This window comes from Scytonema sp. UIC 10036, from assembly GCF_009725235.1.
The window spans coordinates 1-56,594 of record NZ_WJFC01000078.1 but is presented as its reverse complement, the minus strand read 5'-3'; the positions used below and the strand labels follow the sequence as shown (position 1 = coordinate 56,594).

The window sequence follows — 56,594 nt, the reverse complement described above, 5'->3', positions numbered from 1 at the left end:
CAATAAAAATGATGTTCTAAAACTGAATAATGATATTACAGTTTCTTTTCTTGCAAAAAATGATAATATTTGCGGTTCGATAGATTATAATGAGGCTATTTTTAGTAGCGAAAATATTAAATTGGTAACTGATTACTACACAAATATAATAGATAGTATTCTGACTAATGATGATATTAAAATATCAGATATTGTTGTTTTGAGTGATTCTGACACACATAAAATTATCCAAGAATTTAACTACAAAATTAAACAATACCCAGTTGATATTACTATAAATGAGTTATTCGAGAAACAAGTATATAAAACTCCAAAGAATACAGCAGTAGTTGATGGACAAACAAAACTAACTTATCAAGAGTTAAATGAAAAAGCTAATCAATTAGCTGTAATGCTACGTCAATTAGGACTCGGTAAAGGTGAGTTTGTAGGCATATTTAAAGACCGTGATATAAATTTTCTTATTGCTATTCTGGCTATATATAAGGCAGGCGGTGCTTACGTACCGATTGATAGTACTTATCCGTCAAATCGAATTGAATATATGTTATCTAATAGCGAAGTTCAGTTTCTTTTAACTGATACTTCCTTATTAACTGTTTTGACAGAATTAATAGATAAATGCCCTCAATTAAAATCGGTTATTTGTTTAGACGAGGTTATTACCGAAAGTATACAACTGACTCATAAACAGGAATTAACAGTATACGATCAACTGGGTTTTGTTAACCTTCCCCAAGACAATCTAGAGCCAATAAACGATGCTAGCGACCCAGCTTATATGCTCTATACCTCTGGTTCTACAGGACTACCCAAGGGAGCAATAGTTAGACATGATGGTGCAGTTAATCACATTTATGCCCAGTTTGATGAGTTGAAATTGACCGAGGAATTTTGTTTTCTGCAAAGCGCCCCTTCTTCAACTGATATTTCGGTTTGGCAGTTTTTAGCACCGCTTTTAATTGGCGGAAGGACGGTAATAGTAGATATTGAAACTGTTGCGATTCCTGAGCAACTATTTAAAGTACTTAAATCAGAAGAAATAACAGTTGTTGAATTAGTACCAGCATTATTTGGCGGGTTGCTTGAACACACTTCGGGGATACCAAGTAACGAAAGAGAATTGCCGTCTTTAAAATGGATGATGGTTGTCGGGGAACCAGTATCGGTTAATTGGGTAAATAAGTGGCTGCAAATATATCCCGAAATCAAAATTGTTAACGCTTATGGTCCGACCGAAGCTGCTGATGATATTACCCAGTTTATCGTTGACAAGCCCTTGCCAGAAAACCAGCGAACTATTCCCATTGGCAAACCGCTCGCCAACTTAAATCTCTACATCCTGGATGAGCAAATGAAATTATTACCGATTGGTGCTCCAGGAGAGATTTGCGTATCGGGAATTGGTGTGGGTGCTGGCTACTGGAAAAATGAAGAAAAAACGAAATTAAGCTTTGTTGAGAATCCATTTGCAGATGCGAGTCAGAAGTTACCAGCAAATCGTGCTGATTTGATTTATAAAACAGGAGATTTAGGAAGATGGCTTCCCGATGGGAATATAGAATTTCTCGGACGTATTGACCATCAGGTGAAAATTCGTGGTTTTCGGGTTGAACTAGGAGAGATTGAGGCATTTTTGATTCAACACCAAGCTGTTAAGGAAACTGTAGTTGTAGTTAGAGAAGAGAATCCTGATGATAAACGCTTGGTGGCTTATGTTGTCCCTAAGTCTGAGTTTTGTCATGATGGCTCAACTAGTAGCGAACTGATCCAACAGCTACGTGATTTTCTTCAAGAAAAGCTACCAGGGCATATGGTACCTTCTGCGATTGTACAGCTAGAAGCATTGCCCCTAGCTCCTAGTGGAAAAATAAACCGCGCTGCATTACCTGTACCAAGTTACAATCAGGAGTCAAAACTAGGCTTTGTTGCACCTCGTACTCCGACAGAGCAGATAGTTGCTGATATTTGGGGTCAGGTATTAAAGCAAGAAAATATCGGAATTCACGATAATTTCTTTGATTTGGGTGGACATTCTTTACTGGCAACCCAGGCTATTTCCAGATTGCGGGAAGCTTTTAAGATTGAGTTACCTTTACGCAGTTTGTTTGAATCACCGACTGTTGCTCAATTGGTAGAAAATATCGAGAAGATGCTAACAGTTCAACAACTACAGCTTGTGCCAACGAATGGGTTAGACAGTGACCGTGAGGAGATAGAATTATGAAAACTACTAAGGAATTTTTGTCTTACCTATGCAGTTTGGATGTCAAGCTTTGGGTTGAAGATAATCGCTTACGCTGTAATGCGCCAAAGGATGTATTGACACCAGTTATAAAGAAAGAACTAGCTGAGCGCAAAGAAGATATTCTTACTTTTTTATGTAATAATAATGCAGCCTTTAGTTATGATAAGCAGGCTATTCCCCTAATACCACGGCAGGAAAATTTACCATTGTCATTTGCTCAACAACGGCTGTGGTTTTTAACTCAATTAGAACCAGATAGCCCGTTCTACAACATACCTGCTGCTGTTCGCCTACAGGGGCAGTTAAATGTAGAAGCATTACAACAAAGTTTTAACGAAATCGTAAGTCGCCACGAAGCACTGCGAACTAATTTTCAAACCAGAGAAGGACAAGCAGTAGCCGTTATCTCAGAAAAAAAGCCCATAACCCTGTCAATATTTGATATTAGTGACCTACCAGCGAACCGACAAAAAGCCGAAATTAAACAACAGGCATTCACAGAAGCACAACAACCCTTTGACTTGAAGGACGACCTGCTAGTGAGAGTAAAACTATTACGTCTTGGTGAACAAGAACACATTGTATTACTGACAATGCACCATATCGTCTCTGACGGTTGGTCAACGGGTGTATTAGTGCAGGAGTTGGTAACACTTTATCAAGCCTTCTGTAATGAACAACTCTCACCATTACCTCCACTGCCAATACAGTATGTAGACTTTGCTGCTTGGCAACGACAATGGCTGCAAGGAGAAGTACTCAAAACTCAGTTATCTTACTGGCTTAAGCAGTTAGAGAATGCGCCAAAAGTATTAGAGTTACCCACCGACTATCCCAGACCAGCAGTTCAGACATTTCGGGGTGCAACTTACTCATTTGAGTTATCAAAAGAACTATTTGTATCCCTGAATAAATTAAGCCAGCAGCAGGGAAGTACTCTATTTATGACGCTGTTAGCAGGTTTCCAAATACTTCTATGTCGTTATACAGGTCAACAAGATATTGTGGTCGGTTCACCCATTGCTAACCGCAACCGGGCGGATATAGAAGGGTTAATTGGTTTTTTTGTCAACACCCTGGTATTGCGAACTAACTTGGCAGGAAATCCCAGTTTTGAAGAGCTACTCAAACGGTTACGGGAAGTAGCATTAGGAGCTTATGCACATCAAGATTTTCCTTTTGAGTTGTTAGTTGAGCAATTGCAACCACAGCGAGATTTAAGCTATACGCCACTATTTCAAGTGATGTTTGTGCTTCAGAATGCGCCAATGTCTGCCTTAGAGTTGCCTGGTTTGACTTTAACTCAGTTAGAAAGTGATAGCGGTACTGCCCAGTGTGATTTAACTCTATCGATGACAGAAACAGAGCTAGGGTTAGTTGGAAGTTTTGAATACAATACTGATTTATTTGCTCAAAGTTCTATACAGAGAATGGTAGGTCACTTGCAAACTTTGCTGGAAGCAATTGTTGTAAATCCGCAGCAGCTTTTGTCAGATTTACCATTGTTGACAGAATTTGAGCAGCATCAATTACTGCGAGAGTGGAATCATACAGCTACTGATTACCATCAAGATAAATGTATCCATGAATTATTTGCAGCACAGATAGAGAAAACACCTGATGCAATAGCCGTGGTATTTGAAAACCAACAGTTAAGTTATCGGGAATTAAACCGACGAGCCAATCAATTGGCACACTACTTGCAACAGCTAGGAGTAAAACCAGAAGTATTGGTAGGGATTTGTGTAGAGCGATCGCTTTGTATGGTCATCGGACTATTAGCCATCCTCAAAGCAGGTGGTGCATATGTACCTATCGACCCTAACTATCCTCAAGAACGCATAGCTTTTATACTAAAAGATACCCAAGTGTCAGTTTTACTAACACAGCAGAACCTGATAGAGAATTTACCACAACATCAGACAAGGGTTGTTTGTCTAGATGCAGATTGGGAAAATTTTGCTCAACAAAGCTCACAAAACCCAATTAGTGAATCCACAACCGATAACCTAGCTTATATAATCTACACCTCTGGCTCAACAGGTCAACCCAAAGGTGTCTTAGTTAATCACAGCAATGTTGTTCGTCTATTTGCAGCAACTGAATCTTGGTATAACTTTAACCAGAATGATGTTTGGACACTATTTCATTCCATTGCCTTTGATTTTTCCGTTTGGGAAATTTGGGGAGCATTGCTTTATGGTGGACAGTTGATTGTAGTACCCTATTGGCTGAGTCGTTCGCCTGAAGACTTTTATCAATTGCTACTAACACAGCAAGTAACGATACTTAACCAGACACCTTCTGCTTTCCGTCAACTGATACAGGTAGAAGAATCGTTAGGAAATAGTAACAACTTAGCTCTACGCAAAGTTATTTTTGGTGGGGAAGCGTTGCAACTTGAAAGCTTAAGACCTTGGTTTGAGCGTCATGGCGACCAGTCACCACAGTTAATAAACATGTACGGTATTACAGAAACAACTGTACATGTGACGTATCGTCCGTTAACAATGGCAGACTTAGAAGTTACATCGGCAAGTTTAATAGGTCGTCCAATTGGTGACTTGCAAGTTTACTTACTAGATAGATATGGGCAGCCAGTACCTATCGGAGTTCCAGGTGAGATGTACATTAGTGGTGCTGGCGTGGTCAGGGGTTATTTAAATAGACCAACGCTAACTTCTGAAAGATTTATTCCTAATTGCTTTAGTGATAAATCCAATGCGCGTCTGTATAAATCTGGTGATTTAGCGCGATATTTACCCGATGGAGAGATTGAGTATTTAGGTCGTATTGATAACCAAGTAAAAATACGTGGTTTCCGAATTGAATTAGGAGAAATAGAGGCAATCATCAGCCAATACCCAGCAGTGCGAGAAACCGTGGTTATAGTTAGCGCAGAATCGGCAGATTCTCCACGAATAGTTGCCTATATAATTTCGCAAAAAGAACAAATGCTGGCGATTACCGAGCTACGTAGCTTTTTGGAGTCAAAGTTGCCAAACTACATGGTGCCAGCTACTTTTGTGACATTAGAAGCACTACCATTAACACCCAACGGTAAGGTTGACCGCAAAGCGCTACCTATGCCTAATACAGTACGTCCAGAATTGGAAGTAGTTTATCAGCCACCTCAAACCGAGATAGAAAAAATAATTGCCGATATTTGCCAGGAAGTACTCAATATTGAAAATGTGGGAATCTATGATAATTTCTTTGAACTGGGTGGTCATTCGCTGCTTTTAGTTCAGGTTCATAGTAAATTACAAAAAATATTCCAGAAAAATTTACTTTTGGTGGAAATGTTTCAACATCCTACCGTGAGTCACTTAGCTAGATATTTTAGCCAGGAATCAACAGAAGAAACATATTTTGTATCTCATCGTTCTGAAAGTAGGAAAGCTTCGAAACAACGTCGAAAACAAGCTAGACAAGAACATCGAGCAGCAACTAGGGAAAGAGAAATTTCGCCCCAATCCAGTGAATAAAATCTAGAAAATTAAAGTTTGCTCTCAAGTATATGAGCATCCAAACAATCATTACTTTGCTCTCCATCGACGATCAAAAAATACATTATTAGTTATTTAAGGAAGTTACATGACTTTAAGTGAAAAAGAAATTCTATCTAAACAGATTTTTTCTACATCAGAAAAAGTATTATCTACGGAAATTAGTGAGTATGTAAAACAAATATTTGCGCCTCTTCAAGGAAAATCAATTGAAACTCAAATAGATGAAATGGTTGAGGATTTCTCTCAAGATTTTTTAATTGCAGACAGTGCAAATACTAATGTTAACATTGAATGGATAATCAAAAATTTTGGTGATAGCAAAATACCTGCACAACCTACTAATTTTGAAAGCTATTTTCAATACTTAAATGAAAATGTTGTTGCTCATTCAATACACACATCTGCACCACAATTTATCGGTCATATGACCTCCGCACTTCCTGCTTTTGTGCGTCCTTTAGCCAAACTAATGACAGCAATGAATCAAAACGCTGTCAAAATAGAAACAGCTAAAGCCTTGAGCTTTTGCGAACGTGAGGCTTTAGCAATGATGCATCGGCAAATTTATAATTTATCCGATAATTTCTACGCCCAACATATTCAAAATAATCAAAGTACATTAGGAATTTTAGTTTCTGGTGGCACAACAGCGAATATTACTGCTTTGTGGTGCGCTCGAAATAAGTCTTTAGGTGCCAAGAATGAGTTTTTAGGTATAGAAAAAGAAGGTTTAAGCGCAGCTTTAAATTTTTACGGCTACAAAGGAGCAGTTGTAATTGGTTCCGAATTGATGCATTTCTCTTTTGATAAAGCTGCGGATTTAATGGGCATAAGTACTAAAAATTTGATGCGAGTCCCGGTAGATTCTAACAATCGAGTCAATATCAAAGCTTTACGTCAAGCCGTTGCAGATTGTCGCCAGCAAAACTTACATATCATAGCCGTTGTTGGTATTGCTGGAACTACAGATTCTGGTAGTATTGATCCGCTAGAAGATATAGCAGAGATTGCCCAAGAAAATAATATACATTTTCATGTGGATGCTGCTTGGGGTGGTCCGGTAATCTTTTCTCGAAAACATCAACATAAGCTTGCTGGCATTGAAAAAGCTGATTCAGTAACTATTGATGGACATAAACAATTGTATTTGCCCATGGGTATTGGTATGGTATTTTTCCGCGACCCTCATTTAGCTTCTTCAATTGAAAAGCAGGCTAGCTATACTATGCGTAAGGGATCATTTGATTTAGGTAAGCGTTCTTTAGAAGGTTCTCGACCAGGCATGGCTTTATTTTTACATGCAGGTCTAAAGCTAATTGGTCTTAATGGATATGAGTTTTTGATTGACGAAGGAATCCGCAAAACTCAATACATGGCTGCTCGGGTTTCAGCAATGTCTGAATTTGAATTATTGGCTGAACCTGATACTAATCTGTTAATTTATCGTTATATTCCAGAGCAATTTAGAGAAGGAGTTACAACCAAACAATTATCAGACATAGAGAATAGATTTATTAATAATTTTAATGAGCGTTTGCAGAAGATGCAGCGTCAAATTGGTAGAACTTTTATCTCACGAACAACAAAAACAAGTATCAGCTTGGATAAAGAAATTCCTGTAATAGCCATGCGTGCAGTCATTGCCAATCCATTAACTACTGAAGCAGATATTGACACAGTTTTAAATGACCAAATCCAGATTGCTTCAGAAATCTCAATTGCATATTGAGTGCTTTGATATTAGACAAAAAATATTTATGAACAAGTTTTGACCTATGGATATAGCAGAGAATTTTATTGATAGCTTAGATGATAGAGACGAAATCGCTATTATTGGGATGGCGGGTCGTTTTCCTGAAGCAAATAAAGTTGACAGCTTTTGGCAAAATCTGCTCTCTGGTGTGGAGTCAATTTCTTTCTTCACAGATGAGGAGCTAATATCTGCTGGGGTAGATTCTGAATTGCTAAAAAATCCTAATTATGTGAAGGCAAACGGTATATTAGAAAATATAGATTTATTTGATGCTTCTTTTTTTGGTTTTTCTCCCAGAGAAGCTGAAATTACAGACCCTCAACACCGACTTTTTCTAGAATGTGTTTGGGAAGCTTTAGAAAATGCTGGTTATAATTCGGAAATTTATAGTGGTCAAATAGGTCTTTTTGCTGGTGTTGCTGCGAGTTCCTACTTGCTTTCCAACTTATATCTCAATCGAAATCTGATGGAATCAGAAGATAGCTACCAAGTTTTGATTGGGAATGATAAAGATTTTTTACCTACCTTAGTTTCTTACAAATTAAACTTAAAAGGACCAAGTATTAATATTCAAACTGCTTGTTCCACATCATTGGTTGCTGTTCATTTAGCCTGTCAAAGTTTGCTTAATGGTGAAAGTGATATAGCTTTAGCTGGTGGTGTAACCGTTGGAGCGCAGCAAAAAACTGGTTACTATTATCAACAGGGAGGAATTCAATCTCCTGATGGTCATTGCCGAGCTTTTGACGCTCAAGCGCAGGGAACAGTTGGTGGCAATGGTTTAGGTGTGGTGGTTTTGAAAAGATTAGAGGATGCTATTGTTGATGGCGACTATATTTATGCAGTAATTAAGGGTTCAGCTGTTAATAATGATGGTTCTTTAAAGGTTGGATATACAGCCCCTAGTGTTGATGGTCAAAGAGGAGTTATTTTAGAGGCTTTAGCCTTAGCGGGCGTTGAGCCTGAGACTATTAGTTATGTAGAAACGCACGGTACAGGAACCATTTTAGGAGACCCGATTGAAATTAAGGCTCTCACACAAGCTTTTCGCGCTAGCACCAATAAAAAAGGATTTTGTGCGATTGGTTCAGTCAAAACCAATGTCGGACATTTGGATACAGCAGCGGGTGTGACAGGTTTAATCAAAACAGTCCTGGCATTAAAACATAAACAAATACCTCCCAGTTTGCATTTTGAAAAGCCAAATCCACAGATAGACTTCGCCAATAGCCCGTTTTACGTCAACACTAAACTTACTGAGTGGGAAAGCAACGGCACACCCCGCAGAGCAGGTGTGAGTTCCTTCGGTATTGGTGGAACTAATGCCCATGTCATATTAGAAGAAGCTCCAGCCATTAAAACTTCCGCTCCATCCCGTCCTTGGCAATTATTACTGCTCTCAGCCAAAACCAGCACCGCCTTAGAGACAGCAACAACTCAACTGCGCGATTATCTCGAACAAAATCCCAATACCCCCTTACCAGATGTAGCTTACACCCTACAAATCGGTCGGCGAGCTTTTGACTATCGCCGTATAATAATTTGCCACTCCCTTGATCATGCAATCAAATCCCTCAATCACCAAGACCGACAACGTATCTTTAGTCACCACCACAAACCAGGTCACTGTCCAGTCATCTTCATGTTTTCGGGACAAGGGTCACAATATGTAAACATGGGTCGAGAACTATATCAAGTAGAAGCAACATTTAAAAAACACGTAGATAATTGCGCTCTGATTTTACAACCCCACCTCGGACTTGATATCCGCTCCCTACTCTACCCCAACCCAGAAGAAGTAGAAACTGCTTCCAATCAACTCCAACAAACAGCCCTGACCCAACCAGCGTTATTTGTGATTGAATACGCCCTCGCTCAGTTATTCATGTCTTGGGGTGTACGTCCAGAGGCGATGATTGGTCATAGTATTGGTGAATATGTCGCAGCAACAATTGCAGGTGTATTTTCTTTAGAAGATGCCCTCAAAATTGTGGCAAAAAGGGGACAGTTAATGCAACAAGTACCCCCAGGAAATATGCTGGCAATTAGACTGCCAGAAAAAGAAGTGCAATTGCTGCTTTCTGGAAACGAGTTATATCGAGAATCTCTACAAATAGCAGTCATTAATAGCCCATCTTCCTGTGTCATATCGGGAACAAGCCAAGCAGTTGCAGCGCTGGAAAAACAATTATCTTCAATTGAAGTTGAATGTCGCCAGTTGCATACATCTCATGCGTTTCATTCGGTGATGATGTCACCGATATTGTCAGCATTTACTGAGGCGATTAAAACAGTCAAACTCAATCCACCCAAGCTCCGCTTTATTTCCAATGTCACTGGTAGTTGGATTAGTTCCCAACAAGCGACAAATCCGGATTATTGGTGTCAGCATCTACGACAAACAGTGAGATTTTCGGATGGGATATCGCAATTAATACAGCAGTTTGAAGGTGTGTTTCTGGAGGTAGGACCAGGGCGAACTTTAGGCACGTTAACGACACAGCATTTAGAGAAAGATGATAAACAACAGGTATTGACTTCATTACGCCATGTCAAAGAGCAACAATCGGATGTTAGCTTTTTATTACAAACATTGGGTCGGTTGTGGCTTTCTGGTGTAGAAATCGATTGGTCGGGCTTTTATGCTCATGAACAGCGTCATCGTTTACCTTTACCCACTTATCCTTTTGAACGTCAAAGGTACTGGATTGAGCCTAACAAGCAAGGGGAAAGCGAGCATCAATTATCACTAAGTAAAAAACCTGATATTGCTGACTGGTTTTATATTCCTTTTTGGAAACCCTCTTTACTCCCAGTACAAATAGAAAATCAAGAATTAGTATCTGATGAATCTTGTATTTTAGTGTTTATTGATGAGTGTGGTTTGGGTAGTAAATTAGTCAAAGAATTAGAAGTACACAATCAAAACATAATTACTGTTAAAATTGGTGAAGATTTTACCGTAATTAGTGAGTATGAATATACAATTGCTCCAGGCAGTAATCTGGATTATGATATTTTAATTCAAGAGCTTTACAAACAGAATAAGTTACCAAAATCAATTGTTCATCTATGGAGTATAACACCAAGTACAGAACAAGAACTAACAGTTGAAACAGTTGAGAAAGCTCAAACAACAGGATTTTATAGTCTTCTATTTCTAGCTCAGACTCTGGGAAAACAAGAAACTGCCGATGAATTACAAATCACAGTTATTTCTAACAACTTGCAGCCAGTCACTGGGAATGAAGAAATATATCCAGAGAAAGCCACTTTACTTGGACCGATTAAAGTTATTTCCCAAGAATATTCAAATATAAAATGTCGTAGTATTGATGTTATACTTCCAGAAAGTGACAGTTGGCAGGAAGCAAAACTTGTAGAGCAATTGCTGGTGGAACTGAAAGTTTCGGATTCGGAAAAACTTGTTGCTTATCGAGGTTTGAATCGTTGGGTACAATCTTTTGAACCTGTGCGGTTCGAGAAACCTAAAATTGAAAATCCTCGACTTAGAGAGAAAGGAGTCTATTTAATTACAGGTGGACTCGGAGGTATTGGGCTGGTTTTGGCAGAATACTTGGCGCAAACTGTACAAGCAAAATTAGTATTGGTGGGACGTTCTGCTTTACCCGAAAAAGACGAATGGGAACAATGGCTGGCTACCCATGACGAAACTGATGGCACTAGTCGTAAAATTCGTAAAGTTAAAGAATTAGAGAGTAATGGTGCAGAAGTTTTGATAATGAGTGCTGATGTCAGCAGTCTTGAACAAATGCAAAACGTCATTGCTCAAACTCAACAGAAATTTAGTCAAATTAATGGTGTTATTCATGCTGCTGGAGTTGTTCAAGGCGAATCTATTGAAGCGATTGAAAATCTAATTAAATCTGATTGTGAACAACAATTTAAACCAAAAGTACAAGGTGTTTTAGTACTAGAAAGTGTCTTAAAAAATCAAAATATAGATTTTTGTTTGTTGCTATCTTCCCTATCCTCTATCTTAGGAGGCTTAGGATTTTTTGCCTACTCAGCAGCTAATGTTTTTATGGATACTTTTGTGCATCGACACAATCAAATCTATCCAGCTTTATGGAGTAGTATCAGTTGGGATGGTTGGCAACTTGAGACAGCAAATGAAAAGGAAGAAAACACATCTGTAGGTGTAAATTTAACAGAATTAGCTCTGAAGCCGGAAGAAGGAGTAAAAGCTGTTAAACGAATTTTAACCCATAATAGATTCAATCATATAGTTGTTTCTACTGGAGAGCTTCAAGCTAGAATCAATCAATGGATTAATTTGGAATCATTGCAACAGCGGACAGAGAGTCAACAAACAAATTTATTACTACATTCCAGACCCGATTTATCAAATCCCTACGTAGTTCCTAGTAATGAAATCGAGCAAAAAATTGCCAATATCTGGCAAGAGCTTCTGGGAATAAAAAATGTAGGACTTTATGATAATTTTTTTGAATTAGGAGGAGATTCTCTATTAATCATCCAAGTTCGTAGTAAAATTTTTAAAGAATTAAATAAAAATTTATCGATTGCTGACTTGTTTGAATATTCAACTGTAAGTTCCTTGGCTGAATATATAGGTGGCAGACAAATTGAAGAGCCAATATTTCAGCAAGCTGATGAACGTGCCAGCAGGAAAGAAGCGGCTATGCTGGAAAGACGACAATTAATGAAACAAAGGAGAAAATAAATGTCTAATCAAGCAACGGACAATTCTCTTAAAGGCATAGCTGTAATTGGTCTGGTTGGTCGTTTTCCAGGAGCCAGAAATATTGGTGAGTTCTGGGAAAACGTATGCAAGGGACGGGAGTCTATTTCTTTCTTCAGTGATGAGGAATTAGAGGCTTCGGGGGTAGATCCAACATTGCTGAGTAATCCTAATTATGTAAAAGCTGGTGCAAATATTTCAGATATTGAGATGTTTGATGCCTCTTTCTTTGATTTTTCGCCAAGGGAAGCTGAAACCTTAGATCCTCAGCATCGTATTTTGATTGAATGTGCTTGGGAAGCATTGGAAAATGCTGGTTATGAGCCTGGAACTGGCAAAAACTTAACAGGTGTTTATGTGGGAACCGATATGAGTTCTTACTTTCTGAACAACTTAAGTTCCCACCCTGACCTCATTGAATCTATAGGACTCCCTATTATATATGGCAATAGTCAAGACTTTGCTGCCACAAGGGTTTCATATAAGTTGAATCTTAAAGGACCAAGCATTAATATTCAAACATCCTGCTCTACATCTTTGGTCGCAGTCCATTCAGCATGTCAAGGATTGCTAAACTACGAGTGCGACATGGCTTTAGCTGGTGGTATTTGTATTACATCCCTGCAAAAGGAAGGCTATTTCTATGAACAAGGGGGTATTACTTCTCCTGATGGTCACTGTCGCGCCTTTGATGCTAGTTCCCAAGGGACTATTTTCGGGGATGGCGTGGGTCTTGTCGTCCTCAAGAGACTAGAAGATGCTATTGATGATGGTGACTATATTCATGCAGTAATTAAAGGTTCAGCCATTAATAATGATGGTGCTGCAAAGGTCGGCTACACGGCTCCTAGTGTGGGTGGTCAAGCTGAGGTGATTGCCGAGGCTCAAGCGATCGCTGGGGTTACGCCTGAAACAATTACTTATATTGAAGCTCATGGAACTGGTACAGCCCTGGGAGATCCAATTGAAATTAGTGCCTTAAAAAAGGTATTTGCAGACCGCACCAAGAAAAAAGACTTTTGTGCGATTGGTTCAGTCAAAACCAATGTTGGGCATTTGAACACAGCAGCGGGTGTGACGGGATTAATCAAAACAGTCCTGGCATTAAAGCATAAACAAATACCTCCTAGCTTACACTTTGAAACACCTAACCCAGAGATAGACTTTGCCAATAGCCCGTTTTACGTCAACACTAAACTTACTGAGTGGAAAAGCAACGGCACACCCCGCAGAGCAGGTGTGAGTTCCTTCGGTATTGGTGGAACTAATGCCCATGTCATATTAGAAGAAGCTCCAGCCATTAAAACTTCCGCTCCATCCCGTCCTTGGCAATTATTACTGCTCTCAGCCAAAACCAGCACCGCCTTAGAGACAGCAACAACTCAACTGCGCGATTATCTCGAACAAAATCCCAATACCCCCTTACCAGATGTAGCTTACACCCTACAAATCGGTCGGCGAGCTTTTGACTATCGCCGTATAATAATTTGCCACTCCCTTGATCATGCAATCAAATCCCTCAATCACCAAGACCGACAACGTATCTTTAGTCACCACCACAAACCAGGTCACTGTCCAGTCATCTTCATGTTTTCGGGACAAGGGTCACAATATGTAAACATGGGTCGAGAACTATATCAAGTAGAAGCAACATTTAAAAAACACGTAGATAATTGCGCTCTGATTTTACAACCCCACCTCGGACTTGATATCCGCTCCCTACTCTACCCCAACCCAGAAGAAGTAGAAACTGCTTCCAATCAACTCCAACAAACAGCCCTGACCCAACCAGCGTTATTTGTGATTGAATACGCCCTCGCTCAGTTATTCATGTCTTGGGGTGTACGTCCAGAGGCGATGATTGGTCATAGTATTGGTGAATATGTCGCAGCAACAATTGCAGGTGTATTTTCTTTAGAAGATGCCCTCAAAATTGTGGCAAAAAGGGGACAGTTAATGCAACAAGTACCCCCAGGAAATATGCTGGCAATTAGACTGCCAGAAAAAGAAGTGCAATTGCTGCTTTCTGGAAACGAGTTATATCGAGAATCTCTACAAATAGCAGTCATTAATAGCCCATCTTCCTGTGTCATATCGGGAACAAGCCAAGCAGTTGCAGCGCTGGAAAAACAATTATCTTCAATTGAAGTTGAATGTCGCCAGTTGCATACATCTCATGCGTTTCATTCGGTGATGATGTCACCGATATTGTCAGCATTTACTGAGGCGATTAAAACAGTCAAACTCAATCCACCCAAGCTCCGCTTTATTTCCAATGTCACTGGTAGTTGGATTAGTTCCCAACAAGCGACAAATCCGGATTATTGGTGTCAGCATCTACGACAAACAGTGAGATTTTCAGATGGGATATTGCAATTAATACAGCAGCTTGAAGGTGTGTTTCTGGAAGTAGGACCAGGGCGAACTTTAGGCACGTTAACGACGCAGCATTTAGAGAAAGATGCTAAACAACAGGTATTGACTTCGTTACGCCATGTAAAAGAGCAACAATCTGATGTTAGCTTTTTATTACAAACATTGGGTCGATTGTGGCTTTCTGGTGTGGAAATAGATTGGTCGGGATTTTATACTCACGAACAGCGTCATCGTTTGCCTTTGCCTACTTATCCTTTTGAACGTCAAAGGTACTGGATTGATGCAAAATCGCCATCGCATTCTGTAAACATCAAACCGGCGACATTAGATAAAAAGCAAGATATTGCCGACTGGTTCTATGTTCCCTCATGGAAGCGTTCTTTACTGACTTATACATCATCCGAAGAAATAAAAGATACACATGAAGAAAAATGGCTATTTTTTGTTGATGATTTGGGAGTAGGGGAGCAACTAATTAATAAGTTAAGAAATCAGTGTAAAAGTATAATTATTGTTAAGCAAGGAGATGAGTTTAGTAAACTAAGTGAGGGAATCTATACAATTGCTCCATGTACAAATGAAGATTATGATAAATTCTTACAAGAACTAATATCTTTAGATAAAAGCCCCGAAAAAATTGTTTATCTATGGAGTTTAACTCATCTTGAGAACCGTCTCTCAGTAAAATATTTAGAATTTAAAAGTTTACTATTTTTAACCCAGAGCCTTAGTAAGTTAAAAATTAGCGATAGCCTACAACTTAGTGTGATATCGAACAACATTCAAGAGGTTAACGGGAATGAAGAATTAAATCCAGAAAAAGCTGCAATATTAAGTTTATGTAATGTAATTCCTCAAGAGTATCCCAATATTAGCTGTCAGTGCATTGATATTGCTTTAACTAACAGCATAAACTTAGAAGAAAGACAAGAAAATTGTGAGAGTCATATTATTGACAAGCTTCTGAATGAGTTAATCTCCGTATCTGAAGATACGGTAGTTGCTTATCGCGATCGCCATCGTTGGGTACAAATATTTGAGCCAGTTCATGCAGAGTCAATAGTTGAGGAAAAAATACCTTTAAGAAAACAAGGTGTTTACTTTTTCCCTGGTGGGTTAGAAACTATTGAGGTTGTGCTTGCAGAATATTTAACAAAAACTTTCCAAGCAAAACTCATATTTATTGAAGATGTTGAATTCCCAAAGCAAGATAATTTCTCACAATGGCTGGAAACTCATCCTCAAGATGATGAAGTGAGTCTCAAAATCCAGCAATTTTTAGCATTACAGAAATTAAGTGTAGAAATTTTGTTATTACGTGCCGATACTACGAATTACGAGCAGATGCATCAAGCTCTTGCATTTACAAATGTTGAACAAATTAATGGCGTAATTTATTCAACTGGTATCAAACGAGATCAACTATTTGCTTCTATTCCCGAAATTACTGGAGTAGAATTTGAAAATTCCTTAGAATCACAAAGTAGTAAAATTTTAGTTTTAGAAAAAGTATTAGAGGATTTTAATATAGATTTTTGTACCATTTTTTCTTCTTTGTCTTCCATTTTAGGAGGATTTGGGTTAGGCTTATATTCAGCAGCTAACCGATTTATCGATACTTTTAGCAATCGGCATAATCAAAAAACGTCTGTGCCGTGGTATATTATAAATTGGGATAAATTACAACCGAATGTAAGTCAGGAAGAAACAGCAGTCTCTGGAAGAGAATTAGTTATCACTCCAGTAGAAGCGGTAGAAGTATTTAAGCGGATGTTTTCCTTAAGGGAAGTAGCTCAAATTATTCTTTCTACAGTAGACATTAATGCAAGAAAAAATCATATAATTAGTCTAGACTCTCTGGCAAATTCAAAATCTACTAACCAATTAAATTCACCGTCGCGCTACTCTCGACCAAGCCTAAGTAATTCCTATGTTGCTCCCACAAATGAGTTGGAAGAACAAATTACAGAGATATGGCAAGAGGTACTTGGGATTACAGAAATCGGTATTTACGATAACTTCTATGAGTTAGGAGGGGACTCCCTAATTGCAACTCAATTAGTTTCTCGATTGCGAACCAAATTCCCCGTAGACTTACCATTGCGTAACCTGTTATTAGAAGCAATGATACCAATTAAGCAGGCAGAAATTATTGAGCAACTTCTGTTGGAAAAAGTCGAAAAACTATCAGAGGAAGAAGCAGCCATGCTTTTGTTTTCAGTTTACCCAAATACTTGACTTAAAGTTTTTCATCTGGATTTATCTTCGCAATACTCCTTATATAAAAATAGGAATAATTTTCTATGACTACATCCAGCAAGCTTTTTTTGTCTTTAGCCCATAATCCTCCAAATTACGAATCCATTGCTCGGTTGCAAAATGAATTTAAGAATAAGGAAGAGTTTATAGTGGAGGGGGTAATACCTATTTTCGAGCAAATACTTTTTCCGCATATTCCTGAAGGAGCACACATTCTTGACCTAGGTTGTGGTTGCGGATATTTAGGCTCGCAACTTCACAAGAAAGGGTATAAAATGACTGGAATAGATGCTTCAGAAGCACTATTGAGTTATGCTCGAAAGAATGCGCCTGAAAATAACTTCATCCTTGGTGATATACGTCAGTTTGAGTTACCACCTACTTTTGATGCTGTTGTTTCAATTGATGTATTACTCTTCATAGTAAACAACGATGATCTGATATCTGTATTCCGAAATGTATATACAGCACTACAGAATAACGGTTTATTCATATTTTCGATACCATTAGTAGAATTGATGCGTAAAACAGTTGAGGAAGGATATATGAATCATGTCTATGTAAATGATGAATATGCCTTAATTGAATTGTTCCACTATCAGCCGGAAGAAAAAATCTGGAAAATAGAAGTAACTGGGTTTGAATTGATAGATAAGGTTTGGAAGCGTTCAGATGCTACTTGGTTGAGAAAAGATCATTTACTATCAGATGTTCAGTCAGCTTTAGAAAATGTGGGTTTCAGAGAAATTAGTAATATTAGTCCTGGAGATGAATCACAAAGTGCATGCTTCATTTGCTGGAAATAACTTATAGCATGAAAATGTAGTTTTAGTTTGAGCTAGTACAATAAGGTATAACAAAGAAGTTATAAGCTCAAGATGTAAAAACTTGGTTTATAGACTTACACAAAGTTTTTTATTTCGATTTATTTATACCATATTGTAATAGCATAATTTCAATTTTTTGAAAATTATATACTCGTTTTAATAAAGGATGATTACTTTTACTTTAATTTTGATTGAAATAACAATTTTTAAGGTATGAAAATGGATAAGCAATACTCGAATTTATCACCAGCTAAAAAAGCTCTTTTAGAAAAATGGAAGAGAGGAAAACTTATAGCTGATATTATTCCCAAACGTCAAAATTGTAAGAATATTCCCTTATCTTTTTCCCAACAAAGGCTGTGGTTCATTGACCAACTTTATCACGGCAGTTCGTTCTACAATATTCCCATAGCTTTTCACATACAAGGAAACCTTGATATTGCAGCACTTGAGCAAAGTTTAAATGAAATTCTGAAGCGTCATGAAGTTTGGCGGACAAATTTTAGGCTTGTGAATGGAGAGCCAATACAAGAAATTTTTCCCCATTCTACTTGGAATGTATCTATTATTAACCTAGAACATTTATGTGGTAAAGATTGGGAACCCGAAGTTAAACAAATTGCAGCAGAGGAAGCAAAAAAATCTTTTAATTTGGCTAAAGGTCCATTAGTGAGGGCTACTTTACTGCGATTAAGCCAAGAGGAATATGTTTTGCTGGTGACCATGCATCACATTATTACAGATGGATGGTCTTGCAATGTATTCCTGCGCGAACTGTCATCACTGTATCCTGCTTTCTCAAAAAATCTACCTTCCCCTTTACCCGAACTCCCGATTCAGTATGCAGATTTTGCTATTTGGCAACGCGCTCGCCTGAAGGGTGAATTCCTTGCAACCCAATTAAATTACTGGAAGCAACAACTCCAAGGTGAGTTACGAATACTACAACTTCCTACAGACCGTCCACGCCCTAACCTTGCTACTTTCACTGGTGCCAAGCAGTACTTTACATTCTCTGCATCCCTAGCTAATGCTCTCAAGCAATTAAGTCAGCGAGAAGACGCTACTTTATTTATGTGTTTGCTGGCAGCATTTAACATATTACTATACCGCTACACAGACCAAGAAGACATCTTAATCGGTTCTCCAATTGCTAATCGCAACCGTGCAGAATTGGAAGGGATGCTGGGCTTATTTGTTAATACTTTGGTGTTACGTAATAATCTCAGTGGTAATCCCAGTTTTCGCCAACTTTTACATCGAGTACGGGAGGTGACTCTAGATGCTTATGCACATCAAGATTTGCCTTTTGAGATGCTTGTAGAAGAATTGCAACCCGAACGGGACTTAAGCCGAAATCCGCTTTATGAGGTAATGTTCGTCTTGCAAAATACTCCAAGTTCCGTTCAGGAAGTGTCTGGTTTAACTTTACGTACTTTGGAGTTTGATAGCGGTACCGCTCAACTAGATATTTTTATATCAATGTCTGAATCCGAAGAGGGATTAACAGGTTCGTTAGAATACAACATAGATATTTTTGACTCAAGAACAATTACCCAATTTATCAATAATTTCCAAACTTTATTAGAAAATATAGTCATAAATCCAGAGCAGCATCTGAGTGAATTATCGCTACTTACCGCTTCTGAACAAGAAGAATTATTATCTAAGTTTAACCAAACTCGTGCAGACTACCCTCAAGACGTATCTCTGCATCAATTATTTGAGCAGCAAGTAGAATTAACACCATTATCTGTAGTACTAATTAGCGATTCTGAAAAAATAACTTATTGTCAATTGAACCATAGAGTTAATCAACTGGCACATTACTTACAGAAACAGGGTGTAACAAAAGAAACTTTGGTGGCTCTATGTTTGGAACGCGACCTAGATATGGTAGTGGGGATTTTAGCTATTCTCAAAGCTGGTGGTGCATACATTCCCCTTGACCCAAGTTATCCGGTGGAACGTTTGAATTTTATGCTTTCTGATTCCCAAGCATCGCTGTTAATTAGTAAGCAAGAAATTTTAGAAAAACTATCATTATCTGCGGCTAAAACCGTTTGCTTGGATATCCAAAAAGAGGAAATTGCACAAGAAAGCTTGGAAAATCCCATTAACCTATCTTCCTCTGATAATCTCGCTTATATTATCTACACTTCTGGGTCAACTGGAACACCCAAAGGTGTGCTTGGTACCCATCGCGGTACAGTAAACGGCTTAAACTGGTTATGGAAAACCTATCCTTTTAGAGAGGGAGAAGTTTGCTGTCAGAAAACAGCTATTAGTTTTGTCGATTCCGTCTGGGAAATTTTTGCTCCTTTACTTAAAGGAATTCCCACAGTAATCATCAGTAATTCAGATGTACTAGACTCGCAATTATTTATAGAATCTCTAGCACAACACCAAGTTTCTCGAATTATACTTGTACCTTCATTACTACGACTACTTTTAGATAATTATAGTCATCTAGTTAAAAAATTAACGCACCTAAAATTCTGGATAACTAGCGGAGAAGCATTATCGGTTAAGTTAGTTCAATCTTTCCGAGAATTGATGCCATTTGCCAAACTAATTAACCTTTATGGCTCATCGGAAGTTTCCGCCAATGCGACTTACTACGATACTAGTTTATTACCAGAACAAGCCCATAGTGTGCCTATTGGTTGTCCAATAGATAATACTCAAATTTATGTATTGAATCGCGATTTACAACCAACACCCATAGGAGTCATTGGAGAACTTTATGTTGGTGGTGATGGATTAGCAAAAGGTTATTTATATCGCCCAGAATTAACCCAAGAAAGATACATTGATAATCCTTTTATACCTGGAAATAAACTTTATAAAACAGGTGATTTAGTCCGATACCTCCGAGATGGTAATCTTGAATACTTAGGTCGCCATGATGAGCAAGTAAAAATTAGGGGTTTTCGGGTAGAATTAGGTGAAATTGCAACTGCGATCGCACAACATTCAGATGTGCAAGAATCGGTTGTAATTACTAGTGATGATGCTCAAGAAAATTCCCGTTTGATTGCCTATGTTGTCACAGATAAGCAGGATATAACTACACAACTATTATCCTATTTGCAACAGAAGCTACCTAACTACATATTACCATCCGCTTTTATTGTACTGGATAAACTTCCACTGACACCGAATGGAAAAGTAGATAAGCGTGCATTGCCAAGTAGTGATGTTATCCAATCAAATACAAATAAAGCCTTTGTTGCTCCCCGAAATTTTACAGAATTAGCTTTAGCAAAAACTTGGGAAAAGCTTCTCGATACTAGCCCTATTGGAGTGACAGATAACTTCTTTGAATTAGGTGGTCATTCATTTTTAGCCGTTCGCTTAATGGCTCAAATTCATGATAAATTTGAACATAATCTTCCCATCTCTACTCTATTTGAAAACCCAACTCTTGAAAAACTAGCTGCGATTGTTAGTCAACCATATCGCGAAATTTCCAATTCTCACTTAGTAACAATTAACCCTTCAGGAGACAAGACACCATTCTTCTGCATACATGGTGCTGGTGGAAATATTAGCCCATACTTTAATATATCCAGAAGGCTGGGTAAAGATTATCCATTTTATGCTTTGGAAGATAGGTTAGAACAAGATAGACCTGAAATTGTTTCGGTAGAAGAAACAGCAGCTCGTTACTTGCAAGAAATTCGTAAAGTGCAACCAAATGGTCCCTATCTTCTAGGTGGTCATTGTTATGGTGGTGTATTAGCCTTTGAAATGGCAAGACAATTACACAATCAGGGTAATACTGTCGGTTTATTAGTTGTCATTGATGCCATATTACCAGAAACAATAGTTGAACCTACGGAGGATGATGATGCTAAGTTTTTACTTCGGATCGCTGAATCAATTAAAACCGAGAATGATGTGGATTTTTCAGTACCTTTTGAAGAACTTCGAGATTTGCCATTAACAGAGCAGTTAAATTTGATTAATAAAAAGGCAAATTTTATCTTCAGTGATGCAGAAATTCAAGATTTTCTCAGTTATTACAAACTTTTTAAACTGCATGTTCAAGCAATGCGAAATTACATTCCCCAAGTTTATCCCCTACCCATAACTATATTTCGAGCTAGTGAAGAAATAATTCATGACTTTGATAATCCAGAATGGTCTAGTAGTGACCCTCTATTAGGTTGGGGTAAATGTTCTAGTCAACCCATTCAAACTGTTGATATCCCAGGGGATCATTTCTCGATTTTGGTTGAACCTCATATCCAAGATTTAACTAAACAACTAAAAAGTTGTATCGATAATGCTATATGCAATCTAAATTGATAATGGGAGTAAACACATTATGCAACTACCCCCAGGGCCAAAAACCCCTTCTTGGTTAATAGGTCTGCAATTCGAGGCTAATCCCTTTGATTATATGGATAGGATTTCCAAACGTTATGGTGATATGGTCACTCTCATGTTTGGTTCCACACCAATAGTTTATGTAAGCAATCCATCAGGAATCAAGCAAATTTTCACAAATACCAAAGAAATTGTTGCAAAGGGTGATTTAAACCGAGGTTTCGCTTTAGGGACAGGAGAAAAAGGAGTCCTTCAACTTGATGGTTTAATTCACAAAAATCGGCGCAAAATATTAATGCATACTTTTCATGGAGCGCGGATGCAAGCCTGTGGGCGACGTATCTGCGAACTCACAGAAAAGATTATTGGTCAGCAGACAGTTGGAAAACCTTTCATTGCATACCCAACAATTGAGGATATTACCTTAAAAGTGGGTATAGAAATTGTTATGGGTATAGATAAAGGAGAACGTCATGAAAAAATTAAGCATTTATTTACCTCCATTTTGAGATTAAATGTACAATCACCAATAGATAAGATTCTGCTCACTATTTTTGGAGAAAGAGATTTAGGTCGATGGAGCCCACAGGGTTATTTTCTCCACCTTCGACAAGAACTTTTCCAATTACTATCGACAGAGGTTGAAGAACGTCGCAATCAATTAGACTTTTCACGCACCGATATGCTTGCCGATCTTATCTTTGCTGAAGATGAGACAGGTCAACCACTAAGTAATGAGGAAGTGCGTGACCTTTTATTATCTCCTATATTTGCGGCTGGCGATGCTTCCGGAACTGCGATCGCTTGGGCTTTGTACTGGATTCATCGTTTACCTACTGTGCGATCGCGCTTGCTATCAGAAATTGATAGTCTTGGTGACAACCTAGACCCCATGAGCATTTTCGCATTACCTTACTTGAATGCGGTTTGTAACGAAGTTTTGCGAATTTATCCAACTCAGTTATTTGCATTTCCCAGATTGGTAGAATCAACCGTCGAGTTGATGGGCTACAAGTTAAATCCGGGAACAGTGCTTATTGCTAATATTTATTCAACACATCAGCATGAAGATTTATATCCTCAGCCAAAAGAATTTCTGCCAGAACGCTTTTTAGAAAAACAGTTCTCTCCCTATGAGTTTTTACCCTTCGGAGGTGGTTCTCGTGTGTGTATCGGCGCAACTTTTGCCTTATTTGAAATGAAACTTATATTAGTAACTATTCTTTCACGTTACGAATTAGAGCTAGTTAAGCAAAATCCTGAACGCCCCAAATATGGAGGTTTGATTTGTTATCCTGCTAGCGGCGTAAAGATGGTCAAGCGTGGTCTTCGTCAACGTCAAGGAAAGTCACAACTGTTAGCGGTCGATCTAATTTAATCTCTGGAGTTTTTCATTCCTCTGCATTGATACTGGAGTAAGTAATATTTATGACACTACCTCCAAAAGTGAAAACACCCACTTGGCTATTAAATCAGCAAATTAAGCATAATCCACTTGCCTACCTGGATTCTATCTACAAGCGCTATGGTGACATTGTAACTGTAATGTTTGGTTCTACACCATTTGTTTATGTCAGTAATCCCTTAGGAATAAAGCAGATTTTTAGTAATACCAAAGAAATTACAGACTCTAGTATATTTTTTCGAGATCCCACTTTGACAATAGGACAGCAAGGAATCCTTGAAATTGAGGGCTTAGTTCACAAACATCGTCGTCCTCTTTTAATGAAGACGTACCACGGAGAGCGGATGAACGCAAGTGGGCTAAAGATTTGCGAAATAACGAAAAAAATTATTAATCAACAGACGATTGGAAAGACTTTCACTGCTTATGACATAGTAGTAAAGATTATTTTGCAAATAGCGATAGAGATTGTGATAGGGTTACGAGAAGGAGAACGTTACAAAAAAATCAAGCATTTATTTACTTCTTTGATGAAGTATGAAGAATCTTTTCTGTATGATCTTCTTGTTAAAGAACTTTCTTTTGCACGATTGGATTTAGGTCGATGGAGTCCGCAGGGATACCGCAATAACCTCTATAAAAAAATACTTCAATTTTTATATGATGAAGTTCAAGAACGTCGGAAGCAGATAGATTCTTCACACACTGATATGCTCTGCGATCTCATACTTGCCTGTGATGAAACAGGTAAAGCATTAAGTAATGAGGAGATAGGTGACCTACTGTTTTTGCCTATATTCGCAAGTAGGGATGGTGCTGCACATTCGCTTATCTGGTGTTTATATTGGGTTCACCGTTTAAGAGATGTTCGCGATCAACTCCTTGATGAACTTGATGGTCTTGGTGAAAATCCAGATCCTATGAATATTGTTGCATTACCCTACCTTAGTGCTGTTTGCAACGAATCTTTACGAATTCTTTCCAGTCCAATGTTTATGTTACCGAGACTGGTAGAGTCTCCAGTAGAAATAATGAACTATGAGTTAATTCCGGGTACAGTACTGATTGGTAATATTTATTCAACACATCAACGTGAAGATTTATATCCAGAGCCAAAACAATTTAAGCCAGAGCGTTTTCTAGAAAGAAAATTTTCTCATTATGAATTTCTACCCTTCGGTGGTGGTGCTCGTAATTGCATTGCAGCACCTTTCGCTATATTTCAAATGAAGCTTGTATTAGCAACTATTCTTTCCAACTATAAATTAGAGTTGGTTAACAAGCAACCAGAAGGGCACAAGCGTTTTGACGATCAGTGTCATCCAAGGAGTGGTGTAAAAATGGTTTTTCATGGTCGGCGTTAAAACTCATGACATTAATAGTTACTTATTTTTTGCTTGTTTTAAGTATAAAATTAAATTCTTCATTCAGTCGATATGCCATATTTATCAACTGACCTTTTCAAGTTAAAAATACAATTCATCATTGAGGAAATAAATATGACCAAGAGTAATAAAGGTGCGGTCGTTATCACAGGAACATCCACAGGTATTGGTCGAGCGATCGCGCTTAAACTTACTGAGGAAGGGTATAGAGTATTTGCAGGAGTCCGCACAGAAAAAGATGCGGAAGCTCTTAAGCAAGTTGTATCTGGAGATTTAACACCGATTATCATGGACATCACAAAAGTGGAAGAAATAAAATCTGCTTCAGAATTTGTCTCCTTGGCAATCAGTGCTGAGGGATTATTTGCGTTAATTAACAATGCATATACTGGGTTTGACGGACCATTAGAATGTATACCAATAGATGATATAAGACGGAATTTTGAAATAAATGTTATAGGTCAGATAGCTGTCACACAAGCCTTTTTGCCAATGCTAAGAAAGACGAAAAGTAGAATTATTAATATTAGTGCAATTTGTGGTAGATTCGCTTTACCATACAGAGCGCTATTATCTACATCCAAAATCGCACTTGAGGCAATCACAGATTCTTTACGAATGGAGTTACGTTCCAGTGGAATTGAAGTATTGTCTATATTGCCAGAGGGAATAATCACTCCAGAGCAGGCTGACAAAGTAGAAGCTGATGGTAAAAAAGTATTAGCTAATATGTCACCCGAAATGAAAGCTATTTATGGTAAGAATTTTCAAGTATGTATAGAAGAATCCGTGCAGGGAAATCGCACCACAGGTTTACCATCTGAAAAAGTTACAGACGCTATATTAAAGGCTCTGGAAGCTCCCAAGCCTAGAAGACAATATTTTGTCGTGCGATCACCGTGGAAGTGGAAGCTGTATGCGTTGTATAAAAGGTTAGTAACCCACCAGTATTTTTATGACAATCTTTTTAAGGATTAATGAAAATATGAGATTTAATTAATAGTTAATTTGTATTTTCTTCCTTAAGAAGAACAACTAAAGTCCAGTATAGTCAATATGCCAATTCAACATACTCACGAATTTCTTACAAAATATTGTCGTTTTTGCTCCTTAGTTTCCAAAACTAATGGAGAAGACCCAATTGGTACAGCAGATACTTGTGACTATTGGTTAATGATGGAAATTCCCCTGCCTTGGTCGCAAAATATCTTTGAGGAAAATCCAACTCTCAAATCAGTGTTGGGTTTGTTTCAAGAGTTAGTTTTTCAGCATAGAATTAAGTTAAAACCGATACTAATTGCTCCCGATCTCGAGTATTCCTATCCTGGTTTTACCCGTGTGTTGTACTACTATCGCCCTGCAAAGCTATTTTCTCAGTTTGAGAAACAGGAGTTTGTTGTTCCAGAAAGCGAAGCTGCTGCTTTAGTGACAGCAATATTCAAGCAATTAATGCAACAACCCAACGATTTATCAGAATTTCAGCAGTATCAACAACAAACGAGTCACATTCGCGAACTCATGGTTTGCACCCATGCTCAAGTAGACCTTGCTTGTGGCAGATTTGGCACTCCTATATATCGGCGATTACGTAAGGAATATGCTCCTGCTTCCAATGGAAAGTTAAGAGTATGGCAAACAACTCACTTTGGCGGTCATCAATTTGCTCCTACCCTAATTGATTTACCTCAAGGATGTTTGTGGGGACATATTGAACCAGAAATATTGGATTTACTGGTAAAGCGAAATGGTTCAGTATTTGGTGTGCGTCAATACTACCGAGGATGGACTGGTTTAAGCAAATTTGAGCAAATAGCCGAGCGCGAAATTTGGATGCAGTTTGGATGGAATTGGCTTAACTATTTGAAAGCGGGAAAAGTAATGACAATGGAACAAGTGGCCGAAGGGCAAGAGCCTGACTGGGTAGAAGTTCGGATTAATTTTACAGACCCAGATAGTAGTACAAAAGGTGCCTATAAAGCCAAAATCGAAGTTTGTGGAGAAGTGATGACCGCATTTAATTCAGCAAAAGAAATCGAACTAGAAGCAGTAAAGCAGTATCGTGTTAGCCATTTGGCTAAAGTTGAGTAAATAAATGACTTCACCAAAACAATCTCAAATTACAAACGAAATCCTTCAAGGTAATTTAATTAAATTAATGTTTAAGCTGTCAATACCCAGTATTTTGGGGGTATTAATGCTTAGTTTAAACAGCTTTATCGATGCTTTATTTGCAGGAAGGTTCATTGGTGAAAATGCTTTAGCTGGTATCTCAATAGCAATGCCACTTACATCTTTAGTCAATGGATTTGCTGGCTTGATAGGAGTAGGCTCTGCTTCTGTTCTTAGTCGAGCTATTGGATCTGGAGAGGTTAAGACTCAATCCAAATTATTTGGAAATATTATAATTTTAAGTATTGTAATTTCTTCTTTCATTACAATTATTGGTTATATATTTGGTCAAGAATTAATTGCATTCATGGGCGGGAATGGTGAAGTTGCCTCAGAAGGTACAAAGTATTTAAAAATATATGTATTAGGTTCTATATTTTTGATATTGGGAGAAGCTTTTGGGGAGGTTATAAATTCAGAAGGAAAGATTAGATTGAATACAATATTTAACTTGATTTTTGTGAGTATTAATGTTTTATTAAACTATATATTCATCACTGTATATAATTGGGGAATCCAAGGCATCGCTCTGGCTACAGTTATCGCAATGGTGGTTTCTAGTATTCTGAATCTATCTTATTTTATTACAGGTAAAAGCATTATCCCTGTTCATATTAAAAAAATAGTGCTCGCGATAGACTTACTTACAGAAATATTTTCAATAGGAGTGTCTTCAATATTTTTTCCAGTGGTGATATTAGTTCAAGAATTAGTGATGTTTAATTTAATTTCCGATTACGGAAAGAATATCGATATTGCTTTTTTCGGTGCAACAATGAAATTGAATTCACTGATGCTCATTCCTAGTGTTGGCTTTGCACAAGCATTACAACCAGTAATAGGCATGAATTATGGGGCGAAGAAGTACAGAAGGGTTAAGAACGCATATTTACTTTTCGTAATAATAGGATCTGCATTACTATTACTTATTTGGCTACCTTTACAAATAGCTCCAAAGACATTTTTAAATATAATTTTACCAGGTGTTAATTTTACTGGAGAGGATGTAATTAATTTTAGGATACTCAATATACTAATACCAATATGGCCTTTAGCTTACTGTAGTAATACCCTTTTCCTCTCTATCGGTAAGCCTAAAGTTGTTTTATTAGCACTATTTTTGAAAAGCATAGTATTGAATGTGCCAATGATGATATTTTTCTCCAAGATAATTGGTTTAAGAGGTATATATATCGGTTCAATCTTGGAGATTGTATATTTATGTTGGTAGTTTTTTTGCTGACAGCGAAAGAATTTAGACATTTATATAAGCTTAATTATACATAAGTTATTTTGATAATCATTTGAAATTTAATAAAAGAAAATATGAGCTTTTACATATAATTTTGTTATATAAAGTCAAAATACAAATGATTCTTAGTTGAAGATAATTACATGAACGAGTTAGTAAAAAGATTATCAAAGGAGGAAACAGCATCTAAGAGGTGTTTGAAAAGTGGTTGACTGTCATTTTAATCACATGATTACCCCCCTTAGTCCACGCCACTTGCTACAAGTCGGGAAACCGCGATGGCGCAGTGGCTCCCCTTATAAAGGGGGAAATGAGAGAAATTCAGTTCCTCACGCCACATGCTTCAAGTCGGGCATTGCCGCGATGGCGCAGTGGCTCCCCTTTATAAGGGGAGGGTTAGGGTGGGGTAAAAAATATTTGATACATCAATCATAACTTTTCAAACATCCTCTAATGCTTAGTACACCTCATCATCAAGAGAAACAGTAAGTAAGTGTCCGTTTCACTATGTTTTATTACTTAATGGAGATTTTTCATGGTTACATCCTCTAATTATCAACAACGGGTGTGGTTTATTACCGGTACTTCAAGCGGTCTTGGCAGAGCTTTAGCTGAAGCGGTACTAGAAAAGGGTGAAGCAGTGGTTTTAACAGCACGAAATCCGCAGAAAGTTCAAGATTTAGCTGCAAAATACCCAGACCTTGCAATCGCTGTGCAACTTGATGTCACGAAACCCGAAGAGGTGCGAGAAGCAGTAAAGCAGGCAATTGCTCAATATGGACGCATTGATGTACTTGTCAATAATGCCGGAGTGTCAACTATTGGAGCAATTGAAGAAGTCAGTGATAAGGAGGTTCGTCGTCTATTTGAAACAAACTTTTTTGGTGTTTTAGACATGCAACGGACAGTATTACCTTATATGCGACAGCAACGCAGTGGTCATATCCTTAATGTTTCATCAATAGGTTGTTTTAGTACTGCTAATGCTTGGGGATTCTACAACAGTAGTAAACTTGCAGTAGAAGGAATTTCCGGAAGTTTGGCGAGTGAAGTGGCTCCATTCGGTATTAAGGTTACTATTGTTGAACCTGGTGCTTTCCGTACTGATTTTATCAAGCGTTCTGTTGTCGTAACTGATACTCAAATTAAGGATTATGAAGTATCAATTGGAAATATGCGTCAAGATATGTGGGATCACGATTTAAATGCACTTGGTGACCCTAGAAAAGCTGCTCTAGCCATGATTAAAGCAGTCGATAGTGATAACCCACCAATTAGATTAGCGCTGGGACCAGATACAGTAGAAGTGATTGAAGGTGCATTGGAGTTTATAAAATCAGAATTAGATGCTTGGAGGGAAGTATCTATGAGTACTAATTTTGATGACTATTAACACACCCCTCGAAATGAGATCGCTTTTTGCAATCAAGTCTTCACTAACGTGCGGTTCTTCAATGCATCGGCTAAGTAACCACTGACATCAAAGTTGTTTGCTAACTCTGGCGTGAAATTCAACCGAATAATTTTTGATACACTTGCCGCCAGAAAATAAACAGTTTGGCACGTTTGATATGATTAATAATCGCCTGCTCCGCTTTTGATAACTCCACGCTTTGGGTGCCACAAGGGCAGTTCTATGCCTTTAAACCTACTCCCCTTAAATGAGAACTACTTTACACAAATTTACATAACTGGACACCGCACAACTCTTGTGTCAGCCTCTTTGGTCATCCTAACCTGAAGTTGTGATTACTGTACCGGATCTCTAGCAGATATTTAGAAAGATCATCAAGAAAAAGATTTATACCAATGGGACTATAGAATTCCCAGATACTTCCATCAACAATATAAGCTCGATTGTTCTTAACAGCTTTTAGAAATTGGATCAAAGGATTCTGATATAGAGGTTTTGAAGGGTTATTAAGCTCAGTAAAAAACATGATGTCAGCCTCAAAATCGCCGACTGCCTCGATACTGATATTACTATATTCTTCTTTTCTTAGCAAGATCGGTTTAATTGGTAAACCAATATCTTGGAAAACTTGGAAGTAGCTTGCCCAATTGGCTGGAGGAAAAAGCTGATTTTGATAATAGCCAAGAACTGAGATTTCTGAATTCAGTAAGCGATCGCCTAACTGATTCTTAAACTTTGAAATGCGCTCTTGGTATCGAGCAAGTACTTCTTCTCCTTCCTTCTCTTTTCCCACAATTTCTGCAATATATCGAAAATTTGCTTTTATAGGTATTCTATCTTTCCATATATCTATGAGTACAGCAGGGGCAATTTTTGATAGTTGTTCGTATGCTGGTTCAAATTGATCTGCCATAAGAATTAAGTCTGGTTTTAGTTTTAAAATCCTTTCCACAGAAGGAGTGGGTTCTACTCCTACTATTTCAATTCCTTCAACCAGCCTCCGACTAGCGGACTACGCCGCAAGTGATATATATAAGAAACACAGGAAATTCAAGGGAAATTTGAGAGCTTTAGACTTACAATTAATAGTTACCCTGACAGTCAAAACCGTGTTAACAGTGGTGTTAATTACGCCCGTATATCAGCCTGGTTCTGAGTGAAATTGGTACCTTGCGGTGAAGTGACTGTTGAATTGTCACTATCCCGTTTAGGAGATTAGATTTGGACACCTCACTCAGGTCGGGGTACATAAATACTGTGAAAAATGTAATTGCGATGACGGAGGCTACTATGAGCAAAAAAGAATCGCAACCAAAGTCACCAAATTCTAATTTACCATTAATCAACTCAAATGCAGCAGGGATAGATATTGGTGCAGACAGACACTGGGTAAGTGTTCCAACAGATAGGGATAAAGACTCTGTACGCAGTTTCGGTTGTTTTACTGCTGAGTTATATGCGATGGCGGACTGGTTAAAATCTTGTCGAATCGAAACTGTAGCAATGGAATCAACGGGAGTTTACTGGATACCTGTATTCCAAATTCTCGAAAGTAAGGGATTTGAGGTAAAACTTGTTAATGCTCACTCTGTAAAAACTGTACCAGGCCGTAAAACTGACGTACTAGATTGCCAGTGGTTGCAACAGTTGCATACTTATGGTTTGCTAGCAGGTTCATTTCGTCCAGACGACCAAATTTGTATCCTTCGTAGTTATATGCGACAACGGGACAACCTCATTAAAAGTGCTTGTGTCCACGTACAAAGAATGCAAAAAGCTTTGACTGAAATGAACATACAATTGCACCCTTGTTATTAGTGACATTACGGGTACTACAGGTATGGCAATTATCAATGCGATTGTTTCTGGTGAGCGTGACCCAAAGAAGTTGTCTGAACTAAAAGACGAACATATTAGAGCAAGTTGTACGAGTATCGCTGCTGCTTTGACTGGGGATTATAGACCAGAACTAGTGTTTATTTTGTCACAAGAGCTAGGGCTTTATAAATTCTACCAGACACAAATAAGTGAATGCGATGCTCAAATCGAGCAGTGTCTAGCTCAATTCACAGATAAAGTAGACGTTAAGATTAACCCTCTTGGTAAACCGAAACGTCGTGGCAAAAAACAACCAGGAAATGCTCCCCAGTTTGATTTACGCACTCATCTATATCGCATCACAGGCGTAGATTTTACTCAAATCAATGGTTTAGGAGCTTTAACTGTGTTGATTATATTGTCTGAAGTCGGATTAGACCCGTCTCGTTTTCCCACAGTTAAGCATTTCGTTTCTTGGTTAGGGTTATGTCCTGGTAGTCGCGTAACTGGCGGTAAGGTCAAAAGCTCTAAAACTCGCCCTGTTATCAATCGGGCCGCAAATGCTTTTCGCATGGCCGCACAAACACTTTGTCGCAGCAATTCTGCCTTGGGAGGATTTTACAGACGAATGCAGTCTCGCATGGGCGCACCAAAGGCAATTACTGCGGCTGCTCACAAACAAAGCACGTATTTTCTATCGTCTCTGGACATCAGGAGCAGCCTTTGCAGACCCTGGTGTTGATGCTTTTGAACAAAAGTACCATGAACGTATGGTGAACAACTTAAAGAAAAAAGCTCACTCTTTGGGGTTTGATTTAATTGCTCAGCCTACAATCAATGAGGAACAGTGCGCTGTGTAAGATGCTTTCATTACCTCAGTAATAGAAGCGTTACTTAAAAATCAACGCATGACTCAGGCGACGGTTTAACTCCCAATCACTTCATGCATTATAAAAACACTCATGTAACACGCTGTTTCATGATAATCAAGCGTGATAATTATCATGAAAAATTAAACGCGTTCTTTAAATCGTTACGCCTCTACCAAATCTTCTGCCATGGGATGTGTTTCTTAGGAGTTATCTACTACTTTGAATCGCGAGTTAAAACTCCCAACTGACAGAGCCTACAATTGTGAAAGGTTTACCTCTTACAACAGGAAATATTCTTCCTTCAGCATAAGTAACATAGTCTGTATCAAATAAATTACGAACATTTATTGCTGCCCGAAAACCATCTCTTTTATAGAAAATAGCAGCATCAGTTCGGAAGTAATCATCTAATTGAAATGAGTTGGCTAAGTCACCCTGACGTTTGCCTACATAAAATAGTCCCAAGCCAAATCCTAATCCCTTCAGATCGCCCTCCTGAATTTCGTAAGTTGTCCAGAGACTAGCTTGGTGTTCTGGCACGTTGTCTAATTGATTACCAACAGGAAAAGAGTTATCCTTAGTTACTTCCGCATCCGTGTAAGTATAGGAACCAATTACTTTCCAACCGGGCAAAATCTCACCTGCAATATCCAATTCAATCCCTTGACTGCGCTGTTCTCCAGTTTGAACAGAAAAACCTTGAGCTGCCCGTATTGGGTCAGGATCGGGCGTGAGCACATTTGTTCTAGTCAAGTGATAGGCAGCTAGAGTCGTTGAAAGCCTCCCGTCTAAAAATTCTGCTTTAACCCCGACTTCGTACTGAGTTCCCCTAGTTGGCTCAAAACTTCTTTCTCCATCTGCTGAACGAGCGTAAAAAGAGGGTCTAAAAGAACGACTATAGCTGGCATAAAGAGAAACTGTTTCACTGGGTTGATACACTAAACCCAGTCGAGGGCTAAAGGCTTCATCGCTTCGCTGCGTTCTTCCATCCCCAAACACCGTTAAGTCAAAATCAGTGGATACCCAATCATAGCGACCTCCAATCAGGAATTTTAGGCTATCACTAAATTCAATTTGATCCTGAAGATAGACCCCGTATGAGTCAAAAGCATAAACATCCTGCCCTCGGTTTGGCGAAATAAAGCCAGGTGTTGGTATATCGTAGTTTGGATTAAAGATATCGAGATCGGGTATACCACTGAGATCGTACAAAAGAGGATTTTGTTCAACTTCAGATATATCTGCATCAAAACCTACCACAACTTGGTGCGAAATCGAGCCAGTTTTGAATTTTGCCAACAAGTCGATCTGCCCAAAGTAGGTGCTTCGATTAGTAAAAGAATCCTGACCAAAACCATTGGTGAATACTAAGAAGCGATCATCTCGTAATTCACCATAGAGAACTCCGTTTTGTTCGTAGCGATCCAACGTTACTGCAAGATTATTCCGAAGTTGCAAGTTATCGTTAAAGCTATGTTTAAAAGTATATCCAAATTTTTGTGTTTGGTACGACCCTTCATCTAGACTGGGATAAGTTGAAAGGAAGTTTCGAGGAGATAGTAAGCTACTATCCTCACGCAAAATAGCAGGAGCAAAAAAACCAAGGTTTCCAGAGGTACGGGTAAATTCATAGTACAGATCCAGATTAGTACGCTCGCTAAAGTTCACTGTGATCGAGGGGGCAACTGAAATCTGGTCAAAATTGACAAAATCTCTAACGTCGTCTGAATTCTCATACCCAGCAATGAGTCGGTAAAGCACTTTTTTGTCAGTCGTTAGAGGACCTGAGAAGTCAATAATGGGTTGGAAAAAACTACGATTTCCCGCTTGAAGTTCAATTTTGTAATAAGGCTCGCTCAAAGGCTTCTTCGTAACCGTGTTAACTATTCCACCGGGTTCTAGGGAACCAAAGAGAACTGAGGCGGGACCTTTGAGAACTTCCACGCGCTCAATTGTTCCAACTGGTTCTAACGTATAGAACTCATTACCTTGAGGAAATCCGTTGCGGAAGTTGCCTACTTGTCTAAATCCTCTGAGGATTCTAGCACCGCCTGATATCCCATAACCGGAGTCTTCAGAGGTAACGCCACTGACTGTTTCGAGTGCTTCGCTTAACCTGTTAACATTGCGGTCTTCAAGTACCTGCCTTGGCACTACCTGAATCGACTGGGGAATATCCCGCAATGGTGTATCCGTTCGCGTCCCTGTACTCGCATTGGGTACGTTATAGCTATCCTGTTCCCCCGTAACAACCAATTCAATCGGCTCATCTTGTTGCGCTGCGGGTTGTTCTGACCCCTCCCTTCCCTCCCCTTGCGAAGGGGAGGGAAGGGAGGGGTTCGGCTGTTCTTCGGTTGGTGTTTCTGGGGTTTGTGCAGATGTGGCTGTAGATGCTACTGCAAAAACCAGCCCTGCATTATCATCAAGTAACTCAACTGTGGGCAAAGCCTTCTCACCCACCACTGTCACCCGCACAGTATTTGCATCAATATTCGTAACTGTTATCTGAGTAATTCCCGCAATGGGTTTTTCCGAACGAAATGTAAAAGCATCGCCTGACGGTAACCGCAATTGTCCGCCAGATACATCGGCAATAAAATTATTACCCGTACTACGATTTATAACTTGCAGTTGAGTTCCAGCCGTCGTTTCTAAAATCACCTCCACACCTTTGGGAGTGGGATTTGCCTTTACTCCCGTGATTGGTACAACTTGATCCCCATTTGTTTGTTCTGGATTAGGGGAGTTAGTTGGTGAAGGTGTCTGTACCAGCATTCTGGCGCTAGTCGCGGGAAGTTTGATCTCACTCAGTCGGGGAATGTTTTTACTTGCTTCATTCGCCTTTGCTCTGGGCAGTAAATTTGCAATTTGAGACTCTTTGAGTCGAGGTTTCCTTGTACTGGGAGTTAATACTGGAGATTTGGCGATGGCTACGCCCGCCTTTGGCAACGCAAATTCTTCATCTGTAACTCCAACCTTCTCATCTAATGTAGATTTCCCTCCCGTCGCGGTATAATATTCGCCTATTCCATCTTCTCGTACTTCCTCGCATATCGCTGGAGTGCCTATCAAAAGAATAACCGCACCTGTCAGATGCAGGCTTTGAAACAATTTATCTAACTTCATTTATCTGCTCACACTCACTCACACTAGTTGGTTGTACTGAAGACACAATGACGCTTTTTAAAAAAGTTTGTCATTTAAGTTGAAATTCATTAAATTCTATTATGAACTGATAGAAGACACAAGATAGTTAACAGTTTTTTTCATTTAGTTTTGGATACCAAGCAACAATTATTTTTAAGCTAGATATTTGCTTGATACATAATTAGAGATTGTATTTAGTAGCTAAGACTACTTTTTCAGCAAGTATTTCAAAAAGCCAAAATAGCTGTATGAGCTACGCGATCGCCCTGCGCCATCGCCGAGTATGCCAAAAGCGTCATCTCGCAACCGCAGTCGATTCTTCTGATATAACGCTGAAGTTTCTCAAATACTTGCCAATCTACCGCTGTGTATATCTCCTTTCTCACGGGGATTGGAAATTGGTATGGCTCATAATTACCGATCGATCCGTTTGCCGTGACGGGGTGACAAAAGGGCTAGGATACACGTAGAATCAGTGACCTAGCTCTTAGACCTTGTTGATAATACTTCCACTTATTACGATATAGTCTCATTAATTCCGTGACTAAATCTTCACATGATTCCATAAAATTAACCCATGTTTGACCAAATAATCCGATATAAAAACTGCTGTGTCGCCTTTTTTCGCGCAATTTCCGCAGTATTAAGCCAATACAACGTGCATTAGCTCGAGCCAGTAGTCATATGGACGAACAAAGAAGCCGGATTTATTTAAACGTAATCGCCGCCTTGCTCAATTGCTCCAGCGATCGGGAAGTGATGAAGATATTAGCAGCCAACTCTCAATGGATAGATGAAGGGTTCGTGCAGGTAATGGGACAAGTCGCAGATGATATGGTTTCAGTTGGTCGCAACTATACAGCAGATTGGTTACTAAATCTCAGTCAGGAGTTAGCATCTTCTTTAAACAATCAAGCAACTCCTCAAAATTTGGAGCTTTACCAAACTTTTTTAGTTGAAGTGTTGCAGACAATCCAAGATAATCCTAACACACAAATGGCGTACCTGTTATTGGTAGCAAATCAAGACAAGCTCAATGAGAATTTGGCTTATGTGCTACAAGCTTGGGCAAGAGCTACTCTGCCTTCTTTGTCGGAAATAGCAGCACAATATACTGCAGCAACTCTTGTCGAATTCAGTAACCTCATAAAGGGTTTTGCTCTTGGCAACAATGAAGTTAACATAGAAATTGCAATTATCGGCTATCAGATAGCAGCCACAGTTTTCACACGCGATCGCTCTCCTCATGCATGGGCAACGATACAAAGTAATATCGCGCTGGCTTTGTGCGATAAGCCGGGTACGGCTTGCGCCAAGGGCGATCGCATCCGTGGTGAACGAGCAGATAATCTAGAGCTAGTAATTCACTACTACAATCAAGCGTTGCAGGAGTACAAACACTTAGACTTCCCCGATGATTGGGCAAGAGCGCAAGTTAATCTCGGGCTTGCCTATTGGGAGCGTATTCGTGGTGAACGAGCAGATAATATAGAAAGAGCGATAGAGTGTTATCGACAAGCATGCACCGAATTCACACTCGTTCGCTCTCCCCAAATGTGGGCGAGAGCACAAAACAATCTTGGACTTGCCTACAAAGAGCGTGTTTGTGGTAACCGAGCGGATAATCTGGAACTAGCGATAGAATGTTACAACCAAGCATTGCAGGTCTATACACGCTCTGACGAACCAGAAATGTGGGCATCAGTGCTAAATAATTTGGGTAATGCCTACTGCGATCGCCTGAGAGGGTGTTTATAAATAAAAAGTAAAGAGCACTGCAATCATTCCCGAGAATAGGTATCTTAAAAAAGACGGTGGTCGTATTTGAGTCGAGTGCCATGAGCCGAAAACCTTATCCCACAGACATGGACGATAGCGAGTGGGATTTGATTAAATCAATGATTCCAGCCGAACGGAAGCGAAAACGTGGAAAAAAGCGTGAAGTCGATATGCGAGAGGTGATCAATGCAATTTTTTACATTTTGCGCGCAGGCTGCTCGTGGCGGATGATGCCGCATGATTTACCAGCATGGCAAACTGTATACTCGTATTTTCAACGCTGGCAGCGAAAAGGCATATGGCAAAAAATCCATTCAGCATTGCGATAAGCAAAGCTTAACGCCTAAAGGCGTATCGCAGCTCAGAGAACTTGAAGGACGATCTCCAGAGCCATCTGCCGGAATTATAGACTCTCAAACAGTGAAAACGACTGAAAAAGGAGGAGTCAAGGGCTACGATGCCGGAAAAAAGATTCTTTGTCGCAAACGCCATATCCTTGTTGATACGATGGGTCTCATTTTAATGGTTGTTGTACATGCAGCTTCGATTCAAGATCGAGATGGAGCAAAGCTTGTATTCGACAAAATTTGCAATTCTTTCCCCAAATTACATTTAATTTGGGCAGATGCCGGATATGCAGGAAGACTAGTTGATTGGGTCAAATATTTTATTGGTTGTGTAATTGAGATCGTCAAACGCTCTGATGACACTTCGGGTTTTAAAGTATTGCCTCGACGTTGGATTGTAGAGCGTACACTTGCATGGCTAGGTCGCTATCGTCGTTTAAGCAAGGATTACGAATACCATCCCCAAACAAGTGAAACCATGATATACGCCGCTATGACACATCTGATGTTACGTCGATTAGGTCGTAATCATCGTTGCTCAACTGCTTAAGATTTTTTTTATAAACACTCTCTTAAATTTGTGCTCTTGTCATGAACACATAGCTCCTGCAATGCCGAAGAATTCACACAAACTGTAACGAGAGAAGCGGTTCTGCTTACACATTGCAATCAAAGCACTACGCTCAAAGTATAGCTATTGTCACATATGCATTCAAGCGCTCGCTCTGATAAGCTTGTTTTGGTGAGTCAACCAAGTCTTAAATAATGTAAAAATTGAGGTTAAACTATGGCAACAATGGGAAAATACTGCAAAGCTTACTCTCTTAAGAAATTACGTGAATTTAGCCAGTGGACAGAGCGTGCCGAAAATACAAGGAAAGAAAAGCAACTTGTTGATGGAAAAGAAGTAGAGGAGCGAAGGCTCTTAACTGACGATGACTTTCTCTATCTGCAAGAAAACTACGTAGTCACAGATGGCATCTTCAAAGACGAGAATATCATTTTTGACAATGTAACTCCCGAATGGAAAGAGTTTTGCCACAAGACCCTTGCTTTTGAGATTCCAGTTTATGAACCCGTGCAAGTCAAAGCAACAGCAGACCAAGAAAAAAGTGAGTCCTAAAATTAGGAGAAATTGTCATGAACGAGTTAGTACAACGATTGTCAGAAGGAGAACATCCTGTCGAAGCAAGCTTACGACCAGAAAAAACAGCCACTGCTTTGAAAGAATGTATTGACCGTGGATATGTTCATATCAAATTCACGAATACTAGGGGAGGGACTGATTTAGGTGTTAGACTTGACCCAGAAGCATCTAATTTCAATGAAGCTGACTTCGAGAACCAAAAGGGTCAGGTTCACCTAGTTGGTGATTTGACACTAAATTACGTGAAAGTAAGATGTATTGCAGATATTGACCTGGGGACACTGGAAGGTAAGGGACACCTTGAACCTGTGGACGTATAATATTGTTTGGAATATTAACCGCAGATGGACGCAGATAGTTTTTTAATGTATTAGCTAGGAGGGTAAATATGTATCAAGACGACAAAGAAGACACGACAATTTACAAGGTTGTGGTTAATCACGAAGAACAGTATTCTATTTGGCCTGCCGACCGAGAGAACCCTTTAGGCTGGAAGGATGTTGGTAAAAGTGGTTTGAAGCAAGAATGTTTAGATTATATCAAAGAAGTTTGGACTGACATGAGACCGCTGAGTCTTCGGAAAAAGATGGAGGAAGCAGCTCGCACTCAAGCATAACGCAAATCAGCTTGCTCATTTACTGAAGAGTCATTGGTCAAAAGTCCACAGTCGTTTGTACTTACAGCAGTTTTCACCTAAATGAACCATACCCTTTGTCAGGGCGCAATGCCTTGCGCCCCTACATCTGTGGTCTATTTACCTGAAAATAGCTGTAACTAGACAAAGGACTTTTGACCAATGACTAATGACGATCACATATTATGAACACCACACAAATATCTGACTCCTGTGTTACTTGTCCCTACCCTAACCCTCAAGCCTCCCTGCGTTTATTCTGCTTTCCCTACGCAGGGGGTAGTTCTCTGATTTTTCGTCCATGGTTTAACAGCCTACCCAAGACTGTCGAAGTTTGTCCTATCGAACTTCCTGGACGAGGAATTCTGATGAAGCTAACTCCTTTGTCACGGCTAGAACCCTTGATTGAGGATCTAGCTCCCGTCCTCCTTCCACATTTAGACAAACCATTCGCCTTCTTCGGTCATAGCATGGGTGCGCTTATTAGCTTTGAGCTTGCCCGTTTACTCCGCAGGGAATATAATATCAGTCCAATTCACCTGTTTGTATCCGGTCGTCGCGCTCCTCAAATCCCTGACCGAAAGCCACCCATCCACGCTCTAACGGAACCTGAGTTTATAGAAGAACTGCGTCGCCTCAACGGTACGCCCAAAGCAGTCCTAGAGAGTCCCGAACTGATGCAGCTACTTATCCCTATCCTGCGGGCAGATTTTGCCGCCCACGAAACTTACATTTATACCCCTGCGTCCACCCTCGACTGCCCCATCACTGCCTTTGGTGGTTTACAGGATGAAGAAGTTAGTGGCTCGGAACTCCAAGCTTGGCAAGAGCAAACAAACGCTACTTTCTCTAGGCAAATGTTTTCTGGAGACCATTTCTTTCTGCACTCAGCCCAATCACTTCTGCTACAGTCTCTTTCCCGAGAAATACACCGGATTACGAGTGAAATAAGTTGTCAATCTCCTTAACTCAGGGGTAAGAGGATGTCGGCTAAACATCTCAAGTTTTTCCAACTCACCTCATTATTCCACAAACACGTCCCAATGGTTACCAGATATCTCATCACTGGGGACAATAAAGTTGAGACAGTGCGCTACACCTTGCCGGAGCAAAGTGCGAGCAAAGGGCTTGTTTGGATTAACCAAACACAGTACTTTGAAGGCATACCAATGGATGTCTGGAACTTCCGTTTGGGAGAGTATCAGATTTGTCTTAAGTGGCTGCAATCTCACCAAGGTTGCTCTCTTTCTCGTAAAGATATTCAGCAATTTCAGCGCATTGTTGTAGTATTAGAAGAAATCATTGAGTTAATCGTAGGAATGGATACAGCCATTCAACTTAGCCAATTTAAAAACCGGAGAATTTTTGAAAAATTGCAAGTCATAGTCGCAGAGCAACTGGGGATCGAGCAGAACCAAGTCAGCTTAACATCAAATTTTGCTCTGAACTTAGGGGCAGATTCATTGGATATGTTGGAACTGGTTGTGGTTTTGGAGAAAGCTTTCAACAGTCAAATTAATGATGAAGTTGCTAAGGAGACTTCGACTGTACAAAAACTTGTCAATTATATTAGTCAGAAGGTTACTTTTTCAGAATGTGCTTCTCAGTTAGAAATTCCTAATCTGAAGTATGGCTGTGAACTGATTGATTAGATTGCATTTGCCCTAGGTCACAAATTTTATCGTTGAGCAGAATCATAAAAATGGAAGCGAGTCCTAAAGAATAGCTGGCGCATTAAATTAAGTCAACCTGTATGGCGATTGCAGAACGGCTCTTAAGAGTTTGCATGCGGAGTTTCATGATTCTCCTTACCGTCACATTTGTCGGTAGTTCTTTTCCTACTATTGCATCCGAAGAGAAGCCCGAAGACATTAAGAAACTAGAACCTCTTCAAATCGAGATGACACAACGAGACCTCAAAATTATCGAGCAGTTAGTTGCTATTGCCCAACGCAACTCTGCCTCTGTGCAGGAGACAAAAGCTGCAATGGGATTGAATGCATTTGGAGACGTCGTGTCCATAGAATTGTCATCCTATCAAACCACCTCAAATTTTACATCACCCGATGTCTCATCACGTGAACGCGGTTTATCCTTCAACGTCACAATCGATCCAATTAAACTCATCAGAACTGCTCAGCAACTAAGAGTCATAAAAGCTCGTTGGAATGAAGCCAAGCAAAAAATACGAGTCGCCGTTGTGAAATCCTACGTTGCTTATCTCCAAGCCCGTCAAGCCACAATAATTGCCGCTTACCGAATACAAAAGTTCACACAGAACCGTAGCATTGCCAGTCTCCATTCTCAAACAACCGCTCTCCAAAGTATTAATCATCTTGCCAATCCTGATTATGTTGCCGCTGCAACTCAAATGCTAAGTGCGAGCGCACAAGAACGCTTAGCATTGGAAGAACTAGCAGCCTGTGTCAGTTTATCCCCCCAAGCAATGATTACCTTTATCAACGGGCAATAGGTATTGTTGAGTACTTATACCAAAAACGGTTTAGAATCTAACTTTCCAAAAGTTGTCAAAAACTCGTAGGGGCGCAAGGGATTGCGCCCCTACAAATGCACAAACCATTCCGAGAAAGAACAGTTGTTAGCCGTTTACAGTATATACTGTAAACCTCCAACCAAACCAGTAAATTAAATAATGATAATAAGTCGTCAGAATTGGGTTAAATTTCCTCAAATTCTGTAAATTTTTATTTGTTGTCGTTTTATAAGCTTGCTTTCGGGTGTGCAAATCATTTTCAATAATCTCTATTCTGCTTGCGTAACCAGCTGCAGATTCAGTGGCGTGATGGAGTTCAAAGAAAAATCATGAAATTAAGGCAACTTGTTCCCAATCTGTTGCTGAGTGGCGCGATTGTGGTATTGGTCACATATCCTGCGAAAAGTGAGGAAATATTATCAATTAAACCGAAAAATAGTACAGAACCTATTGACAAGAGTGTGGGTTATGCTCGACAAGCACCTCTAGTGACAAAAGCGCAGCCAGTTGAGGCGACTAGAAAGATTCGGCTTTTAAGTGAGATAGAGCACCCACTCAAGAGCGCCCAAATGTTATTCGTGCTGCCTGGTGTGCCATTTTCTGTTCTGGGAACAATTGCGATTGAGTTTTAACCCAAACCCAACAGAAGTATGTACCATGAAACAACTCAAATTACGTTCCTTAGCTTTTCATCTCCACCGCTACATTGGCTTAGTTGTGGGATTACTGTTAGTGTTTGTTGGCTTAACAGGTAGTTTGTTGGTGTTTGAAGATGAAATTGACCATTTTCTGCTGAATCACCAGATGGGGTATGTGATTCCTCAAGGACAACAAATATCCTTCCCACAAGTGTTAGATACCGTTAAGGCGGCTTACAGCAATTATTCCGAACTCAAAGTTGATTTCATCCGCAAACTGCCAAAACCGGATGTTCCTTACCAGGTCATCCTTAGTTTTCCAGAAGGTGAATCTACAGAAGTTATCGTCAACCCATATACGGGTGCCATCATGGGAAGTCGCATACACGATAATACTCTCACATCGCTGGCACTCAAATTACACTACCAACTCTTAGCAGGTAAAACTGGACAGCAAATTCTTGGAGTGGTAGGTCTTCTGTTATTCTTTCTTAGTATTACGGGTATCATTCTCTGGCCTGGTTGGCTGCGGTTGATTGCTGGTTTTAAGATGAAGTTTACAGCACACCCAAAACGTGTGAATTTTGACATCCATAAAGTGATAGGTATCATAGCAGCAGCTTTTCTTGCGATTACTGGCTTCACTGGATTCTGTTTTAATTATTATGAATTTAGCCAACCGATAATTTACGCTCTCACCTTCACTCCCAATCTACCAAACCCTGTTTCCAAACCCATTGCAGGCAAAGCACCGCTGAGCCTCTCACAACTGTTGCAAAAAGCAGATATGGCTTTACCAAATGCAGTCACGACTTACGTTTTGCCACCAAAAAAACCAGAAGATGCTTTCGGAACAATCAAAAAACTGCCTCAGGAAAGCTGGAAGTATGGTCTCAGCCAGGTTTATCTCGATCAATACACTGGTGAAGTAGTAAGACTGAAAAACGCGCTGGAAGCACCATTAGGCGAAAAGATTTTGGACTCTTTTATCCCATTGCACTTCGGCACATTTGGCGGTTTACCATCCCGCGTTCTTTATGTATTCATTGGTTTTACGCCTTGGATTCTTTTTCTCAGTGGTATAGTAATGTATCGTTATCGCTATTGGAAAAAACTTAGTAGCCCCAATCGTGTTACAGAATTATCAAAGCGACTTTGAGCCTAGAGCGCCGAGATGCTGAATTGACTGACAGCGCAAAGCTAATCCTTACGATCCCATTCAACAAATAATGAATTCTAATCATTAAAATATGGGCTATTTACACAACGCTTTCAGAAAAAAATCATTCCGACTCTTATCATTTGTAGTCGGTCTTGTCTTTGCTCTAGTTATGGGGTGTCAAACTTCCGCACAAGTGGCATCCACTGAAATACTCTGGGATACTTATGGTATACCCCACATTTACGGCAAAAATGGCTCAAATGCATTTCAAGCCTTTGGTTGGGCGCAGATGCAAAGTCATGGTAACTTGCTTTTGCGTCTTTACGGACAAGCACGGGGACGCGCTGCTGAATATTGGGGAGAAGAATATCTAGAGTCAGACCGTTGGGTGTTGACTGCAGGAGTTCCAGAACGCGCTCGTTCTTGGTACTCTTTACAGAGTCCCACGTTTCGTAGCTACCTAGATGCCTTTGCTGCTGGCATTAATGCTTATGCACGGGAACATGGAGATAAGCTTGACGACGAGGTAGAAGTCGTGTTGCCAGTGAAGGGAGAAGATGTTCTAGCTCACCTTCATCGAGTCCTACATTTTACTTTTGTTGTCAATCCAGAACAGGTTGCAGGTGTTGCCAAGGAAGAATCAAAGCCAGGGTCTAATGGGTGGGCGATCGCACCCTCGCGTTCTGCAACTGGCAAGGCTATGCTACTTGCAAACCCCCACTTACCTTGGTCAGATTTATTCTTATGGTATGAAGCACAAATAACTGCTCCAGGTATTAATGCGTATGGAGCGACACTTGTTGGAATTCCGGTGTTAACGATCGCATTCAACGATAATTTGGGCTGGACTCACACCGTCAACACTTTCGATGGCTGGGATACTTACGAACTTAAACTTGTTGACAAAGGTTATCGCTTCGATAATAAAGTTCGTTCTTTTGAGACAACAACCCTTTCGGTGAAGGTCAAGCAGAAAGACGGCAGCCTACTCGACCAACCCTTAGTCGTGAAACAGTCTATACACGGACCTGTGGTGTCAGAAAAAGACGGCAAAGCCATAGCATTGCGCGTTGTTGGTCTTGACCGACCTGGTGTGTTGGAGCAGTGGTGGGATATGGCACGCTCTCAAAACCTCAAACAATTTGAAACTGCCCTCCAACGCCTGCAACTGCCTATGTTCACGGTGATGTATGCAGATAGAGATGGACATATCATGCATCTGTTCAACGGTCAAGTTCCTATTCGCAAAAAGGGCGATTTTGAATATTGGCAAGGAATTATTCCCGGTGACACTTCTAAAACGTTATGGACAAAAATTCATCCCTACAAAGATTTGCCACGTATTGTCGATCCACAAAGTGGTTGGTTACAAAACACGAATGACCCACCATGGACTACAACATTTCCCACCGCTATTAAAGCAGATGACTACCCTTCCTACATAGCACCTCGCTTCATGGATTTTCGAGCTCAACGTTCGACCCGGATGCTCTTTGAGGATGACAAAATCACGTTCGATGAAATGGTGGAATACAAACATTCGACTCGCATGGAACTGGCAGATCGGATACTGGATGACCTCATTCCTGCGGCTCGGAAGCAAGGAAGTGAATTAGCACTCCGAGCCGCCGAAGTTTTAGAATTCTGGGATCGACAAGCAAATGCAGATAGCAAAGGCGCAGTCCTTTTCGCTGCTTGGGCAGAACAGATTGACTGGGATAAAACCTTTAGCAAACCCTGGAATGAAAACTTTCCACTCACCACTCCTGACGGTTTAGCCGATCCCAAGAGTGCCGTCGCAACACTAGAAGCTGTTGCTGCCAAAGTGGAAAAGACATACGGGTCGCTAGATGTAGCTTGGGGAGATGTTTTTCGGCTAGTGGTAAGCAACAAAAATTTGCCTGCTAATGGTGGTTCGGGAAATCTCGGTATTTTCCGCGCCCTTGATTTTGCGCCTGCTTCAGAAGATCGCTTTCAAGCCGTCGCGGGTGATTCCTTTGTTGCTGCAATTGAATTTTCGCAACCAGTACGAGCAATGGCGCTCACTAGCTATGGCAATGCCACTCAACCAGGTTCACCTCATGTAGGCGACCAGTTAGCAATATTTGTCAATAAACAATTGCGTCCGGTGTGGCGCGAGCGTCAAGAGATCCTTGCCCATTTAGAAGAGCGCAAGATGTTTTAAATCGGACATTGACATTGGTCAATTTTAAAATAAGCTTGTGCGATCGCATTTCAAGAGCGCGATCGCACAATTGTTTATAACTGCCTACCCACTTATTGCCCATTGATGACCGCAATCATTGCCTGATGACATAAGCCAACACAAGCTGCCAGTTCTTCCAATGCCAGTCGTTCGCGAGCACTTGTATTGGGTAGTGAGTAGCAGGCGACCAGAAAACCGGGTTAAGCTCGAAAACCAAATCTAGTAAGGATTCAACCGTTAGCCTAAGCAGTTGATTTTTAACTTAATCTCGTAACTACCCAACGATACAATAATGTTTTAAGCGTTTGATTACTTTAATAGTACTTATGTAACATAGCTTATCCCGGTTTTCTGCGCGAATGCTACTCACACCCCTATTTAATTGAGCCAGCTATACCAGAAGACCTCCCAAAAATTATGCATTGGATTAACTGGTATACCGCCATGTGTTTTAATCGAATGCTGAATAGAACTGGTCATTTTTGGGAAAAGCGATATCACAGTAGCGGATTTGAAAAGAGCGATTATACTAGAGCATTAAATACCCTCAGGTATATTCATTGTAATCCTAAAGCATCGGGAATGCAGTCAGGATTTTTTTATGATTTCAGTAACTACGGAATGCACGATAGGCTAACTGATGATGGTATCACCCAATGGCATCCAGCATTTTTATCTTTGGGGAAATCATTAGAAGAATGCGCCGCTAAATATCGGGGATTTTGTAAAAAATATAAACCACAACCGAAAACAGAAAAGAGTTATCACTGGGGAAGTAAATTGTTGCCCAAAGTGATAAAGGAAAAGGGGAAGAAGAAAAAGACATCGCCAGGGCAGATGCGATTACCTTGGGATGATTGGGAACCTTTTACCACAGAAGTTCAAGCAGTGGCAGAAAAGTTTGTCATGGCAAACTGTTATGACCCTAAAGTAGCTGCACAGTTGTTTGATAATTTTTAATGAGCGGTGCCAGGTATCGAAATTGGTGAAATGCTTATGTTTTCGTAGAAAGTGCTTTTGGAAAAATATTGTTACAAACGACTGTAAGGCTTATCTGCTATAGTATTTGGGCAGACAAATTAATTTGTTTTCGTTTTGGTTTTGTTCTGACTATTGTTCAATGATATTCTCGATAGTTAGTTATAATGTTATACTTAAAATTAAACTTCTTTTTCTTCTCTTCCTCCAATCTTTTCTCCAAGCCATCCCAACAACCAAAATTCATCGGAAACCCCTTAAGCACGAATGCAAACGCCAGTGCTGGGAGGTGTCCAATACGAGAATTGTGAACATCATAGCTTAATTCATCTTCACCCAACCATCTTCCTGCTTTTTGCCAACCCACCTCAATACTAAAGTCTTCAAATATTTTCTTTTTATATTCTAATCTACCACCTTTTTTTTGATAAATAGACTTTTGAATACTAAAACCAATGCGCCCATTGCTAGCATTCACCCACAGATCGTCAATGATGCCGAAGTCTTCTTCATTCAAAGAACCTTCTGCTGACATATTGGCTATTATCATAGCTGTTTCCAAATCAGCTTCTTTCCATTTTCCGTTCCACAAATAATCAGCCAATTCATTGTATTTTAATGGTATTGATTGTCTAACTAAACGAATTCCACTTTTTGAAAGCTGTTGCTTATCACGGAGAGGATGATCCGTTCTTTCTTTTTCCGTTGGGAGTCTATAATATGCTGAAAATTCCCCTTGCTGATTACCAAATCCTTGACTTTTTAGCCAAGCACAAAATTTATGTGCGTTTTCCCAACTGATTCCTATAATCGTTTTTTTGGCATCTCCGGCAGCAAATCTTAATCTCGGTATGTGTTGAGGTTGACTAGACTCTCCTGTTTCATCAAGAAAAAGTTGATATTCTGCACAAGTTATGTAACTATTATCAATTTCTAATTGTTCATCCAACCGGAACATATTTTTTAATCGACGTGCTAATCTTACCTGAGATGCTAATTTAAATATCTCAGGATTGGTTGATTCTAATCCTTCTTCAAGCCTTTGTATCAAATTTTCTTGAACATCTGAATCGGCTCCTAAACACTCTTCTTTACAATCATAAGCAAGTGCCATAATCTCAACTGATGGAGATGGGAACGCTAAAAATGCACGAAGAAGTTCAGTGGCATTACTCTGAGCCGCATAAAGACGAATAGTTTCAGCCCACCAAGAATCATTAATATTTGCGATTAATAAATCTTCCTGTTTAGATTCTTTAATTTCAACGGCTGCTAAATATTCCTGAAAGCTTAAATGAGCAAACTCGTATTCGTTTAACTCCTTCTCCACTAACAGTCCACTAACATCACGAATCTGTTTGAAAAAATCTTCTGGTCTTAACCCTTTACCAGCTACAGTTGCTAACCTGTTTTCTATCCAATGGATTCCCTGAGGCATATCAAATTTTTTAGTATTTTCCTGCATTAATTTCAATGCTAATACTTGCAATACAGCCTGCTTTTGGGTAGCTATTAGTGGATCTGGTATTTTCTTAGCTCTCTGTCGTTTTTCTAATAAAACTTGACAAATTTCTTTGTAAAGGTCTACCCGTTTTCCTGGCAAGGCACTACCACGCCGATGAACCGTGGCAATCATCGTCAATAGTAAAGGATTTACCGCCATCGCTGCGATAGAAGGGGTCTTGTTAATCCGATTAATTAAATCTTCAGATTGTTGTCTGGCATCTTCCTGCACTCCCAAATCATATTGTCCAGCACGACTCCGAATCTCTGTTTCTAAATACCAGCTACGAATGAAATATTGAATTTGTAACAAGTTGAAGGGTTGCACTTCTAAGACTGTTACCTGTTGTTGTAATGGTGCAGTTTTGTAGCCAAAAGGTCGAGAAGTTAAGATAAAAGCAGTATTGGGATATGCCTCTATTTGTTCATCTACCCAATCCCGCACTTTTTCACGCTCTTGTTCATTCGCCACTTCATCCAACCCATCCAGCATTACCAAACATTGGTTTTTCTCTAGTTTATTTTTAAACCAATTATCAGGTGGGTTAAGTGGTTTTATCTTTCGTTGCTGCTTTACATATTCAGTAATTAACGTTGCTAAAGGTGTTTTTTTAGCAACAATTTCTTGATGTACATCTTTAAAATATAATAAAATGGGAATTAGCTTTGGTGGTTGTGGATGTACTTTTCGGTCTTGCTGAGTTGCATAAATGAGAGTTAAATGTCTCAGAAGAGTCGTTTTCCCCGAACCAGGTGCGCCCAGTATTACCAGAGGTCGAAATATAGAACCGTGACTTGTAGCTGCTAAAAAATCCCAAATTTGCTTTTCTTTATGATTCTTTGCTTCACTCTGCAACTGTGACTGTGGAATAATTAATGAGTTTGCCAATACAGCATCTTTGGCGCTAATCTTAAGTGGTACAAAAACGTTGTACAAGTTTAGAATACTGTCTTTATCTAATCCCTGTGTTTCATAGTCCCGGCATTTTTCGTATAAAGCTTGGTAATATTCACGCTTAAATGGTGAGGTTAATTCTGACCACCAGTCTTCGACTTTACTCTTGAACAAAGCTGCAACGCTAACTGCTCCCTGCCTTTGCCATTCACTCCAAATAGTTGAGACTTCACGTATTAACTGCTTGAAAAACTCTTGAGCAGCAATTAAAAGTATTACAATACCAGTTAAAAACAAAGACACAATTGCAGCAATTGATTGCTGTTTAAGAATAAAATGAACTGTAGTAAAAAGCCCCACACCAGGGAAAAGCCATACCAACCACTTTCGCCATGATAGTGGTAGAATTAACACAGGTGGTAATATCGCCCCTAACCCAAACAATATCATTGATACATAAGAAAAAGCTGTAGTCAATTCTGCTGGTACTAGCTTGAGAGAAAGCGGTACAGCTAGTATTACACCTCCTAGCAAGGGTAACAAACCACCAACCCAATTATTTTGATTTATAGATGACGTTGAATTTTGCTGAGCATTACTAGATAGTAAGGTAATAATAAACTGTACTACTATACATATAACCGTCAAGCTAATTATTACAGAAGGGGAAATGTTTTCTGGTTTGCTAGGCAATTGATTAATCAGCCAACCCAAGACACCATTGCTTGATATCAATAACAGCGGTAGCAGCCAAGCATTGATAAATTTTTGCATAGGATCTAGGCAAGTAACTAAGCGTGTATATTAAGCCTAATATTGTATAAGTGCAAGTAAAACTCTATTATGCACTTACGGGAAAGTAGCAGATACCGTTGCAAGCGTGACCCAAAAACTGGCTATTTTTAACATGAAGGGAGGGGTGGCGAAATCGACTACCGCTTACAACTTGGCTGTGGGTCTGGTCAAGTTTAAAAAGAGAAGGGTGTTGCTTGTAGATATCGACCCGCAAGGAAATGCTAGTGCAGCCTTGGGGATTCCCATTTGGCAGTTAGATTTTCAGCTAAAGGATGTTTTGCAGCACAAGACACCGATAGCACAAGTGGTGGTTACAACTGATAGCGGTGTAGATGTGGTGCCATCTAACATTTTGCTGGCAGAAGAGGAAATCCCAATATCCGGTCGTCCTGGTCGGGAGATGCTACTCAAAAAAGCGATCACACCCGTACTGAGCCAATATGATTTTGTGCTAATAGATGGAATCTATGCACGACTGTGCCTTCATACAATTTTTTGTTCGCAATCAAAAAAACTCAAATAAAAAATTAATCAATAAAAGGTGTTTTTGAACAAATAACTTCACCTCATCACTGCGATCGAAATCACACCATAATATGATTTTATGTGTTCTAAAAAATAACAACAAAGTTATTAGCTTTTAAAAAAGCTTTTGTAGAAATTATTTATAAAGTTAACTTTAAACTTGATGTCAGTAGTCCAAAATTAGCTTTACAATTGCCACCTAACCCTTAAGTTTTTACTTAGCATTAATTTGACAAAAGCAAAAACAGTGATTTCACTTAAACAATGAGGGTTATATTTAATGAAAAAAAAATAAAATTCAGAAAGCCTTATTTTTAGTGGCAAAATGGTGACTGATGTGAACTAATCTTTATATTTTTGAAAAAATATTTTGTTTTTATACTAGGAAAAAATATTAAAAATGCTACATTAGTTTTATGAAGCTAGCTTTATTTTATACATTCTTTTTAAAGATTTATATGAAATTCATGTAAATCCGGAAATAGTATCTGCATAATTAATTTAGGCGAGTTACCCGCTTAATAAATCAGAACGGACTCCCTTTTCTCAGAAACTACTATTAAATGTCATCATGATTCTCTATTCACTAGCCCTGCTTTACCAATGACTACTACAAGCCTAAAAGGTTTTTGAGATGAACACGAATCTATTAATACAATCTTGAAAGTCATTATGGACTCTAGTTAATAAAAACTCCGCCATGAATTACGCATTCAGCAGATCAACTCCAAGGCAGAGCCCAGTTTCGTATATAATTTGAGATTAACACACTCACTCTTCGTCTCAAGCCTTTGTGAGTAGACTGCTCTCAATCTTTACTTTTCATACAAAAATCTTAAAGGAATTGTGAGCATCCATGACTACTGATTTCTCTCGCCAAAGGTTAAATGGAAAAATCTGGCAAAATCAAATTCTTAGCCATTACTCCTTCATAGAAGCACAGTTAATAGGGTGCGACTTTAGCAATTGCGACTTGCAGGAGTCAAATTTCCAAAATGCTAAGCTTGCTCAAGCAAACTTAAGTAATGCAAATATGCGTGGTGCTGATTTTTTTAGCACAGATATGAGAAGGGTTAACCTACGTGGTGCTGACCTTCATGGTTGCGATTTCCAAAAAGCTGATTTTACGGGTACCGACTTAACTGACGTTAACTTTGATGGGGCAATCGTGCGGGAAGCTTTATTCAGCAAATGTACTGGGTTAACAAGAGAAACAAAACACACTCTGAAAGCTGAAGGTCCAATTTCGGGTTTTCCCATCCATTAAATGTTAAGAAATATTTCGCCAACAGTGTCAACCTACTGTGTACCACGAACATTTGGCAACTCGCCAGTTAAAACGCTAATAGCCAAAACACAGCCTGAAGAACTCGTTCCGGGTAATTAATACTTCATTTCATTAAGCACAATAGTACCACGAGCGATGTTTAGTCGAATACAATTTTCTCAAAAAACAACATTTAGCATCTACCAAAAGATAGACTAGTCTATGAAAACCCAGGCAATTACTGACGGATTAACAGCGAATATTTATTAAGAGTCTCTTGATAATTGCTACAGACTTGTATTAATATAGAATGGTGAAATAACTGGAAAAATTGCCATCACGCAAACAGACTCAATTTTGCGGTCTTGTAATCAACACATAGAACCAGCAATGCCGAAGAATTCACATCAACTGTAACAACAGAAGCGGTTCTGCTTACACACATTGCAATCAAAGCACTACGTTCAAAGTATAGCTATTGTCACATATGCATTCAAGCGATCGCTCTGATAAGTTTGTTTTGGTGAGTCATATCATGTCCGGTTGATTACCCATAATTACCGCATCACGTAGAGACGCGATTAATCGCGTCTCTACAATGATTTTATTATGGTTATGCTTCCGGACATGATATCAACCAAGTCTTAAATAATGTAAAAATTGAGGTTAAACTATGGCAACAATGGAAAAATACTGCAAAGCTTACTCTCTTAAGAAATTACGTGAATTTAGCCAGTGGACAGAGCGTACCGAAAATACAAGGAAAGAAAAGCAACTTGTTGATGGAAAAGAAGTAGAGGAGCGAAGGCTCTTAACTGACGATGACTTTCTCTATCTGCAAGAAAACTACGTAGTCACAGATGGCATCTTCAAAGACGAGAATATCATTTTTGACAATGTAACTCCCGAATGGAAAGAGTTTTGCCACAAGACCCTTGCTTTTGAGATACCAGTTTATGAACCAGTGCAAGTCAAAGCAACAGCAGGTCAAGAAAAAAGTGAGTCCTGAAATTAGGAGAAATTGTCATGAACGAGTTAGTACAACGATTGTCAGAAGGAGAACATCCTGTCGAAGCTAGCATACGACCAGAAAAAACAGCCACCGCTTTGAAAGAGTGTATTGACCGTGGATATGTTCATATCAAATTCACGAATACTAGGGGAGGTACTGATTTAGGTGTTAGACTTGACCCAAAAGCATCTAATTTCAATGAAGCTGACTTCGAGAACCAAAAGGGTCAGGTTCACCTAGTTGGTGATTTGACACTAAATTACGTGAAAGTAAGATGTATTGCAGATATTGACCTGGGGACACTGGAAGGTAAGGGACACCTTGAACCTGTGGACGTATAATATTGTTTGGAATATTAACCGCAGATGGACGCAGATAGTTTTTTAATGTATTAGCTAGGAGGGTAAATATGTATCAAGACGACAAAGAAGACACGACAATTTACAAGGTTGTGGTTAATCACGAAGAACAGTATTCTATTTGGCCTGCCGACCGAGAGAACCCTTTAGGCTGGAAGGATGTTGGTAAAAGTGGTTTGAAGCAAGAATGTCTCGATTATATCAAAGAAGTTTGGACTGACATGAGACCGCTGAGTCTTCGGAAAAAGATGGAGTCAGCTGCTCGCAGTCAGGCATAACGCAAATAAGCTTGTACATTCACCCAAGAGTCATTAGTCATTGGTCATTAGTCCTTTGTCTAGTATAAGTACAAACGACAAAGGACTAATGACAATTGACTAATGACGATCGCATATTATGAACACCACACAAATATCTGACTCCTGTGTTACTTGTCCCTACCCTAACCCTTACATCTTTATCTGCAGATGTCAAGTCGCTTCGCTCCAATTCGTAATTCGTAGTTGTACTTTATAATTACGAATTACGAATTACGAACTACGAATTACGAATTATTCTGTCACTGGTCACTGTTACACCAGCTTAACAGCATACAACCTGCCACTAGCTTGACTGCTTCTAGCACCCAATAACCAGCGTGTAACAAGTTCATACCTGCTGGAGTCTCAAAAACAGTCTCAAAGATATTCAATTGAATACCAATAGCAGACATTTGTGGGGTCAAGAAATAAGTATCCACTAAAGCTACAGCTAGTAGTAACACTGATAATACAATTGAACGCAAACGCCACGTAGATTGGGTATTGCACAAAGCCAATACACTAGCTAACACCAGGCTTGCACACAGTAACTCAATGCGATTAAAATTCCAGAAGATTGCATAACCAGCTGATGCAAAACTGGGCTGAGCCATCATGCCAGTTACATATAAGCTAGGCATAATTACCCAGCTTAAAACTAGGCTAGCACTGAGCCAGAAACCCAATGTCAGCATAGCAACAGCCTGCCAAATGGGTCGTTTCAGTTCGACATGAGAAATAGCGTTCATAGAAAAATTGCATATGTTTATACTTACAGTGTCTATCCTAACAAAGGATTTTGACAACAAGTATCAATTATCTTTAACAATCATTTGCAATCTGACAAAGAATTGAGCCTTGCCCTAAGTTAAACCGTAATTTCTCTGATGAAATTCTTAATGATATTTACATCTTGTTAAGAAGAATCAAGAAGTTGCTAAATGCTATCATATTAAGTGTATGTAAAATTTCTTATAAAACAGGGTGTAGAGCCTGTCCTCTCTTTGAAGTTTAAAAAGCAATGCGCGTCGCATATTTACTTAGTACAGCAATTGCTTGTACTCTAGCAATCGGTAATTATCCCCCTCACTTGAGTCAAGCTGTCCAGTTGCGAGACGGTAAGGTTTACTTTACTCAACCACCCCGCCTAGAAGAGGTAGTGACAACTTATAAGGATGTTTATGTGTGGGGTGCAACATACTACTTCACTGTCAGCGTACCGGAAACTGCTGGCGAACCACTGCAAAAGATCGCAATTAATCAACGAGAAGGAGCGGATTACATACGCTTCGATCTCAAAGACAGTAAAGCCTTTGAAGGAACTCGTTCCGAACGAGGACAACAGATAGGACTCAAAGATACCACTAGCGATCGCAAAACAAAAACAGTTTCCCTTACCTTCGATCCACCTTTGCCTCCAGGTAAAATTGTGACTATAGGCTTGAAGCCGAGAAGAAATCCATCGGTTGCAGGAGTTTATCTGTTTGGAGTCACAGCATTCCCACCAGGAGAGAAGGCACACGGTCAATTTCTCGGTTATGGAAGGTTACAATTTTATAACTTTTCTAATTCCATATTTCCATGGTATTGACAGCCAGCAGTGACTAGTAACCAGTTAGCAGTGACCAGTTGACCAGTGAACAGTGACCAATAACCTACGCACTGTGCAAATTGACTATGGTATGCACTAACGAATAATAGTCGTTTCGAGTTGTAGGGGCGCAAGGCCTTGCGCCCCTGCGGTAGGTCGTCATGTTGGTTTTCATTCGTTGAAAAATCAAACGTTGAAGCGCTAAAAACCCTTGCCTCATATCAATACCTTTGCCAAAATAAAAGCCTACAAAAATTTTGGCAAAAACTGACAAAATTTTCCATATGTAAGTGTTTAGCTGACAAGAGAGCTTGGACTGTCAAAACCTTTATACTGCGGTCGATACGTTAAAAATACCTTGTGAGAAACCTAAAAGGAATTTTTTTAGGACTTATTGTTTTTGCCAACTCTCAGAGAACAGCGAGTTGATATTGAAAGCGTCATCAACTCACCCTCGTAAATTGGCAAAGGTATTGATGTTGTAACAGTATTTTTCACTCTTACATGAGTGTACCTACTAAATGGATTAATCAACTCAAATTCTTGCCTCAAAAAACAGTATTCACAGAGTCAGAGTTTAATTCTTTGCTGGATACATATTTGAACCAACTAGGTTCTCAACATCGGACTCGTGTATTAGAAGCACTACTCGATTGCTTTTTATCATCAGCAAACTGACTACCCAATAGGTAAGGATTCAGGTGTAAACAAGAGGCAAGCAGGGTTCGCTAGTGGGATGCTCTTGATGCAGGGGGAGATGAGCTGGGGGAGCAGAGGGAGATGAATGATTCATCAACTTGGTTGATGGATGAATAATTGTCAAGATTCAGTTCAGGGGGTATTGACAAGTGTGACATAGGCGGGGGAGCATCATTAGGTATGGAAAAAAACCAGCCGCCAAAAATAGATAGTAATATTCGGCAGTATAGCCGTTACGCTTCGCGTATCGCACCGCTGACGCACGAGGATATTCCCACTCTCTTCTCTCACTCATACCTCTGCCCACTTGCTCCCAATACTGCCCTAGTTGGCGTTCGCGAAGCGGAAGGGAGGCAATCGCCCTTCTACCCCCCGATCGCTTACGATGCATATGGTGACTTCTAATTTTTTTGAGCTACCCCAACTTATTGAGCGGATACGTTAATTGTTTATCTAAAAAATTATCATCAAAATTCAACTTTTCTCACAGACGATTGGCGACTACCAACACTCAAGAAAGGCTGCGAAACGGACTTTACTGATGTCAATGTTCTATGAAGGAGTAAAGCACTTAGGTTAGCGTTCAAACTTTTTCACTCCCAGAGAGCCATGACTCCATCTCAAGGGGTTGTTGCCAACTAAACATGAGTACTATAAAACTATCAAGTTGCCGATCGTTTAACTGTTCGAGTTGACTGAGTATCTGTGGCGTGAGAACCTCAGCCCCAAACTTAGCTCGAATTATAGTACTTGCCGACTCAATCTT

Annotated in this window: 36 protein-coding genes and 4 pseudogenes; 33 read left to right on the top strand and 7 right to left on the bottom strand. The window is 39.5% G+C overall.

Translation table 11 applies throughout. From position 1 onward, the window contains the following. The 13 genes from F7734_RS30780 to F7734_RS30720 form a co-directional block, all read left to right on the top strand. Positions 1–2,227: non-ribosomal peptide synthetase (locus F7734_RS30780; protein ID WP_155748367.1), on the top strand; the 2,227-nt coding region annotated here is incomplete at its 5' end. Next, the gene (locus F7734_RS30775; protein WP_155748366.1) at positions 2,224–5,736 is read left to right on the top strand and encodes a non-ribosomal peptide synthetase; all 3,513 of its coding nucleotides are present in this window, start codon (positions 2,224–2,226) and stop codon (positions 5,734–5,736) included. The genes F7734_RS30780 and F7734_RS30775, both read left to right, overlap by 4 nt. 109 nt (positions 5,737–5,845) lie before the next feature. Further along, on the top strand, positions 5,846–7,489 hold the full coding sequence (gene panP / locus F7734_RS30770; RefSeq protein ID WP_155748365.1) for a pyridoxal-dependent aspartate 1-decarboxylase PanP: 1,644 nt from the start codon (positions 5,846–5,848) through the stop codon (positions 7,487–7,489). Between the two features lie 46 nt (positions 7,490–7,535). After that, positions 7,536–12,221 carry a type I polyketide synthase gene (locus F7734_RS30765; RefSeq protein ID WP_155748364.1) on the top strand — a complete coding sequence of 1,562 codons (4,686 nt, stop codon included), beginning with the start codon at positions 7,536–7,538 and terminating at the stop codon, positions 12,219–12,221. After that, positions 12,222–16,853, top strand: a complete 4,632-nt coding sequence (locus F7734_RS30760) for a type I polyketide synthase (RefSeq protein WP_155748363.1) — start codon at positions 12,222–12,224, stop codon at positions 16,851–16,853. Positions 16,854–16,918: 65 nt separating this feature from the next. After that, positions 16,919–17,680, top strand: a complete 762-nt coding sequence (locus F7734_RS30755; RefSeq protein ID WP_243147180.1) for a class I SAM-dependent methyltransferase — start codon at positions 16,919–16,921, stop codon at positions 17,678–17,680. 240 nt (positions 17,681–17,920) lie between these two features. Then, the gene (locus F7734_RS30750) at positions 17,921–22,015 is read left to right on the top strand and encodes a non-ribosomal peptide synthetase (RefSeq protein ID WP_155748362.1); all 4,095 of its coding nucleotides are present in this window, start codon (positions 17,921–17,923) and stop codon (positions 22,013–22,015) included. A gap of 19 nt (positions 22,016–22,034) precedes the next feature. Next, positions 22,035–23,414, top strand: coding sequence for a cytochrome P450 (locus tag F7734_RS30745; protein ID WP_155748361.1), 1,380 nt, complete (start codon positions 22,035–22,037; stop codon positions 23,412–23,414). Between the two features lie 50 nt (positions 23,415–23,464). Then, complete coding sequence (locus F7734_RS30740; RefSeq protein WP_155748360.1) at positions 23,465–24,805, top strand: cytochrome P450; 1,341 nt, start codon at positions 23,465–23,467, stop codon at positions 24,803–24,805. A 135-nt stretch (positions 24,806–24,940) separates the two neighbouring features. Further along, positions 24,941–25,804, top strand: coding sequence for an SDR family NAD(P)-dependent oxidoreductase (locus F7734_RS30735; RefSeq protein WP_155748359.1), 864 nt, complete (start codon positions 24,941–24,943; stop codon positions 25,802–25,804). A gap of 78 nt (positions 25,805–25,882) precedes the next feature. Next, positions 25,883–26,914 (top strand): sucrase ferredoxin, encoded by a 1,032-nt coding sequence (locus tag F7734_RS30730; protein ID WP_155748358.1) that lies wholly within the window; start codon positions 25,883–25,885, stop codon positions 26,912–26,914. 4 nt (positions 26,915–26,918) lie between these two features. Further along, on the top strand, positions 26,919–28,226 hold the full coding sequence (locus F7734_RS30725; protein WP_155748357.1) for an MATE family efflux transporter: 1,308 nt from the start codon (positions 26,919–26,921) through the stop codon (positions 28,224–28,226). Positions 28,227–28,782: 556 nt separating this feature from the next. Then, positions 28,783–29,640, top strand: coding sequence for an oxidoreductase (locus F7734_RS30720; RefSeq protein ID WP_155748356.1), 858 nt, complete (start codon positions 28,783–28,785; stop codon positions 29,638–29,640). 334 nt (positions 29,641–29,974) lie between these two features. Here the strand turns inward: F7734_RS30720 and F7734_RS30715 are convergent, their stop codons facing one another. Beyond that, positions 29,975–30,613 (bottom strand): ABC transporter substrate-binding protein, encoded by a 639-nt coding sequence (locus F7734_RS30715; protein ID WP_166482253.1) that lies wholly within the window; start codon positions 30,611–30,613, stop codon positions 29,975–29,977. Between the two features lie 338 nt (positions 30,614–30,951). Between F7734_RS30715 and F7734_RS30710 the strand changes: the two are divergent. Next, a pseudogene (locus F7734_RS30710) lies at positions 30,952–32,339 on the top strand (IS110 family transposase). A gap of 243 nt (positions 32,340–32,582) precedes the next feature. Here the strand turns inward: F7734_RS30710 and F7734_RS30705 are convergent. The 3 genes and pseudogenes from F7734_RS30705 to F7734_RS64025 all read right to left on the bottom strand — a co-directional run. Next, complete coding sequence (locus tag F7734_RS30705) at positions 32,583–35,477, bottom strand: TonB-dependent siderophore receptor (RefSeq protein WP_155748354.1); 2,895 nt, start codon at positions 35,475–35,477, stop codon at positions 32,583–32,585. 248 nt (positions 35,478–35,725) lie between these two features. Beyond that, positions 35,726–35,884: a hypothetical protein gene (locus F7734_RS64035; RefSeq protein WP_243147178.1), complete on the bottom strand. Its 159-nt coding sequence runs from the start codon at positions 35,882–35,884 to the stop codon at positions 35,726–35,728. 69 nt (positions 35,885–35,953) lie between these two features. Further along, a pseudogene (locus tag F7734_RS64025) lies at positions 35,954–36,127 on the bottom strand (IS4 family transposase); the annotation flags it as partial. Between the two features lie 55 nt (positions 36,128–36,182). Between F7734_RS64025 and F7734_RS30690 the strand changes: the two are divergent. The 12 genes and pseudogenes from F7734_RS30690 (at position 36,183) to F7734_RS30635 (ending at position 46,865) form a co-directional block, all read left to right on the top strand. Further along, on the top strand, positions 36,183–37,256 hold the full coding sequence (locus F7734_RS30690) for a tetratricopeptide repeat protein (RefSeq protein WP_155748353.1): 1,074 nt from the start codon (positions 36,183–36,185) through the stop codon (positions 37,254–37,256). Between the two features lie 80 nt (positions 37,257–37,336). Beyond that, a pseudogene (locus F7734_RS30685) lies at positions 37,337–38,174 on the top strand (IS5 family transposase). A gap of 237 nt (positions 38,175–38,411) precedes the next feature. Further along, entirely contained in the window at positions 38,412–38,747 is a 336-nt protein-coding gene (locus F7734_RS30680) for a hypothetical protein (protein WP_155748352.1), read from the top strand. Positions 38,748–38,764: 17 nt separating this feature from the next. Next, complete coding sequence (locus F7734_RS30675; protein WP_155748351.1) at positions 38,765–39,091, top strand: MbtH domain protein; 327 nt, start codon at positions 38,765–38,767, stop codon at positions 39,089–39,091. Positions 39,092–39,159: 68 nt separating this feature from the next. Next, entirely contained in the window at positions 39,160–39,387 is a 228-nt protein-coding gene (locus F7734_RS30670; RefSeq protein WP_155748350.1) for an MbtH family protein, read from the top strand. Positions 39,388–39,590: 203 nt separating this feature from the next. Then, positions 39,591–40,373 carry a thioesterase II family protein gene (locus tag F7734_RS30665; protein ID WP_155748349.1) on the top strand — a complete coding sequence of 261 codons (783 nt, stop codon included), beginning with the start codon at positions 39,591–39,593 and terminating at the stop codon, positions 40,371–40,373. A 15-nt stretch (positions 40,374–40,388) separates the two neighbouring features. After that, positions 40,389–41,057, top strand: a complete 669-nt coding sequence (gene acpP, locus F7734_RS60925; RefSeq protein WP_166482252.1) for an acyl carrier protein — start codon at positions 40,389–40,391, stop codon at positions 41,055–41,057. A 101-nt stretch (positions 41,058–41,158) separates the two neighbouring features. Continuing rightward, a complete protein-coding gene (locus tag F7734_RS30655) occupies positions 41,159–41,878 on the top strand; it encodes a hypothetical protein (protein ID WP_155748348.1) in 720 nt (239 codons plus the stop codon). Between the two features lie 350 nt (positions 41,879–42,228). Further along, a complete protein-coding gene (locus F7734_RS30650; protein ID WP_207714251.1) occupies positions 42,229–42,531 on the top strand; it encodes a hypothetical protein in 303 nt (100 codons plus the stop codon). Between the two features lie 25 nt (positions 42,532–42,556). Then, on the top strand, positions 42,557–43,696 hold the full coding sequence (locus F7734_RS30645) for a PepSY-associated TM helix domain-containing protein (protein ID WP_155748347.1): 1,140 nt from the start codon (positions 42,557–42,559) through the stop codon (positions 43,694–43,696). Between the two features lie 91 nt (positions 43,697–43,787). Then, entirely contained in the window at positions 43,788–45,884 is a 2,097-nt protein-coding gene (locus tag F7734_RS30640; protein ID WP_155748346.1) for an acylase, read from the top strand. A 480-nt stretch (positions 45,885–46,364) separates the two neighbouring features. Further along, positions 46,365–46,865: a transposase gene (locus F7734_RS30635; protein ID WP_347566311.1), complete on the top strand. Its 501-nt coding sequence runs from the start codon at positions 46,365–46,367 to the stop codon at positions 46,863–46,865. 157 nt (positions 46,866–47,022) lie between these two features. Here the strand turns inward: F7734_RS30635 and F7734_RS30630 are convergent, their stop codons facing one another. Then, positions 47,023–50,055, bottom strand: a complete 3,033-nt coding sequence (locus F7734_RS30630; RefSeq protein ID WP_155748344.1) for a GUN4 domain-containing protein — start codon at positions 50,053–50,055, stop codon at positions 47,023–47,025. Positions 50,056–50,161: 106 nt separating this feature from the next. On the opposite strand from F7734_RS30630, the gene F7734_RS30625 reads away from it, so the two are divergent. The 5 genes from F7734_RS30625 to F7734_RS30605 all read left to right on the top strand — a co-directional run bounded on the left by F7734_RS30625 (position 50,162) and on the right by F7734_RS30605 (position 53,517). Next, on the top strand, positions 50,162–50,599 hold the full coding sequence (locus F7734_RS30625) for an AAA family ATPase (protein WP_166482251.1): 438 nt from the start codon (positions 50,162–50,164) through the stop codon (positions 50,597–50,599). Positions 50,600–51,457: 858 nt separating this feature from the next. Then, the gene (locus F7734_RS30620) at positions 51,458–51,868 is read left to right on the top strand and encodes a pentapeptide repeat-containing protein (RefSeq protein ID WP_155748343.1); all 411 of its coding nucleotides are present in this window, start codon (positions 51,458–51,460) and stop codon (positions 51,866–51,868) included. Between the two features lie 673 nt (positions 51,869–52,541). Further along, positions 52,542–52,877, top strand: a complete 336-nt coding sequence (locus tag F7734_RS30615; RefSeq protein WP_155748342.1) for a hypothetical protein — start codon at positions 52,542–52,544, stop codon at positions 52,875–52,877. A 17-nt stretch (positions 52,878–52,894) separates the two neighbouring features. Then, positions 52,895–53,221, top strand: coding sequence for an MbtH domain protein (locus F7734_RS30610; protein ID WP_155748341.1), 327 nt, complete (start codon positions 52,895–52,897; stop codon positions 53,219–53,221). A 68-nt stretch (positions 53,222–53,289) separates the two neighbouring features. Then, positions 53,290–53,517 (top strand): MbtH family protein, encoded by a 228-nt coding sequence (locus F7734_RS30605; RefSeq protein ID WP_155748340.1) that lies wholly within the window; start codon positions 53,290–53,292, stop codon positions 53,515–53,517. 281 nt (positions 53,518–53,798) lie between these two features. On the opposite strand, the gene F7734_RS30600 is transcribed toward F7734_RS30605, so the two are convergent. After that, positions 53,799–54,287 carry a DUF4149 domain-containing protein gene (locus tag F7734_RS30600; protein WP_155748339.1) on the bottom strand — a complete coding sequence of 163 codons (489 nt, stop codon included), beginning with the start codon at positions 54,285–54,287 and terminating at the stop codon, positions 53,799–53,801. Between the two features lie 272 nt (positions 54,288–54,559). On the opposite strand from F7734_RS30600, the gene F7734_RS30595 reads away from it, so the two are divergent. After that, on the top strand, positions 54,560–55,129 hold the full coding sequence (locus tag F7734_RS30595; protein WP_155748338.1) for a DUF2808 domain-containing protein: 570 nt from the start codon (positions 54,560–54,562) through the stop codon (positions 55,127–55,129). 816 nt (positions 55,130–55,945) lie between these two features. Continuing rightward, positions 55,946–56,233 (top strand): hypothetical protein, encoded by a 288-nt coding sequence (locus F7734_RS30590; protein WP_155748337.1) that lies wholly within the window; start codon positions 55,946–55,948, stop codon positions 56,231–56,233. A 178-nt stretch (positions 56,234–56,411) separates the two neighbouring features. On the opposite strand, the pseudogene F7734_RS60920 reads toward F7734_RS30590, so the two are convergent. Then, positions 56,412–56,594, bottom strand: a pseudogene (locus F7734_RS60920) (hypothetical protein); the annotation flags it as partial.

Excerpts from the sequence above, each read along its gene's own strand:
- F7734_RS30610 (WP_155748341.1), top strand. The coding sequence starts at position 52,895 with ATGAACGAGTTAGTACAACGATTGTCAGAAGGAGAACATCCTGTCGAA.
- F7734_RS30675 (WP_155748351.1), top strand. The coding sequence starts at position 38,765 with ATGAACGAGTTAGTACAACGATTGTCAGAAGGAGAACATCCTGTCGAA.
- F7734_RS30650 (WP_207714251.1), top strand. The coding sequence starts at position 42,229 with ATGAAATTAAGGCAACTTGTTCCCAATCTGTTGCTGAGTGGCGCGATT.
- F7734_RS30645 (WP_155748347.1), top strand. The coding sequence starts at position 42,557 with ATGAAACAACTCAAATTACGTTCCTTAGCTTTTCATCTCCACCGCTAC.
- F7734_RS30720 (WP_155748356.1), top strand. The coding sequence starts at position 28,783 with ATGGTTACATCCTCTAATTATCAACAACGGGTGTGGTTTATTACCGGT.
- F7734_RS30595 (WP_155748338.1), top strand. The coding sequence starts at position 54,560 with ATGCGCGTCGCATATTTACTTAGTACAGCAATTGCTTGTACTCTAGCA.
- F7734_RS30740 (WP_155748360.1), top strand. The coding sequence starts at position 23,465 with ATGACACTACCTCCAAAAGTGAAAACACCCACTTGGCTATTAAATCAG.
- F7734_RS30670 (WP_155748350.1), top strand. The coding sequence starts at position 39,160 with ATGTATCAAGACGACAAAGAAGACACGACAATTTACAAGGTTGTGGTT.
- F7734_RS30630 (WP_155748344.1), bottom strand. The coding sequence starts at position 50,055 with ATGCAAAAATTTATCAATGCTTGGCTGCTACCGCTGTTATTGATATCA.
- panP (WP_155748365.1), top strand. The coding sequence starts at position 5,846 with ATGACTTTAAGTGAAAAAGAAATTCTATCTAAACAGATTTTTTCTACA.
- F7734_RS30775 (WP_155748366.1), top strand. The coding sequence starts at position 2,224 with ATGAAAACTACTAAGGAATTTTTGTCTTACCTATGCAGTTTGGATGTC.
- F7734_RS30765 (WP_155748364.1), top strand. The coding sequence starts at position 7,536 with ATGGATATAGCAGAGAATTTTATTGATAGCTTAGATGATAGAGACGAA.
- F7734_RS30640 (WP_155748346.1), top strand. The coding sequence starts at position 43,788 with ATGGGCTATTTACACAACGCTTTCAGAAAAAAATCATTCCGACTCTTA.
- F7734_RS30635 (WP_347566311.1), top strand. The coding sequence starts at position 46,365 with ATGCTGAATAGAACTGGTCATTTTTGGGAAAAGCGATATCACAGTAGC.
- F7734_RS30735 (WP_155748359.1), top strand. The coding sequence starts at position 24,941 with ATGACCAAGAGTAATAAAGGTGCGGTCGTTATCACAGGAACATCCACA.
- F7734_RS30605 (WP_155748340.1), top strand. The coding sequence starts at position 53,290 with ATGTATCAAGACGACAAAGAAGACACGACAATTTACAAGGTTGTGGTT.
- F7734_RS30725 (WP_155748357.1), top strand. The coding sequence starts at position 26,919 with ATGACTTCACCAAAACAATCTCAAATTACAAACGAAATCCTTCAAGGT.
- F7734_RS30620 (WP_155748343.1), top strand. The coding sequence starts at position 51,458 with ATGACTACTGATTTCTCTCGCCAAAGGTTAAATGGAAAAATCTGGCAA.
- F7734_RS30760 (WP_155748363.1), top strand. The coding sequence starts at position 12,222 with ATGTCTAATCAAGCAACGGACAATTCTCTTAAAGGCATAGCTGTAATT.
- F7734_RS30750 (WP_155748362.1), top strand. The coding sequence starts at position 17,921 with ATGGATAAGCAATACTCGAATTTATCACCAGCTAAAAAAGCTCTTTTA.
- F7734_RS30755 (WP_243147180.1), top strand. The coding sequence starts at position 16,919 with ATGACTACATCCAGCAAGCTTTTTTTGTCTTTAGCCCATAATCCTCCA.
- F7734_RS30615 (WP_155748342.1), top strand. The coding sequence starts at position 52,542 with ATGGCAACAATGGAAAAATACTGCAAAGCTTACTCTCTTAAGAAATTA.
- F7734_RS30600 (WP_155748339.1), bottom strand. The coding sequence starts at position 54,287 with ATGAACGCTATTTCTCATGTCGAACTGAAACGACCCATTTGGCAGGCT.
- F7734_RS30680 (WP_155748352.1), top strand. The coding sequence starts at position 38,412 with ATGGCAACAATGGGAAAATACTGCAAAGCTTACTCTCTTAAGAAATTA.
- F7734_RS30730 (WP_155748358.1), top strand. The coding sequence starts at position 25,883 with ATGCCAATTCAACATACTCACGAATTTCTTACAAAATATTGTCGTTTT.
- F7734_RS30690 (WP_155748353.1), top strand. The coding sequence starts at position 36,183 with ATGGACGAACAAAGAAGCCGGATTTATTTAAACGTAATCGCCGCCTTG.
- F7734_RS30745 (WP_155748361.1), top strand. The coding sequence starts at position 22,035 with ATGCAACTACCCCCAGGGCCAAAAACCCCTTCTTGGTTAATAGGTCTG.
- acpP (WP_166482252.1), top strand. The coding sequence starts at position 40,389 with ATGTCGGCTAAACATCTCAAGTTTTTCCAACTCACCTCATTATTCCAC.
- F7734_RS30705 (WP_155748354.1), bottom strand. The coding sequence starts at position 35,477 with ATGAAGTTAGATAAATTGTTTCAAAGCCTGCATCTGACAGGTGCGGTT.
- F7734_RS30665 (WP_155748349.1), top strand. The coding sequence starts at position 39,591 with ATGAACACCACACAAATATCTGACTCCTGTGTTACTTGTCCCTACCCT.
- F7734_RS30655 (WP_155748348.1), top strand. The coding sequence starts at position 41,159 with ATGGCGATTGCAGAACGGCTCTTAAGAGTTTGCATGCGGAGTTTCATG.